This is a genomic window from uncultured Polaribacter sp., assembly GCF_947497695.1.
In the GTDB taxonomy this organism is placed as follows: domain Bacteria; phylum Bacteroidota; class Bacteroidia; order Flavobacteriales; family Flavobacteriaceae; genus Polaribacter.
In genome coordinates this window covers 1-57,671 of sequence record NZ_CANMHM010000012.1, presented here as the reverse complement: position 1 = coordinate 57,671, position 57,671 = coordinate 1, and the positions used below count along the sequence as shown (strand labels likewise).

The 57,671-nt window shown below is 29.1% G+C and carries 36 protein-coding genes and 1 pseudogene (1 of these 37 running past the window's edge); 14 read left to right on the top strand and 23 right to left on the bottom strand.

Annotated features, from left to right (window positions below; genetic code table 11):
• The 4 genes from tgt to Q0731_RS11155 all read right to left on the bottom strand — a co-directional run.
• A protein-coding gene (tgt, locus tag Q0731_RS11170; protein WP_299064092.1) for a tRNA guanosine(34) transglycosylase Tgt crosses the window boundary here: on the bottom strand, positions 1-804 show its 5' portion. 327 nt of this gene lie to the left of the window's left edge; 804 of the gene's 1,131 nt are visible here — the first part of the coding sequence; its start codon is at positions 802-804; its stop codon lies off the left edge, out of view.
• A 317-nt stretch (positions 805-1,121) separates the two neighbouring features.
• Complete coding sequence (gene rluF, locus Q0731_RS11165; RefSeq protein WP_299064066.1) at positions 1,122-2,012, bottom strand: 23S rRNA pseudouridine(2604) synthase RluF; 891 nt, start codon at positions 2,010-2,012, stop codon at positions 1,122-1,124.
• 63 nt (positions 2,013-2,075) lie between these two features.
• Positions 2,076-2,678, bottom strand: a complete 603-nt coding sequence (locus Q0731_RS11160; protein WP_299064063.1) for an alpha-ketoglutarate-dependent dioxygenase AlkB — start codon at positions 2,676-2,678, stop codon at positions 2,076-2,078.
• A gap of 45 nt (positions 2,679-2,723) precedes the next feature.
• Positions 2,724-4,016 carry a hypothetical protein gene (locus tag Q0731_RS11155; RefSeq protein WP_299064061.1) on the bottom strand — a complete coding sequence of 431 codons (1,293 nt, stop codon included), beginning with the start codon at positions 4,014-4,016 and terminating at the stop codon, positions 2,724-2,726.
• A 222-nt stretch (positions 4,017-4,238) separates the two neighbouring features.
• On the opposite strand from Q0731_RS11155, the gene Q0731_RS11150 reads away from it, so the two are divergent.
• The gene (locus Q0731_RS11150; RefSeq protein ID WP_299064058.1) at positions 4,239-6,584 is read left to right on the top strand and encodes a type IA DNA topoisomerase; all 2,346 of its coding nucleotides are present in this window, start codon (positions 4,239-4,241) and stop codon (positions 6,582-6,584) included.
• A gap of 311 nt (positions 6,585-6,895) precedes the next feature.
• On the opposite strand, the gene Q0731_RS11145 is transcribed toward Q0731_RS11150, so the two are convergent.
• The gene (locus Q0731_RS11145) at positions 6,896-7,117 is read right to left on the bottom strand and encodes a VF530 family protein (protein WP_299052628.1); all 222 of its coding nucleotides are present in this window, start codon (positions 7,115-7,117) and stop codon (positions 6,896-6,898) included.
• A 167-nt stretch (positions 7,118-7,284) separates the two neighbouring features.
• Here Q0731_RS11145 and gcvT point away from each other — a divergent pair, with 167 nt between their 5' ends.
• The 3 genes from gcvT to Q0731_RS11130 are packed head-to-tail and all read left to right on the top strand — an operon-like array spanning position 7,285 to position 10,511.
• On the top strand, positions 7,285-8,370 hold the full coding sequence (gene gcvT / locus Q0731_RS11140) for a glycine cleavage system aminomethyltransferase GcvT (protein ID WP_299064055.1): 1,086 nt from the start codon (positions 7,285-7,287) through the stop codon (positions 8,368-8,370).
• Between the two features lie 11 nt (positions 8,371-8,381).
• Positions 8,382-9,497, top strand: coding sequence for an SDR family oxidoreductase (locus Q0731_RS11135; protein WP_299064053.1), 1,116 nt, complete (start codon positions 8,382-8,384; stop codon positions 9,495-9,497).
• Positions 9,498-9,512: 15 nt separating this feature from the next.
• Complete coding sequence (locus Q0731_RS11130) at positions 9,513-10,511, top strand: metal-dependent hydrolase (protein WP_299064051.1); 999 nt, start codon at positions 9,513-9,515, stop codon at positions 10,509-10,511.
• Positions 10,512-10,808: 297 nt separating this feature from the next.
• Here Q0731_RS11130 and Q0731_RS11125 read toward each other — a convergent pair whose 3' ends face one another.
• The 15 genes from Q0731_RS11125 to Q0731_RS11055 all read right to left on the bottom strand — a co-directional run bounded on the left by Q0731_RS11125 (position 10,809) and on the right by Q0731_RS11055 (position 42,380).
• A complete protein-coding gene (locus Q0731_RS11125; protein WP_299064049.1) occupies positions 10,809-13,610 on the bottom strand; it encodes a triple tyrosine motif-containing protein in 2,802 nt (933 codons plus the stop codon).
• A 228-nt stretch (positions 13,611-13,838) separates the two neighbouring features.
• Positions 13,839-16,157 (bottom strand): T9SS type A sorting domain-containing protein, encoded by a 2,319-nt coding sequence (locus Q0731_RS11120; protein WP_299064047.1) that lies wholly within the window; start codon positions 16,155-16,157, stop codon positions 13,839-13,841.
• A gap of 372 nt (positions 16,158-16,529) precedes the next feature.
• Positions 16,530-19,826 (bottom strand): VCBS repeat-containing protein, encoded by a 3,297-nt coding sequence (locus Q0731_RS11115; RefSeq protein WP_299064045.1) that lies wholly within the window; start codon positions 19,824-19,826, stop codon positions 16,530-16,532.
• Positions 19,827-20,132: 306 nt separating this feature from the next.
• A complete protein-coding gene (locus Q0731_RS11110) occupies positions 20,133-21,557 on the bottom strand; it encodes an MFS transporter (RefSeq protein WP_299064042.1) in 1,425 nt (474 codons plus the stop codon).
• A gap of 70 nt (positions 21,558-21,627) precedes the next feature.
• Complete coding sequence (locus Q0731_RS11105; RefSeq protein ID WP_299064040.1) at positions 21,628-23,118, bottom strand: glycoside hydrolase family 30 protein; 1,491 nt, start codon at positions 23,116-23,118, stop codon at positions 21,628-21,630.
• 11 nt (positions 23,119-23,129) lie between these two features.
• Complete coding sequence (locus Q0731_RS11100) at positions 23,130-24,398, bottom strand: glycosyl hydrolase family 17 (RefSeq protein WP_299064038.1); 1,269 nt, start codon at positions 24,396-24,398, stop codon at positions 23,130-23,132.
• A gap of 23 nt (positions 24,399-24,421) precedes the next feature.
• Positions 24,422-27,880 (bottom strand): hypothetical protein, encoded by a 3,459-nt coding sequence (locus Q0731_RS11095; protein ID WP_299064035.1) that lies wholly within the window; start codon positions 27,878-27,880, stop codon positions 24,422-24,424.
• Between the two features lie 313 nt (positions 27,881-28,193).
• The gene (locus Q0731_RS11090; protein WP_299064032.1) at positions 28,194-30,638 is read right to left on the bottom strand and encodes a PKD domain-containing protein; all 2,445 of its coding nucleotides are present in this window, start codon (positions 30,636-30,638) and stop codon (positions 28,194-28,196) included.
• Positions 30,639-30,660: 22 nt separating this feature from the next.
• Positions 30,661-31,488 (bottom strand): glycoside hydrolase family 16 protein, encoded by an 828-nt coding sequence (locus tag Q0731_RS11085; RefSeq protein WP_299064029.1) that lies wholly within the window; start codon positions 31,486-31,488, stop codon positions 30,661-30,663.
• 11 nt (positions 31,489-31,499) lie between these two features.
• Positions 31,500-32,912, bottom strand: coding sequence for a glycosyl hydrolase family 16 (locus tag Q0731_RS11080; RefSeq protein WP_299064027.1), 1,413 nt, complete (start codon positions 32,910-32,912; stop codon positions 31,500-31,502).
• Between the two features lie 13 nt (positions 32,913-32,925).
• Positions 32,926-36,096 carry a glycoside hydrolase family 2 TIM barrel-domain containing protein gene (locus Q0731_RS11075; RefSeq protein WP_299064025.1) on the bottom strand — a complete coding sequence of 1,057 codons (3,171 nt, stop codon included), beginning with the start codon at positions 36,094-36,096 and terminating at the stop codon, positions 32,926-32,928.
• Between the two features lie 284 nt (positions 36,097-36,380).
• Positions 36,381-39,176, bottom strand: coding sequence for a LuxR C-terminal-related transcriptional regulator (locus Q0731_RS11070; protein WP_299064023.1), 2,796 nt, complete (start codon positions 39,174-39,176; stop codon positions 36,381-36,383).
• A gap of 265 nt (positions 39,177-39,441) precedes the next feature.
• On the bottom strand, positions 39,442-40,629 hold the full coding sequence (locus Q0731_RS11065; RefSeq protein WP_299064020.1) for a hypothetical protein: 1,188 nt from the start codon (positions 40,627-40,629) through the stop codon (positions 39,442-39,444).
• Positions 40,630-40,776: 147 nt separating this feature from the next.
• On the bottom strand, positions 40,777-41,868 hold the full coding sequence (gene ychF / locus Q0731_RS11060; protein WP_299064018.1) for a redox-regulated ATPase YchF: 1,092 nt from the start codon (positions 41,866-41,868) through the stop codon (positions 40,777-40,779).
• Positions 41,869-42,029: 161 nt separating this feature from the next.
• Positions 42,030-42,380, bottom strand: coding sequence for a 4Fe-4S dicluster domain-containing protein (locus tag Q0731_RS11055; protein WP_299064016.1), 351 nt, complete (start codon positions 42,378-42,380; stop codon positions 42,030-42,032).
• A 69-nt stretch (positions 42,381-42,449) separates the two neighbouring features.
• On the opposite strand from Q0731_RS11055, the gene Q0731_RS11050 reads away from it, so the two are divergent.
• The 8 genes from Q0731_RS11050 to Q0731_RS11015 all read left to right on the top strand — a co-directional run bounded on the left by Q0731_RS11050 (position 42,450) and on the right by Q0731_RS11015 (position 50,214).
• Positions 42,450-43,511: an acyl-CoA reductase gene (locus tag Q0731_RS11050; protein WP_299064013.1), complete on the top strand. Its 1,062-nt coding sequence runs from the start codon at positions 42,450-42,452 to the stop codon at positions 43,509-43,511.
• 73 nt (positions 43,512-43,584) lie between these two features.
• Complete coding sequence (gene serC, locus Q0731_RS11045; RefSeq protein WP_299064010.1) at positions 43,585-44,649, top strand: 3-phosphoserine/phosphohydroxythreonine transaminase; 1,065 nt, start codon at positions 43,585-43,587, stop codon at positions 44,647-44,649.
• A gap of 80 nt (positions 44,650-44,729) precedes the next feature.
• Positions 44,730-45,683, top strand: coding sequence for a D-2-hydroxyacid dehydrogenase (locus tag Q0731_RS11040; RefSeq protein WP_299064007.1), 954 nt, complete (start codon positions 44,730-44,732; stop codon positions 45,681-45,683).
• A gap of 46 nt (positions 45,684-45,729) precedes the next feature.
• The gene (locus tag Q0731_RS11035; RefSeq protein WP_299064004.1) at positions 45,730-46,401 is read left to right on the top strand and encodes a YggS family pyridoxal phosphate-dependent enzyme; all 672 of its coding nucleotides are present in this window, start codon (positions 45,730-45,732) and stop codon (positions 46,399-46,401) included.
• A 24-nt stretch (positions 46,402-46,425) separates the two neighbouring features.
• Positions 46,426-47,505, top strand: coding sequence for an exonuclease domain-containing protein (locus Q0731_RS11030; RefSeq protein ID WP_299064002.1), 1,080 nt, complete (start codon positions 46,426-46,428; stop codon positions 47,503-47,505).
• A 111-nt stretch (positions 47,506-47,616) separates the two neighbouring features.
• Positions 47,617-48,147 (top strand): sigma-70 family RNA polymerase sigma factor, encoded by a 531-nt coding sequence (locus Q0731_RS11025; protein ID WP_299064000.1) that lies wholly within the window; start codon positions 47,617-47,619, stop codon positions 48,145-48,147.
• Between the two features lie 3 nt (positions 48,148-48,150).
• Complete coding sequence (locus Q0731_RS11020; RefSeq protein WP_299063997.1) at positions 48,151-48,939, top strand: anti-sigma factor; 789 nt, start codon at positions 48,151-48,153, stop codon at positions 48,937-48,939.
• A 108-nt stretch (positions 48,940-49,047) separates the two neighbouring features.
• On the top strand, positions 49,048-50,214 hold the full coding sequence (locus Q0731_RS11015; protein ID WP_299063994.1) for a DUF3095 family protein: 1,167 nt from the start codon (positions 49,048-49,050) through the stop codon (positions 50,212-50,214).
• A 118-nt stretch (positions 50,215-50,332) separates the two neighbouring features.
• Here Q0731_RS11015 and Q0731_RS11010 read toward each other — a convergent pair whose 3' ends face one another.
• The 3 genes and pseudogenes from Q0731_RS11010 to Q0731_RS11000 form a co-directional block, all read right to left on the bottom strand.
• Complete coding sequence (locus Q0731_RS11010; protein WP_299063992.1) at positions 50,333-52,561, bottom strand: TonB-dependent receptor plug domain-containing protein; 2,229 nt, start codon at positions 52,559-52,561, stop codon at positions 50,333-50,335.
• Positions 52,562-52,579: 18 nt separating this feature from the next.
• Positions 52,580-53,875, bottom strand: a complete 1,296-nt coding sequence (locus Q0731_RS11005) for a tetratricopeptide repeat protein (protein WP_299063989.1) — start codon at positions 53,873-53,875, stop codon at positions 52,580-52,582.
• A gap of 98 nt (positions 53,876-53,973) precedes the next feature.
• Positions 53,974-55,215, bottom strand: a pseudogene (locus tag Q0731_RS11000) (DUF4331 family protein).
• A 191-nt stretch (positions 55,216-55,406) separates the two neighbouring features.
• On the opposite strand from Q0731_RS11000, the gene Q0731_RS10995 reads away from it, so the two are divergent.
• Positions 55,407-56,231 (top strand): ion transporter, encoded by an 825-nt coding sequence (locus tag Q0731_RS10995; RefSeq protein WP_299063988.1) that lies wholly within the window; start codon positions 55,407-55,409, stop codon positions 56,229-56,231.
• Positions 56,232-57,146, top strand: coding sequence for a tRNA (adenosine(37)-N6)-dimethylallyltransferase MiaA (miaA, locus tag Q0731_RS10990; protein ID WP_299063986.1), 915 nt, complete (start codon positions 56,232-56,234; stop codon positions 57,144-57,146). It abuts the gene before it with no gap.
• The last annotated feature ends 525 nt before the right edge of the window (positions 57,147-57,671 follow it).

The following is a 57,671-nucleotide window of genomic DNA, read 5'->3' as shown; positions in this document are numbered from 1 at the left end:
ATCTATACCTAAAGCAATATTTTCTAAAATATTAATTGGTGTACCAACACCCATTAAATAACGTGGTTTGTCTTCTGGCAAAACTTCTGTTACCACCTCTGTCATGGCATACATTTCTTCTGCAGGTTCTCCTACAGAAAGTCCTCCAATTGCATTGGCAACTTGATTAGAATTGGCAATATATTCTGCAGATTGTCTTCTTAAATCTTTGTAGGTACTTCCTTGCACAATTGGCATAAAAGTTTGTTCAAAACCATATTTAAAAGGTAACTTTTCTAAGTGATTGATGCATCTATCTAACCATCTATGTGTCATGTGCATAGATCGTTTTGCGTAATTGTAATCACAAGGATAAGGGGTACATTCATCAAATGCCATAATAATGTCTGCACCAATTGTACGTTGCGTTTCCATAACGTTTTCTGGTGTAAAATGATGCATAGAACCATCAATATGACTTTTAAACTTTACACCTTCTTCGTTAATTTTTCTTCTTCCTGATAAAGAATATACTTGATACCCTCCTGAATCTGTCAAAATATTACGATCCCAATTCATAAACTTATGTAAACCACCTGCTTTTTCTAAAATATCTAAACCTGGTCGTAAGTATAAATGATAGGTGTTTCCTAAAATAATATCTGGATTTATTTCGTTTTTTAATTCTGTTTGATGGACTCCTTTTACGGTTCCAACAGTTCCTACAGGCATAAAAATTGGGGTTTCTATTACTCCATGATCTGTAGTAATAGATCCTGCTCTTGCCTTAGATTTGGGGTCGGTTAATTTTAAGTCGAATTTCATTGCTGGCAAAGATAGTAAAAAGCCCATGCTAACCTTATTAAAGAAAAGGAATTTAGATACTTTTAAGAAAAAAATAGTTTTTTTATAAATTAGAAAGGTAGATTTTAAATCTTTTATTTTCTTAAATTAATAATATTCTGATTTTTAAAGGTTAAAAAGAATTAAAATTTAAGATGGCTTTTAACTAGCAAAAATGTGCGTTAAGGATTGAATCTTTCGACTTAGCTCAAGACAGGCTACCTGTTTGAGCTCTTTTTTGTTTTTCACAAAAAAGCGATTAGTGAAAGCCTGACCTCTAAGGGAACGCCCAAAAGCTTTTACCAACGTTTCTTTTTGGACGAAAATTTAGAATTATTTCTTTTGTTTTTTGGTGATGATTTTCTAAAAGAAGCACTTTTTTTGTTGAAATCGTTTTTAGATGCTGCTTCTCTTTTTGGTTTTGACTGTTTTTTTGGTTTTTTATCTACTATTGATGCTTCTTCAGTTTTAGAAGAAGTTGAAATCATTTTATTAATTTCTTTCATTTCATCTTCTGTTAACTCACGCCAATCTCCTGTTTGCAAATAGCCCAACTCAACATTCATAATTCGAGTTCGTTTTAACTTGGTAACTTCGTAGTCTAAATACTCACACATTCTACGAATTTGACGATTTAAACCTTGAGTTAAAACAATTTTAAAAATTTTATCACTCACTTTTTCTACCAAACAATTCTTGGTAACTGTGCCTAAAATAGGAATTCCATTCCCCATTTTTTGAATAAAATCATTAGTAATCGATTTGTTTACAGAAACAAAATATTCTTTTTCGTGATTGTTTCCAGCTCGTAAAATTTTATTGACAATATCTCCATCATTTGTCAAAAAAATTAAACCTTCAGAGGGTTTGTCTAAACGGCCAATTGGGAATAATCTTTCTGGGTAATTTACGTGTTTTACTATGTTGTTGGGCTCTCTGTCATCAGTTGTAGAAACAATGCCAACTGGCTTATTTAGAGCGATGTATAACGTAGCGTTTTTTGGCGTTACTAATCGTCCATCGAACTTTACAACGTCTTTTTTTCCTACTCTGTTTCCTAACTGTGTTGGTTTTCCATTGATGGTAATTCTGCCTTCATTAATAAACCTTTCTGCTTCTCTACGTGAGCAAATACCAGAAGAACTGATGTATTTATTTAGGTTGATAGATGTTTGATTATTGTTTGCCAAAAGGTTTAATTTTGTACAAAAGTACAAACTATTTTAAGGGGTTGAAACCCCTTGAAGAGAAAATTACAATGCAATTGTTCTAAAAGTTAAATTAATTCTTGGGTTATTTACTTTTTTAGTGGGTGGCAATCTGTGCAACCAATGGGTTTGTGTGCCTTTTTTCATTACCAATAAGCTACCATTTTCTAAAATGATGTCTATACGTTGTTTATTTTCTTTGTGTTTAAAAGAAAACTTACGTGCTGCACCTAAAGATAGGGATGCAATTGCTCCGTTTTTCTTTAGCATTTTTTCTCCATCTGAATGATATGCCATTCCTTCATCACCTGAATGGTATAAATTTAAAAGGCACGAATTATACGTTTCTCCGCTTTCTTTTTCTACAATTTCTTTGAGTTTTAATAATTCTTCAGTAAAAATAATCGCTGTTTTTGTAATTCCTGAATAGGTGTAGGAATATTCAGATACTCCATACCAAGCTACTTTTCTTTTGGTAATAATTTTTTTACCAAAAATAATCGCTTCATCGTTTTTAAAATCGATGGTTTCCATCAATTTTTGATAGTAAAAATCACATTGTTTATTGGTTAAAATAGTTCCGTGATAATTTGTGATGCCATCAAAAGGTAAAATATTTTTTATTGTTTCTATAGAGAATAAATCCATACAATAAAAATAAACATTTAACTTGGACTATTTTTTTAAAAAGTTTTAATCTTCAAACAAAAGCGCCAACATTTCATTTCTAAAAATTTCTCTGGTAATATTTTTTATTGATGTACCTGTTGCATTTATCATAAATACAATCGATTTTTTATCATCAGGAAAATACCACATTCTTGCAGCTCTACCAATATAACCTCCATTATGTCCATAACCAAAGCCATAATCTGTATTTAATTTAAAAATACCCAAACCTATACCTTCTACTCTATTTACTTTATTATCTATACCATAAATAAATTCATCCTTATTTAAAAAAGGCAAACTTGTAATGGTAATCATCTTATCAATCGTTTGTTGATTTAATAGAACATTAGGAGTGAATAATGCTTTTAAAAAAGTGTTTAAATATTGATTTAGAAAAGTTGATAATTTTTTATCGGTTATAGACAAACCTTCTGCCAATTTTTGCAAGGTTACATTTTCATCTAAATAAGGTTTATCTTCCTCAAACAATAACTTCATTTTTTTTTCAATATCTCGTAATTCTGATTCAGTAAAAATAGAAGTTCTTTTTTTATTTGACTTTTTTATAGGTTTTTGAACAGGCTCTTCTATCAAAAAATTAGGTAGTAATATTCTTTGCTGAGCTATGCCATTATAACCCAAATATAAAATTAATAAAGTGACTGGCAATAACAATATCAAGTTAGAGTCTATGACCATTTCATAAGAAGAAAATTCTAATATCGTTATTAATAAATCTACAAATCCAATAAAAAGTAACCCTAACAGCAAATGATATATCCATCTAAAATCGCCATCTGTTAAGTTAGAAAAGTTATCTTTAAAAGCTTTTTTATATTTTTTAAATTGAAGTAAAGAAATTGAAAAATAAAACAACATATACAAAGTAAAAACAAAAAAAAACAAATCATTATAATTATTGGCAAACGCTAAATAATCAAAAACAAAACGCCTTAAAATAGAGGAAACCAATATTGGAATTGACACTAAAATTAAATAAAAAAAAGACGGAATTAAATGTATCCAATAATCTGTAAACTTATATTTTTTGATAAATATAGCCTTGATATACATATAAATTATTGGGCCAACAAGAATGGCTATAACATCCGCAAAAATAAATGTTAGATAATTAAGAATATCTAAATCATTAAAATCTGCATAGGCATTTAGTATATAAAAGAAAATTATTCCAAAAAAAAACAATAAAATATTTTGAGGTAATTCTCTCTTTTTCTGTTTAAAAAGTAAAAAAATAATTAACAAAGTCATTAATATACCTCCTACCAAAAAAAAATCAAGAATCAATTTCATAAATTCTATGTACCTTTTTTTTAGCCTTTAAAATTGAAAATAACTTAAATTAATTATTACAAAAATCTAAAATAAATACAAACATAGTTTTTAATATTCATTATATTTTATAGATTTAAGAATTTTGATAAAAAAATGAATGTGTATTTATTTTATTAAGATAGAAGATAGAATGTAAAAATTTGAATTATTTCCTTACTTTCGAATTCACAAAAATAACCAATGAAAGTCTGTATTGCCGAAAAACCATCTGTAGCAAGAGAAATTGCTAACATTCTAGGAGCCAACACAAAACGTGATGGTTTTTACGAAGGAAATGGCTATGCAGTAACCTATACTTTTGGGCATTTATGCACACTTTTAGAACCCAAAGACTACAAACCTCATTGGAAAAGTTGGGATTTAAACAACTTACCAATGCTTCCAGATCGTTTTGACACAAAAGTTACTGGCGATGCAGGTATCAAAAAACAATTTAATATTGTAAAATCTTTATTTGAAAAAGCGGAAGTTATTATAAATTGTGGCGATGCTGGTACAGAAGGAGAACTCATTCAACGTTGGGTAATAAATCAGTGTAATTATAAAGGCAAAGTGCAACGTTTATGGATTTCTTCTCTTACAGAAGAAGCTATAAAAGAAGGTTTTAACAACTTAAAACCTGCTGAACAATATGACAATTTGTATTACGCAGGATTTTCTAGAGCAATTGGAGATTGGTTATTAGGCTTAAACGCAACACGTTTATATACTGTTAAATTTGGTGGTTACAAACAAGTATTGTCTGTTGGTAGAGTGCAAACTCCTACCTTAGCCATGTTGGTAAATCGTTTCATGGAAATTCGCAATTTTAAACCACAACCTTATTGGGAATTACAAACTACCTACAGAAACACCCTTTTTAATTATGAAGATGGTCGTTTTTTAAAACAAGAAGATGGACAAGTTTTAGCAGATAAAGTTGCACAATCTGATTTTGAAATTGTTTCTGTTACCAAAAAGAAAGGAAAAGAATACGCACCAAAATTATTCGATTTAACTGGTTTACAAGTTTATTGTAACAATAAATTTGGCTTTTCTGCAGATGAAACGCTAAAAATGGTACAGAAATTATATGAAATGAAAGTTGTAACGTACCCAAGAGTTGACACTTCTTTTTTACCCAATGATGTGTATCCAAAAGTTCATGGAATTTTATCTAAACTAACAAATTACTCAGAATTAACACAACCACTTTTAGGTAAAAAAATAAAGAAATCAAAACGTGTTTTTGATGATAAAAAAGTTACAGATCACCATGCAATTATTCCTACAGGAATTCAGGGAAATTTACAATACAATCAACAACAAGTTTATGATATTATTACACGAAGATTTATAGGAGTGTTTTATCCAGATTCTGATGTTTCTAATACCTCTGTAATTGGCAAAGCTGCTGATGTACCTTTTAAAACAACAGGAAAAGAAATCTTAACAAAAGGTTGGCGTGTTGTTTTTGTTCTTCGTGAAGCTCAGAGTAACAAAGAAAGTAAACTTAAAAAAGAAATGAATGAAAAGTTGACTTTGCCATCCTTTGTAAAAGGAGAAAAAGGAACTCATGAACCGTCTTTTTTAGAAAAGGAAACAAAACCACCAAGAAATTATACAGAAGCTAGTTTGTTACGTGCCATGGAAACTGCAGGTAAACAAGTAGATGATGATGATTTGCGCGAATTAATGAAAGAAAACGGTATTGGAAGACCTTCTACTAGAGCAAGTATCATAGAAACTTTATTCCGTAGAAAATATATTGAGCGTAAGAAAAAACTAGTATTGCCTACACAAACTGGTATTGATTTGATAAATATTATTGACAATGAATTACTAAAGTCTGCTGAATTAACTGGCCGTTGGGAAAAACGTTTAAAAGAAATTGAAAGAGGAGAATTCAATGCAGGAACGTTTATCAATAACATGAAAAAAATGGTAGATGAATTGGTGTATGAAGTGCGTTCTAATAAAAGTAAAAAACGAATTTCAAGTGCTAACATTGTTGCAAATGATAAAAAAAATAAACAATCTGCTGCTACTAAGTCTAAAACAAAATCGAAACAAGTAGCAGGTAAAACATGCCCAAAATGTAAAAAAGGAAGTCTTTTAAAAGGTTCTTCTGCCTTTGGATGTTCTGAATACAAAAATAATTGCGATTTAAAAATTCCGTTTGAAATTTATGGTAAAAAGGTATCAGAAAACCAATTAGTTCGTTTAATTGATAAAGGTTGTACCACAAATTTAAAAGGTTTTAAAACAGATAATGGTTCTGTTGAAGGTTTAATTAGGTTTGATGATGATTATAAGTTGAAATTAGAGCCAAAACAAAAAGTTACTTCAAGTACTGATAAAAAATCTTCGGATAAAATTAGTTGCCCAAAATGTAAAAAAGGGACTATTTTAAAAGGAAAAACAGCTTATGGTTGTTCTAATTACAAAACAGGCTGTAATTTTGTTTTTACGTTTGAAAATATCAAAAAAATGGCAAATGGTAAACCTTTAACCAAAGAATTGGTATTGCAAATTATTGCGAGTTAAACCAACTTAATTGTCTATTAAAAAAACCTGAAAGGTCTAAAATTATTAATAATGTTTTTATACCCTTCACACTAAATTGCTTCTAAATATCTAAAAAATGTTTAAAAATTTATTCATTCTAGAAGCTTCTTTTTAGGGTTCAGCTATACTTCATTACAAACTTTGTATATTGGGTTAAAAATATAAACTCGACTTATTTTTAGGAGTATAAACTCAGCTAGCAAACAATTGTAGCCCAGATTGAAACGGCATCCTTTTTGCTTTTTCAGCAAAAAGATATAGTGGAAAGCTGGAAATAGCTTCAAAAAAAATTAATCAATCATATTCTTTAAATAAAACTGCTCTACTTTTTCTCTTGCCCAAGGTGTTGTTCTTAAAAATTTTAATGATGATTTATAGGTAGGATTGTTTTTAAATGCATTGATATTTAAAGCATCTCCTAATTCTTCCCAACCATATTCTAAAAATAATTGTTCTAACATGGTTGCTAGTTTAATGCCATGCAATGGATTGTTGGGTTGTTCTTTGCTCATTATTTTTTTTAATTTGATACTACAAAAATGGAATCAACATCATTTTTTTAGTTGATAATATCAAATGTAATGCTATTATTTTTTTGTCTCAAAAATATTAACAATTTTTAGCAACTGTTTATTGCCTTTTTTTCGATAATTTAGCCAAAATTTCTACAATTTAAAATATGAAAAACATTACATTATCTAATGTTCATGAAGCTTTAGGTGCAAAAATGGTTCCTTTTGCAGGTTTTAATATGCCTGTACAATATGAGGGTGTAACTGCAGAGCATTTAACAGTAAGAGAATCTGTAGGTGTTTTTGATGTAAGTCACATGGGAGAATTTTTAGTTTCTGGAGAAAATGCTTTGCCATTAATACAAAAAGTTACTTCTAACGATGCTTCTCAATTAAAAATTGGTGATGCTCAATATAGTTGCTTCCCTAATGAAAATAACGGAATTGTAGATGATTTAATTTGTTATAGAATTAAAGAAAACACTTATTTATTAGTGGTTAATGCGTCTAATATTGATAAAGATTGGAACTGGATTTCTAAATATAATGAAGAATTTAAGGCAGATTTAAAAAACCTATCTAATGATTATTCTTTATTGGCAATTCAGGGACCAAAAGCTGTTGAAGCCATGCAATCTTTATCTTCTTTAGATTTAGCTGATATTCCTTTTTATAAGTTTAAAGTGGGTGATTTTGCCGGAATTGAAAACGTTATTATTTCTGCAACTGGCTACACTGGTTCTGGTGGATTTGAAATTTATTGCAAAAACAATGAAGTAACACAAATTTGGAACAAAATTTTTGAAGCTGGTGAAACTTTTGGCATCAAACCAATTGGTTTGGCTGCAAGAGATACATTACGTTTAGAAATGGGTTATTGCTTGTATGGTAATGATATTAATGATACTACTTCACCTATAGAAGCTGGTTTGGGTTGGATTACAAAATTTACTAAAAACTTTGTAAACGCTGAAGCTTTATCAAAAGAAAAAGAACAAAAACCTGATAGAAAATTAGTTGCTTTTGAGTTAGATGAAAGAGGCATTCCAAGACATGGATATGATATTGTTGATGAAAACGGAAAAGTTATTGGTATTGTAACTTCTGGAACGATGAGCCCTTTTTTAAAAAAAGGAATTGGTATGGGGTATGTACCAAGAATTTTATCTAAATCTGGTACACAAATTTATATTCAAATTCGTAAAAAAGCAATACCTGCAACCCTTATAAAATTGCCTTTTTACAAAGGATAAATAAAAAAAACATGAATTGTTTATTAACTGGTGGAGCAGGAATTGTTGGAAGCCACATAATATTTGAATGGCTATATAAAGCAATTGTTGACAAAACAGTCAACCATCTTTTTGTGGTTTTAAGAGACAATGAAAAAACTGCAGAACAACGTTTGTTAGCTATTTTACAAGATGAATCTCGACCAGATTTTTTAAATAACTTTACTTTAGAAGCTTGTTTAGAGAAGATTACTGTAATTTCTAATGATTTATTAACCATCACTCAAAAAACGTTAAAGCAATATCATTTTAATACGGTTATTCATTGTGCTGGTTCTACAGATTTATCTAACACCAACGATTCTAAACAAAAAGTACATGCTCAAAACTACTTGGTAACACAACAAATTTTAGAGCAATTACCAACTGCTGTAAATCGTTTTATATATATTAGTACAGCCTATTCTTTTGGTATTCAGAATGAAAAAGTGAATGACAGTATAGAAAAACATCAGGTTAAAAACTTTAGAAACCCTTATGAGCAATCTAAATATGAAAGTGAACGCTTTGTAAAAGAAACCTGTAAATCTAAAAATATAACCTCTCAAATTTTAAGACCCAGTATTATTTGTGGTAGATTAATTGATGCTCCTTTATACGAAACTCCTAAGTTTGATGTTTTTTACTCTTGGGCTATCTTTTTAGCAAAATATGCACGTAAATCTAAAGAAAACTTTAGAATTTGGATTGACAAAAAAAGTGGGCTAAATATTGTGCCTGTAGATTTTGTTGCCAAAGCAATTTTATATGCATTTATAAACCCCAAAATTAAAGAATTAAATATTGTAAACCCTAAACAAATTTTACACAAAAATTATGTGGGTGATGTGTTAGATGCTTTCAATGTAAACTCTTACGAGTATGTTACTCAAAAGCCTGATAACTTAAATACCTTTGAAATATTATACTATAAAACCATTGGAGATATTTTTGAAAATTATATCTCTATTCCTGATTTGCAGTTTAATTCTGGACTTATTATAAAGTTTATTGAGGAGTTAAAGCTAGATATTACTTTAGGAGTTCATGAAAACTTTATGAACCTAATAGATTACGCTGTAGAAAAAAAGTTTAGAAAAAGTTATTAATTTTATCTTTATAGCTTGGACTCATTAACTCAAATAGTTTTAGGTGCTGCAATTGGAGAAGCAGTTTTAGGAAGGAAAATTGGTAATAAAGCCATGTTGTATGGAGCAATTGGTGGTACAATTCCTGATTTAGACATTATTTCCTCTTTCTTTACAGATACTGTAACTGCTCTAGAAATTCATAGAGGTTTTACACATTCTATCTTATTTTGTGTTGTCTTCGCTCCTATTTTTGCTTTTATAGTTGCAAAGTTTGAAACTTATAAAAACAAAAAAGATTGGTCTTTGCTTTTCTTTTGGACCTTTATAACCCACCCAATTTTAGATGCACAAACAACTTGGGGAACTCAGTTATTTTGGCCTTTAGATATTAGATTGGCGTTTAAAAATGTATTTGTCATTGATCCTTTATACACACTTCCGTTTTTATTTTTTTTGATATTAGCAATGCGTCAAAAAAAGGAATCTAAAAAAAGGCGTTTTTATAATAATTGTGGATTGATCATCAGTAGTTGCTATTTGCTTTTTACACTTATTTTAAAAGGCATTTCTTATCAAACATTTACCAAAGAATTAGCTTCTCAAAATATTCAATACCAAGAAATCACCACAAAACCTTCTCCTTTAAATACCGTTTTATGGACTGCCAATGTAAAAACAGATACTTCTTTTTTAATTGGTCATTCTTCATTTTTAGATAAAAATGCGATACAATTTTCTAGCTACCCTAAAAATCATCATTTACTTGGGGAATTGGCAAATCATCCAAAAGTAAAACGAATGATTGCTATTTCTAAAGGTTGGTATACCATCAACAAAAAAGAAAATATTTTATACTTTAACGATTTACGTTTTGGTACTTTAGGCATGGAACTTAATGCCACAAATTTTGTTTTTAAATATAAAATTGAAGTTGACAAAAATGGAATTCCGTTTTTTATAGAAGAACCTAAAGATAAAACAGATGGCAAAAAGATGTTATCTGAACTTTGGTTAAGGATTAAGGGGAATTAAAATATCTTATCTTAAACCAAAACACCTTACACGATTTTAGAAACAAGTAATTTATAGTTATAAAAATAATTTAAAGTTTAACTTTCAAAGCTAATTAAAGTCATTTAATAACAATTTCCTTTCCCTAGAATAGGAGTTTCAATACAACTATTACCCCCTTGATAACAAACTGTTTTTGTTTCACAATCATTCTCTTCTGGAGTACAAGATATTACTATCATTATAATTGATAAAAATGTGAATCTTAAAATCTTCAATTTATTTTTTAGTTTTATTAATAACATAAAAACTTAACGTTTAAATCTCCAAAATATATTTTCTCAAATTAGCATCGTGAGATAATTGCATTTTTTTTCTTAGTCTGTATCTTTTTACTTCAACACTTCTAGATGAAATATTAAGCAAAGGAGCAATTTCTTTAGAAGATAAATTCAACCTTAAATACACACAAAGTCTAATATCATTTGGCGTTAAGGTTGGCTGCTTCACTTTCACTTTCTTAATAAAATTCTTATCGGCATTGTTAAACGCTTCTTGAAACATTTCCCAATCTTCAGTATTGTTTAAGTTTTTGTCAATAATATCAATAACCTTAGAAACATTTTTAGGGTCTCCATTTATCAATTCAGCTTTTATCTTATTTAAAAAGTCGTTTTTCTTAATAATATTCTTTGCAGAAGTGGCTAATTCTCTCGTTTTGGTTTCTGTAACGTACTCTAATTTTTCTTTTTTTAGCTTTATAACTTTTTGCTTATTTTCAAACTCTCTTAGCTCAGACTCTTTTTTAGCTTTGGCTAACAATGCCTCTTGTTGCTTTTTAAAATGTTGATTTGATTTTTTGTTAACAATATAAAAAGTAAGTACAAATACTGCTAAAAACAATCCAAAAATTAGTAATAAACCATTAGACAAATACCAAGGTTTAGTAATTACAAAATTAAAACTTGCTTCATTACTCTTCACTTGTCCATCAACAAGAGCTCTTACTTTAAAGGTATAATTACCATAAGGAATTTCTTCTAACAAAAAAGATTTTGCTGTTGAAGGGTTACTCCAGTTTTCATTTAAACCATTAATAAAATATTGGTATTTTATACTGGTTGTTTTATCATAATTAGGAACTCCATAAAAGAATTCAAAATTATTATCTTTACTAGAAAAGTCTTTTTTTTCTGATAAGTCAACTTGTAATTTTGAAGTAGCTAAATCAAAATTATTTACTTTATAAATTTGAATCTTATAGTTATTTTGGTCATTATATTTATTTAAATCTACAGCAACATAACCATTAGATGTTCCTATCAAATAATTTTGATTTTCTAAATACACGATATTTTCATAACCATAAGTAGCTTTTGGCATCGAAGCTGAAATTGGAATACTTTTAACAACAGGTTTACTACTCAACTCCCCTTGTGTTAAATATTTGATACTTTCTTTAGAAAAAGACCAAAGTTTATTAGAATTGGTAGGTATAAGTTCTGCTGAAATAAAACCATTTTCAGAGATTAATTGGCTAAAAATAGCGTCTCTCTTAAAAACATCTTTATTTTTATCATAAATAAAAACTCCATCTTTGCTAGAGAATATTATTTTATCTTGATAAGAAAGTAAGCAAGAATGAAGGCTTTTAGCAAGAGATTTTTCTTTTTGAATATCAATTACATTCTGATAATCATCATCTAGCGTAAGCTTAAAAACCCCCTTATACTCTAGGTTTACGATAATTTTATGAGAATCAGAAATTACAAAAGATTTAATTGAGTTATCAAAACCAGTAACCTTATTTCTAAAACGCCAAGTATTATTATTTTTTTCAAGAAGATGTAACCCATCATAACCTCCTTGAAGAATGAGGTTTTTAGCTACCTTTTTGAGCATTAAAGTACCTTGTTCTTTAAAAACAAAACTTGCTTTGTTATTTTTTACTACAAGTGTCCCAGAAGTATGACCACAAAATAATGTACCATCAATATTTTCTAAACTTAAAACAGTGCCTTCTGTGTTTTCTATAAAAGTAAAACTTTCTTTAGAAGTTGCTTCTCTGTAAAACAATCCTTGATTAGTTCCTAAATATAAATTGTCTTTAAAAACAATGGATGAGTAAATTGAACCTATAAAATCAGTTTTTCTATTAAAAATTTTAAAAGGAGAAGTATTGTTAATACAATTGATTCCATTATTTAAACTCAACCAAATATTGTTATTAGCATCTTCAAAAATGCTATGTAAAGTATTGCTATTTAAACCTGAGCTTTTTGTGATTTGATACTTAAAATCTCCATTTTTATTTAGATACAGAAAACCATCAGAAACTGTACCCAAAGCAAAATCTTTGTTTGCTAAATTTTTTGCAGTAGTAACTGTTACATTTTTAAGAATAGCTTCTGAAGCTATTTTCCATTTTTTTAACCTTTTATTCTCTAAATAGAAAAAGCCATTATTTTGAGTTAAAAATAAAAGTGTATCGTCTTTATTAAAAATCTCTACAAGAACATTTTCTTGTAATATTTGATGTTCTGCAAACAGTTTTGGAACACCTTTTTCAATTTTAAAAATACCTTTATTTTCTTCTTGGAAGTAAATAACACCATTTACTTTCGATATTTTCTGAATTTTATTGGCTGTATTGATAACTTTTACTTCCGAAGTTTTTAAGTTAAACAAGTAAATATTTTGTGAAGATTTAAAAAGTATCCAATCATTAAGTGTTAAAATAGTTTCTATTTCTTCACCTGCCAAGATTTTAATATTTTGACTTTTAACAATAGAAGTATAGAATAATTCGCCAAAATCATTTTTATCCCAGAAACCAAAATCATTTTTAAAACCTGTATAAATTTTATCTTTTAAAACCCTTACAACATTACTGGCACTTCCATTAGGCGTTGGATACAATTTCCAATCAAATCCATTAAATTCTAATAAACCTTTATTATTGGATGCATAAATAAAATTATTTTCAGATTGTGCTATTGACCAGTTTTGATTATCTGCTTTATAATCCTGAGAAGTATAGGTGCTAATTGGAGGCAGTTCCTGTGCAAAATTTAGTACAGAAACTGATAGAGAAATTAATAAAAATAAATTTCTTAGCATGTTTAAACTTAAAAAAGTATGATGCTAGCAATTTACGTCATTTATTACAAATGAAGAAAAATAATTTTATTTAGTTTTTTTTGAATGTAAACACAAAAAAAAGTGACTATAAAAACTTAGAAAATATTATTAAAATATAACAAATAATATTATTAACTAACTTAAAATTATAAAAAGAAAAAGGATGCTTTTCAGCATCCTTTTTATCAGAATTATAAAATTATTAAATTACTCTTTTACAAACTTCATAGTTCCTACTTTAGAATTTACAGTATATTTTAAAATATAAATACCCGTTTTTAAGTTAGAAACATTTATGACACCTTCACTACTACCAATTATTTTACTTACTAGTTTCTTACCCAATACATTGTAAATAGTTACATTATCAATCGTACCTTGAGTAGAAATTTTTAAATCATTTCTAGCAGGGTTTGGTGATACACTTATATTTAATAAATTGTTTTTATCTATACTTAAAGGAGCACCTTTGTAAATGTATAAATTATCATACCAAACTTGATTTGTAAGGTTATCAGCTGTGATACCAAATTCTTTAAAGTTAGACATTGTAGATAAATCTACAGGAATATCTATACTTACCCAAGAACCCGCTACTAAAGCTGGTGTTGTACCGGCATTAAAAGGATATTCTTTAAAAATTGTATTTGGTACACCTACAAATTTTAAATTAAACACTTTTGAAGTTACATCTACAGTAGCGTCAATATAAACATCTACATGTAAATTAGTAAAAGCAGTAGCATCCATAGCTGCATCTAAAACAATTCCTTGACAAGCATTTCCCTTATATTCAACGGTATTATTACCTTCTACTTGAATTATTTCAACGGAACTTGGACCACACCAACCTGCATCAAAATTATTTGCAACATTTGTATAGGCATCACTATAAATAGATATCACATCTTCTGCATTTCTATTTGGTGGAGTTGGAGCTGCTATTGTTGGCGTATTGACTACTGGAGCTGCAACTGCAATTCCTTTTATATTATCTGCATAAAAAACTCTATCAATTGCAGGACTTATAAAGCCATTATCCCATAGATAATAAATAACAAATTCTGAATAAACCCCATTTGCAGTCTGATCATTATTTGAACCTGTATTAAACGTTATGGTTAAAGTCTCCCAACCACTACCTGTGTGAGAAACTACAGCAGTTGATACTGGAGCTCCATCTAATCCTCCTTGAACTCTTGGAGCAATTGTTATAGCTTCATTAGAATAGATGTCTATTTCCATGGTTTTATCTGTAGTTAAAGTAACATTACTTGTCATGTTAACATTTAACCCTTGCCAAACTTCTCCTGTTGCTGAAGCTGTTAGTTTTGCAACCTGACCTCTAGTTCCTCCAACAGCTGGATCTGCAACAATTTCTGCTGCTGCACCTCCAAATGGTTCTCCAAGACCATCTGTACCTGTTTCAAAATCTTGTACTAAATCTTTATCTTCAGGCTCAACAACCACTACTTCATCCTCAACTACGATCCCTTTAATATTATCGGCATAAAAAACTCTTTCAATTGCAGGGTCTATAAAACCGTTATCCCAAAGGTAATAGATAACAAATTCTGAATAAACTCCATTTGCAGTCTGATCATTATTTGAACCTGTATTAAACGTTATGGTTAAAGTCTCCCATCCACTACCTGTGTGAGAAACTACAGCTGTTGATACTGGAGCTCCATCTAATCCTCCTTGAACTCTTGGAGCAATTGTTATAGCTTCATTAGAATAAATGTCTATTTCCATGGTTTTATCGGTAGTTAAAGTAACATTACTTGTCATGTTAACATTTAATCCTTGCCATACTTCTCCTGATGCTGAAGCTGTTAGTTTTGCAACCTGACCTCTAGTTCCTCCAACAGCTGGATCTGCAACAATTTCTGCTGCTGCACCTCCAAATGGTTCTCCAAGTCCATCTGTACCAGTTTCAAAATCTTGTACTAAATCTTTATCTTCAGGCTCAACAACCACTACTTCGTCCTCAACTACAATCCCTTTAATATTATCTGCATAAAAAACTCTATCAATTGCAGGACTTATAAAGCCATTATCCCATAGATAATAAATAACAAATTCTGAATAAACCCCATTTGCAGTCTGATCATTATTTGAACCTGTATTAAACGTTATGGTTAAAGTCTCCCATCCACTACCTGTGTGAGAAACTACAGCTGTTGATACTGGAGCTCCATCTAATCCTCCTTGAACTCTTGGTGCAATTGTAATAGCTTCATTAGAATAAATGTCTATTTCCATGGTTTTATCGGTAGTTAAAGTAACATTACTTGTCATGTTAACATTTAACCCTTGCCATACTTCTCCTGATGCTGAAGCTGTTAGTTTTGCAACCTGACCTCTAGTTCCTCCAACAGCTGGATCTGCTACAATTTCTGCTGCTGCACCTCCAAATGGTTCTCCAAGTCCATCTGTACCTGTTTCAAAATCTTGCACTAAAGTTTGTTGTGCATACCCTATTGACATTGTCAATAGAAAAATAAATAATGTAATTTTTTTCATAATAAATATTAAATGGGTTAATAATTAATGTTTTAAATACTTTTTCAATATACTTATAAAGTATTTACTTGAGCTTTAGCTAAGCTAGAAAATTAAATAATTAAATTAGAATAAATTGCCCCAACAAAAAACATACATTATAATAAATAAATACATTTATTGATAAATTATCAAAAATCATTAGGTTTTATAAGGAATTCGTAATTGTAATCTTGATAAATATTTACTATTAAAATAAAAATAAAAATAAATGTATGGGAAATGTTGTGGTAAATTTACACAAATAGAAATTTGGTATTGTAGTATTTTTGTTTTGTTAACAAAAGTTGAATTAAAATACGTGCAATTAATTGACCTTAAATTACATAAACATCAAAAATTTCTTTTAAATAGAAATAAAGAATCGTTATTATTGGTCATCAAAAATGCATTTTCTTTAGCTATTTTTATTTGCTGAATAGAACGAGTATCTTTTGGAACATGAAGACCACTTTCTAATGCAGGTATAAAGTGAAAGTTATTTTTACCATCTCCTAAAAAAAGTGATCCATAACCTGCATCATAACGTGTTGTTTCTACTTCTACCCCATAATGATTACCAATTGTTAAAATGTCTTTAAAACCATCTGAATTAAAATCATCTACAATAACACTTTTAATTGGACTCACTTGTGCTTGTATAGGTAAGTCTTTAGAGATAAGTTTTCCGTTTTCATTGATTAAAATAATACTTTCAAAATTTTCTATCTGATAAATGACAGCTCCTTCAATTTTATCTTCTGGAAGAATATCTAATAATTTTGAAGATGCAAAACTATGGTAATCTTTAAATTTTTCTGAAACATAGGGCATTTGCTGGCTTGTGCATTCTCTTCCTCTCATAGGTACATAATTATCTTTGTAATATTTAGCTAAAACAATATCATTTGTACCATTATTGTCAAAGTCATTAGCATATACCTTAAAAGGATGTTCTTTTGATGCTTTAAATTTATTATTTCTACCTAAATTACCAACTATATAATCTTCATCTCCATCATTATCTATATCATTGGCAGTAATTGACCACCATAAACTTCTAAATTGATCAGTGATACCAATATTTACAGAATCATCTTTAAATATTCCTTTATCATTTTTAAACACTTTTATTTTCATCCACTCTCCTACTATTAATAAATCATCATCACCATCTTTATCAATATCACTAAAAACAGCATCTGTAACCATTCCTAAATTTTGAAACTCTTTAGCAATACTTTCTTTTGCTTTTTTAAATGTTCCATTTTCATTTATTAAAAAATAACTTGTAGCAGGAAAAGGATATTTACCTGATATAAGTCTTGTACCAACAAATAAATCTAAATCTCCATCAGCATCAATATCTGAAGCTTTAACACATTGTGAACTTTCATAAATATTAGGAATTGCTTTTGAATTTTTTGTAAAAACACCTTTACCATCATTAATATATAACCTGTCTTTTAATAAGGGGTTTCCTGTTTTAAATTCGCTACCTCCACTTGTAACATATAAATCTTGATCATGATCACCATCAACATCAAAAAATAATGCCCCTAAATCTTCTGAATCTTTATCAATACTCCAGGGTTGAAATTGACTTTCTTTAAATTTTCCATCGTTGTTTTGTATATACAAAATACCTGCTTGTTTTGCTGCACCACCAATAAATATATCTTCTAAACCATCACCATTTACATCTGCAACTGAAGAAAAAGGTCCGTTTGTTGATAATTTGTGAGGCAAAAGAATTTCATCAGCAAAATCATTAAACTCGTTTTCTTTGTGAGTATAAGTAAGCCCTATTTTTTTAGCATCTATTTGTGATAATAAAGTACTGTTTTCTTTATTTTCTTTACCCTTTAACTTTGCGTTAGAATATTTAGCGGTAAGTGTTTGATTTGCTGAAATATTATTAAAAAAACTAGTTTTACCATCTGGCCAAATAACTGATACTTTTTCTATTTTAGTATCTTTTCCTAATCCAAAAAATAAGCCTGACTCTACAGAGGATAAAAAACCACGTGTTACATTATTCTCTGCAATTTGCAAATTACCATTATGATTAATAATAGCTTTGGCACCATAACCAAATTGATTTTTATCTGATCCTTCTAATTTTATTTTTAAAAAATTTCCTGTAGCTTTATTCTCATATACAAATGCAGGTTTTTCCATATTATTGATAACAACATCTAAATCGCCATCATTATCTAAATCACCATAAGCAATTCCATGTGAAAAACTTGGAGTATTAAAGCCCCAGTCTTCACTTTTATTTATAAAATCAAAACCTTTACTATTTTTAAAAACATAATTACTTAAAGGGTTTGATGGAGTTTTTTTACTATATTTAAATAATTCATCATAAGTAATATTTTTAGAATTTGCACTAACATCTCTTTTGGCATCATTGTTATCAATATCTTTTTTTATACCATTGGTAACTATTAAATCTTTAAATCCATCATTATCAACATCAAACAAAAGACTTGCCCAACTCCAATCTGTATTAGAAATTCCTGCTAAATTTGCAATATCAGAAAACATACCTACACCATTGTTTATCTGTAATGTATTGGTCATATATTGATAACTATTTGTTGTTTTTACGATTTCATTAAAAGCATCACTACTCATTGTAGCCATATTCATTTTAGATCTGTAATGATCATTTGGAGTCATGTCTGTTGTAAAAAGATCAATTAAACCATCATTATTTACATCTCCTGTGTCAGAACCCATACTATATTGTGAAAAATGTTTTAGTTTATCTTGTATTACATTTTTAAAAGTTCCGTCTCCGTTATTATAATACATAAAATCTGGAGCGGCATAATCATTGGAGACATATAAATCTACAAATCCATCATTATTAAAATCTGTTGCGTTTACGCTTAAACCATAAGCTAACTCTCTAGATATACCTGTGCTTTTAGAAATATCTGTAAATTTCCCAGCATCATTTCTATAAATTTTATCTTTAAAAGATTCAACATCTTTAGGAGTTACTTTATTTACGAGTAGTATTTTATTGTCTGCTGGTTGATTTACTTGATACATGTCTAAATCTCCATCATTATCCATATCAAAAAATACAGCTTGTGTAGAAAAACCTATATCTGCCAATCCATAAGAGGCTGCAGACTCTGTAAAAGTTAAATCTTGATTATTTATAAAGAGTAAATTTCTTCTTTTATCAATATCTAAAGAATTTCCATTTCTACTTACATAAATATCTAAATACCCATCGGCATTAATATCTGCCATTGTAACACCCCAAGTCCAACCTGGACTTCTTACTATTTTAGACGATTTAGAAATATCTTCAAATTTAAAACCACCTTTGTTATGGTACAATCTATCTCCAACTTGGCTCCCACCAAAGAAAATATCTGGCAAACCATCATTATCTAAATCGCCAATTGCAACTCCAGAACCTACATATATTTGAGCATAAAAATAATGGTTAAAATATGCTGTTTCTTTTATGCTATTGTTAAAATCAATTCCTGTTTTTTCTGAGGATAATAATTCTAAGCCTCCAACAAGTGTTTCTGGGTATAAATTACGTTTTGTATTTTGACAAGAAATTATAAAAAAAACAACAAATAATAGTACGTTAAAATAAAGTAATTTAGTTTTCATAATTGTGTTGGTATTAAAAGTAAATATAAAAAATATTTGCTGTTTTTAGTACAATCCTTTAATTATTAGGATACATTTTTAGTTGCAACTAAAAAATTATTGAATAAAAAAGCGAACTTTCTATTGATAGAAAACTCGCAAAATAAATGTTAAAGAATTTATAGCTATTTAAAATTTCAATTTTTTACTTTTTTTCCAAAATCTCGAATAACATTAAACACTTCAATTATGGCTAACTTTCATAGATTTATCAAAAGATGAAAAATAAATACTATATTTTCTTATAAGAACACTGATATTCTATTTTTATTGATTTTTTTTCTTTTCTAATGCTGTACTTATTTCCAATGCTTTTTCTTCTGTTAAATCATAATTACGCATAATCCACATTGCAGCCAAAGTACCAGCAATTGGTAAACCAGAATAAAACAATCTGATACCAGTAATAGATGCTTCTGAGTTTTCTGCATCTGGTACAAAACCTACCAAAGCCATTATTGCTCCTGTTAATAAACCAGCAATCGCAAAACCAAACTTTACCATCCACCAATAAATTGCTCCAAATACACCTTCTCTTCTTTTACCTGTGTTTAATTCATCAATATCTATCACATCAGAAGTCATAGACATCATTAAGGTAAATAAACTTCCAATTCCGAATGAGAAAAAAGGCAATGCAAATAAAAACATATAAGGTTTTCCTGGGATAAATAAAAACCAAAGCATTAAATAACCAATAACAGAAATTCCTTGAGAAACTAAAAAAGCTTTCTTTTTACCCAATGTTTTAGATATTTTAGCCACAACAGGAATCACTAAAAAAGTAGTTACCAAAGCACCAACACTCCCTAATAAAGTTGGCCAAATACCTGCTGCTGCTGCATCTCCATTAAATAAATAATAAACCACTATAAAAAATGAAAAACCTGCAACTGTATTAAATGCATTGAATATTAAAAATGTTGAAAAACATAATTTTCTAAATACAGGAATTTTAAAAGCTTCTTTAAAATTGACTAAAATTTCTTTTAAACTACCTCCTATTGTTTTTAATGTTAAAGGTGTTAAACTTTCATCATCTTTAGTAGACTTACTCTTTATAAATATAGCAGGAATCATTGCTAAAATAGCACAAATAACAGCAACCCAAACTGCTAAATTTCTTGTTGCAGCTGCTGCTCCACCTTCAAACCAAGAAGGATCGTACATAACAACCCAAAACCAAGGAGCTATTACCCAAGCCCATTGCCCAATCCATTGTGCAACTGCCATAATGTTGGTACGTTCATGAAAATCATCACTCATTTCATAACCCATTGCAACATAAGGCACAGAAAAAATAGTTAACCCTAAATAAAAAACTAAAGACCAAAATAAGAAATACATAAAATTATAACTTAAAGTATCTACCTTGTATAATTGCCACATCAAAGCAAAAGAAATCCCCATTATAACTGCTCCTAAAAACACATAATGTCTACGTCTACCCCAAACAGATCTTGTATTGTCTGAAATAAATCCCATAATAGGATCTGATATTGAATCGAAAACTCTTGGAAGAAAAAATAATACTCCCCACATCCAAGTAGGGAAACCTAAATCTTGAATTAAAACAACCATAAAAATACCCAAAGCTGCAGGAAACATTTGATTGGCAAGCATGCCTAAACCAAAGGCAATTTTTTGACCCATAGGTACTTTACTTTTTGATGCTAAGATGCTGCTTGACATAAATTTTATTTTTTAGTTAATTACATCTAATAGGTTTTAAAACCTTTAGATTTATTTGATTTTTTGGCTGTTATTTTGATGATATCATTATAGTTTGTAATGCTTGTGCATCTATATTTACAAGTGTTTCCTTTTCTCCTAAAAGTAATTTGAAACTCTTTTTAGTTTTTCCTTCATTAAAAACCACCACTGCAATAGAACCATTTGGGTTTTGAGCTGCAGTTACTTGTAACTCTTTATCTGTATTTTCTATGCCAATAACTTTAGCCTTGGGTCTAATGTATTTACTAAAATGAGCCATTGTATAATACAAGGGTGTAAAATAAACTTCATCTTTTTCTGGATCTACAATTACAGGAGCAATACACCAATTTTTAAACCAATTTGGGCCTCCTTGTTTGTCTAAAACCATGTTCCAATCTACCCAACCATCTACCCAATTATTTAGGCAACCAATAATGTCTCTTGCATACCTGTTAACAGGAGCATACTTTGGGTGTAAATATTTGTCTTCTTCTGGAGCCCAGTCCCAACCCCAATCTGTAGATTCTTTTTTCCAATACCAAGCATCATCTTGCCAAACAGGAACTTGAGAATCTACACAACCTTCTGTTTCGATTAAATACTTATCTGGTGCTTTGTAGTGTGCATATTGTAATTCTTTAGAAAAAACCTTATACGTACTTTCGTACCAATGAATGGCTGTTCCATCAAAATATTTAGAAGATTCTGGAGTTGCATACATAGAGTCTACCCATTCTTTAACTCCTTCTCTATTTTGGTCATATCCTAAAATAATTTTATCTCCATAACCATCTTTTTCTAATTTTGGACCTAAATGGTGTTGTACAAATTCCGTCATTTCATCTGGGGTAAAATGCATACTTTCCCAATTATTTCCATTCCCATGAGGTTCATTTTCTACTGTAAAACCCCATATATTTATTCCTTGTGATTTATAAGCATTTAAATATTTAGAAAAGAATAAAGCCCAAGTATCATAATATTTTGGTAATAATTTTCCTCCAACCCACTTGTTATTATCTTTCATCCAAGGAGCTGCTGTCCAAGGAGATGCAAATATTTTAAATCCGTCTTTGGATACTTTCATCGCATCTTTTATCATCGGAATTAAATCATTCATATCTTCTTTTATTGTAAAATGCTCTAAATTAACATCTTCTAGAACAGGAGAATACGAATAGTTACTTAATGAAAAATCACAAGAATTCATGTGGGTTCTTGTAAGTGAATAATTTGCTCCTTCTTCTGCAAAATAAGCTTGTAAAATAGTATCTCTATTTTTTTTACTCAATCGATTTAGTAAATAAGCAGAAGCTTCTGTAAAAGCACCCCCAAAACCAGTTATAGTTTGATATGTTGTATTAGTATTTATGGTTATTGTTGATGGATTTTCAGCTGCTTTAAATTCAGATATTTTAGTTAGCTTATTTCCAGCTTCTGAGGTTTCATAAACATCAACAGATAATTTTTTATTTTTTTGATTACAACTTATCATCATCAATAAAAATAGTGCGTAAAAAAAATATTTTGTTTTCATTCTGATGAATTTTATCTTTTATAGTCTGTATTAGGTACAAAAACATCTTTCATTAAAGTTTCTAAATCTCCATTGTATGTTTTAGTAATTTGTTTTCCGTTTCTTGTTAAACCCTTAAAAACTCCATCATCAACCAAACTCCAAAGCGGATATTTTGCTTCTCCTTTTAGATTTATCAATCCAAAATGATTTTCTGAGCCATTTGGGTTGTTTGCATCTTTCCATTGTTCATCAAAAGCTTCAAAATAGAAACAAGAAATTCCTTGCTTATTTGTCCAATTTCTTATGTAGTTGTAATACAAACCCTGTTTATATTCATCTGTAGCTCTTGATCCATTTGCCCCATAATGTCCGTTAGAAATGGTTGCCCAACCTGTTTCTCCTATATGAATTGGTTTATCAACCCCTAAACTTTTCATATAATTTTTAACACCATTGTATTGGTTTTTAGCAAAATTGAATGCTCTTAACATTGATGCATCTATTTTTTCTTTATCAGAAAGATTATTTAAATGATTTGGTGTTTTCCAAAACTCAGGATTGTAGTGTGAATTATGATAAGGATAAGTATGCATAGATATATAATCTACTGCTTTTATTAAACTTTCTAAATCTTTTGTATGATACAATTCATCTCCTCCACCCCAAGAAGAAAAATCGTCTGAACTTGTAATCCAAATGTCTTTAGCAAGAGCTCCGTTTTTCTTTAAATTTTGTAAGTGGTTTACCCATTTTAAAATAACATTTGGTTGTACGTAATAGTTTTCTGCCCATTTTACCATGGCTTCATTACCCACAGCAATTACTTTTACAATTTCTGGGTATTTGTTAGCCAAAGCAACTGCTCTTGCTATTTCTCCTTCATTTTGTGCACTTTCAATATTATGGTTTGGAGCTTTATTTGTCCAAGCATTCAAACAATCTATCCAAGCACCTAACATTACATACATATCAAAATTAGCATCTTCTTTTTTAAGTTGATGAATGGCTTCTAAAACATTTGCTGCATGAGGCAATTTTGGCTGCACATTGTAGGTTCTTAAAATTTTAATGCCCATTGCAGATAATATTTTAAGATCTTCTTTTAACTCTGTAATCGTTGGTTGAATATCTCTTGAAGTAGCTCTGTAGCCTCCATAAGATATTGCCAAGTATTCAGAATTTCCTAAAATATATGCTGCATTCATTATACTTTTTTGCTGTACTATTTTCTTCTCTTTAGAAGTACACCCAAAAATCAAAACAATACTAAGAATGACTATTTTAAAAATTAATTTCATATTTGGGATTCCTTTATCTAAACTTATTTTATTACTGAAACTTCAATTCTATCTATATCTCCTGTTCTTTTAAACATCATTTTAGAAACCTTATTATCAAGACTCAAGTTTGAAAACTCTTCTACTTTATCATCTGTAAAAAACACTTTTATGCCTTCTTCTTTAGCATTGGTATAAATAATTGGAACCTGACAATAAGTAAAACAAAGCGAATCTTTTTCTATTACAATTGATGTATCTTCTTTGTTTATATTGGTGTATTTAAAGTTTTTTGTTGATGTAACAAACTCACTTGCTCTAAGCAATCTTGGGTTAAAGATAATTTGTCCGTTTTTTACAAAAACACCTAATTCACCAATTCTACTCAACACATCTTCTTTAACCTGACCTGTCATTCCTGGTTGTTGTGCTCTTTTGCCTGCTGGTGTATGAGAATAAGGATCTGTAGGAAAAGCACCATATAATTTAGGCGATTTATGCACTCCAATACCAGCCTGAATTTCATAATAATGATCTAATAATTGCCCGATAAGAGCTTCACTTTCATTATTTTTTACAGCCAATAAGCAATTTTCTTGAACTGCTAATAATAATTTAGAAACCATGTGCCAATAAATAGACCCTAAACCTTCATAACCAAAGAAAGTTCCTGAACGACCTGTAAATGCTTTATGGTTAAATACTTCCTCGAAAATAGAGAGTACTAAATCTGATTCTTTTACAACCAAATCAGTATAATTTTCTGGTAATTTTTCGAATGTTTCTTTTAAACTATTCGCATTATTAAAGTTTGCATTAAAATGAAATTTACCTGTAATATCTTTATTAATTATTTGCGTGTTTTCATCATTCATTAATCTTAATAACAATTCAGATTTTTCTATAGAAACAGTCGGAATTACGTTTTTCTCATCAAAACGTGGTAAGTTTTTATTTGGGTATAAAATATAACTGTATTGATCTTTTCTAAACAACGCACTCGCTTTCATACCATCTAAAACCTCTAATGCTTCTTTTGATGATAAATAACCAGCACTTAAAACAGCAACTTGGCCTTCTAACATTTCAGACAGATAAGAAATAGATACTTGTGTATCATTTTCTATGGTCATTAAATTATAGGAATGATATAAATTATCAGAACGTTTATTTGCTTTAATCGTATGTTCTAAATATTGTTTTGTGATGGTAAAAAATGCTAATAATTCGGTTTTTGTAACCTGAGTTTTATCACTTGAAAAACCAATTTTATAAATAGTAGTTCTGTACAAACTTGCAGCTTCTCCTAAACCATCTAAAATCGTTTTTCTGTCTGTATCAGAAACTTTGCCTGAAAGTATGTTTTTATGCTGATTTAATGTTACTACAACAGAATTAAAAAAGAGAGCCAATTCACCAGAAATATTTACTTTTTCTGTTGATGATTTGGCAACTATTTTTTCAAAGAAATTTATAAAACGATTTAAATAATTTAAAGTTACCATAGAAACTCCATTACCAACTAAAGCATTGTTGGCATCATTCCATTCTGGTCTTTGGGTATTCATCCAAATTCCTCCTTCAGGAATAAAATTAGATACTTTTGCTAAAACTGTTGCTAATAATTTTTCTAATAAATTTACCTGATAAATTGTATTTTTTGCGTCTCTTATTAAAGCTCCATCAGCTCCTAAGTTTTCTCTTTTTAGTTCTATTTTTTCTTGTAATTTGTAATTAAAATCAATAGTATCTTTAGAATTTGTTAAAATTTCTTGATAACTTTTAATTACATAAGGCACATTTGCATAGACAAAAATGTCTTCTGTAAAACGTTTTTCTAATTGAGTTGGATAGTGATTCTCTATAAATTCTAAGAATTTTAATAAGTAAATAATCTGATGATCTCCCCAATAACCAATATAAGACCAAGGATCATTTTCTTCTATAACTTCCCAATCAAAACCATCTTTTGTAACTCTATAAGGATTGTAACCATCAAAAGTAGTGGCGTTTAAGAATTTATGAATCATACTCTCAATAAATTCTGGATACGAATGAGCTAAGGTTTCCCAGTTCTGGAAAATATCTCGCCAATTTCCTTCGTAATCTAAAATTTTAGAACCATCAATTTCACTTTTAGTATTTATAGAAAACTTGTTCCATGGTCTACTTGGATCTCCATGTCTTCTACTAAATTTTAAAGGTAAGTACTCAAAACAAAGTCTTTTAAAATTTTTATTTGCATCTTTCTCTGCAATATCCAAAATTACATCCAGAGTAAATACATCTGGTAAGTTATTTAAAGTTGCTTCTTTACTTTTAAAAACCTCTTTATTTGCTTTACCTATATATTTTTTAAAATCTTCTTTTTCAATTTTATAATCATCATCAAAAGTACCACCTCGCATTAAATTAAAAAGTGTATTTGCAAAATGTCTTGTATTAATTAATGGGTCGTTGGTTAGTTGTAAACCATCAGCTGCAGTTGTTAAAGCGATTAAATTTTTAGTACCAAGGTCAATATCTTTATCAATAATTTCTGTTAAATTTTCATCTTTTTTTATTGCTGATGCTATTTTTTGAATATCACCAATTGTTTGATTTACATTGGCTACAAAGCTCCATTCTTTGGTTTCATTGGCTTCTAAAACAATTGCAGTACTAATAAAATAAGCACCTTTTTCTGCTTTAACATCTTCTTCTTGATAAATTTCTTTGCCTTTTCTAAAATTATCTAATTGTAAAGATGATAACAAATAGGTTGGGTTTTGAATACCATAAGACCAAACTATATTTGCTTTTAAAGCTTCACTTGGCTCTGCTTTATCAACAATAATAGCACTTAAAGCAAAAATACCTAAACCACTTTCTTTTTGTAATTCACTTTTTTTGTAAGCATCAACTAAATTACTTCTTGAGTTTTGTAAATCTGTTTCAACATCCGAAGGAATAATATTTTGCAAACCATCTATAAATATGATGTCTATTTTTTCTGATGTATTGTTTACTAACGTAGATTTTTTTACAAATCCAAATTGATCAGAAGAGCTCCATTGATATCTAAAAGTAAGTCCTAAAGTTTCATTAACCTCTTCAAAAACAACTTTGTTACCATAGCTATTTTTATATACGTTTTGTGTTGTTTGATACAAACCGATTTGCCTTTGGGTAAATGGTTCCCATAAATACGTTTTACCGTTTTTAGTTACCCTAAAAATAGATTTACTTCCTGTAATATCTGCAGATTCTGTAATTTTATCATCTGTATAATATGGAAAAAGAGAATGTTCGCTATTTTTTCTACCAGCTGTAAGACCTCCATTACTTGAAATAAACATCCAGTGGTTAGAGTCTGAGACAATACTCATAAAAAAAGGTCTCATTTCATTGCTATTAGAAATCTTGTAATAAACTTCGTTCTCAAAGTTTATCATTTCTCCTTTTACCTCTTGGGCTTGAAAGTTTGCTTTATTTTCTCCTAAAAAAATAGTATTCTTTGTCATTAAAATTAGCCTTCTATGAATCTCTAAAAAAATAGTAATTCGTTATTCAAAATATTGGTTAGTACTTTTTGTGTATTCGTTTTGTTCTTTTTTCCCTCCTTAGATTAGAGATCAATTTATTTTATTTGAGGTGTTTTTATATCGTTTTAAATATAGCTTAAAACGATTCTTAAAAGCCAACAAAATATTTATGACATCTAAAAACTTAGCTCTTACAAAACTTTTACTTCTTTTTATTAATGCTCTATAATAAGCAGCTTGAGTATGAATTAATGATTACTCAAGCTGTTTATTAATAATAGTAAAAAACTAATTATTGAGCTTTTATAACTACATTATCTATGTTTACTGAAGCGGCACTGTTTACTAACTCAGCTAAGAAAGATATTCCTCCTGCAACTTGAGCTGCAGATCCTGGAGTAGTAAAAGTATACGATTTACTTTCCCAAGAAGCAGATGAAATACTAGTAGTATTCTCTGTTAGAACATGTTGAGTTGCAGCTACGTCTCCACCATTTTCTCCTTCAGAAAAAGTAAATGCCTTGAACAAACCACCCTCACCAAATTCACCTGATGCTTTAATATCAAAAGTAACAACATAAGTAGTATTTGGTTGAATAAGACCTGCACCAAGTCTTTCTTGCTTTAATGCTGGGTTTACACCCGCTGCAGATTGAATTTGAGCAGATTTTGTACCCCCATTACTAATTGTTGTTGAGATGGTTACTAAACCTCCATTGTTAATTAATTGCCAATCACAGTCACATGCTTCAAAATCTCCGTTAAATAATAATTCACCTACTGGAGCAGCAGGGCATGTAATTGTATCATCACATCCAGTTCCCCCTCCAAGAGTACTTGAGGTTCCACTTCCACCTGAATTACCACCTGTATTTCCACCACCAGAACCTAAGTTCAACTTTAAATCATCAAAATAATACGTGTTTGCATTTTGAGTTTGTAAATCAAAAAACAATACAATTTTATCATATATATTAGCATCAGCTGCACTTACAGGAAAAGTTAGTACTTCCCATTCATTAATTTTAGTAGTTGTTTCATTAGAAGGAAATTCTTTTGCAATTCCTCCGTTTGTTTTATCTTCTAACTTTAAAGTTACTTTATAACCAGATTGTGGCGAGTATACTTTCATTGTAAAATTTGATCCATCAGTAAATGCTAATTTGTTTGTTAAATCAATTTGTAAATTATCCCAAGGGTTTTGATTGCTGTTTGTAGCCTTACCTACTTTACATGAATTATTTACTGAAGAAGTTCCTGGATTATCAACATATTCATACGTTGTGTTGTCTTGAAAAAACTTACCAACATCTGCACCTTTTGTTGCTATAGTACCAATATCTGTTAAAAAAGTTAAATCAAAACTTGATGCACTAAGAGATTGAGCAGCATCTGTAGTACAAGCTCCTCCACCAGTATTTCCACCACCAGAACCAGCGTTTAATTTTAAATCATCAAAATAATACGTGTTTCCGTTTTGTGTTTCTAAATCAAAAAACAGTACAATTTTATCATACTTTCCACTATCAGTAGCTCCAAAAGGAACTGTAATTACTTCCCATTCGTTTGTTTTTGTTGTCGCTGAAGAAGCTACTTCTGTCTTAATACTATTATCATTTTTATCTTCAAGCTTCATAGTTACTTTGTACCCAGACTGAGGCGAATACACCTTCATTGTAAAGTTTGATCCATTTGTAAAAGTTAATTTACTTGCTAAATCTATTTGTAAATTGTCCCAAGGGTTTTGGTTGCTATTGGTTAGCTTACCTATTTTACATGAGTTATTAGCATCTGTAGCTGCAATATTATCTATATATTCATAGGTTGTATTGTCTTGTATAATTGTTAAGCTAGACGCTGGATCTGCCATAAAAGTTAAATTAAAATCTACCGCATTTAAAGACTGCATTGTTTCTGCTTCACATAAAGGAGCAGGAGATTCTTCTGATGCAACTTGAACTAAATCATCAATATAAAAGGTTCCTGTAGTAGCTCCAGGTCCATCAATAAAAACAACAACTTTAGGATATGATTTTGATGAACTAAAACTAAATGTTAATTCTTCCCATCCAGAACCAGTGTGATTTACTGCTGTTTCAACGGCATCACTTTCTGATATTTCTAATTTTAATAAAACATCAACAGCTTTATCTGACCAAACATTAACTTTTATTGATTTGTTTGTTGTTAAATCTAAATCTGTTCCTAATTCTAAAGCTATCCCTTCAAAAGCTGCTCCACTATTTACAATTTCACCTACTTTAGAGGCAACATTATTTGTACCTCCTAATGCAGGATTATCTACTATCTTAAAAGTAGTACCACTAAAAGTAGCTACAGTGTAACTCACTTTTGCATTATCAAACGTTACTGGAAAAGCAAATACTTCTGGAATTTCGAAAGTAATAATGCTCTCAAAAGTATTAGAAGCTCCCGCAACATTTTTCGCTTTTAACAATACTGTATAAGTACCACTTGCAAATGTATGTATTGGATTAACTTCTGTGGATGTTGTTGCTGGTGAGTTTTCTGTCTCGTCTCCAAAAGACCACTCATAACTATCAGCACTTTCAGAAATATTTATAAAAGTTACAGTACCTGTATCTACATTAATTGTATAGGTAAAACCAGCTGTTATTTGAGGTAAATTTTTCTCATCTTCTTTTTCACAGCTTAAAAAAGATAAAACTAAAAGCAATATTGAAATTTGCTTTATTTTTTGAATGATTTGTTTCATAATATTTATTTTTAAATTTTATTTATTTTTGATAAACTCTAACGTAATCTACAAGCATCCTTTGAGGAAAAACAGTTTCGGCATTTGGCGCCCCTACATAATCACCTCCAATAGCTAAATTTAAAATGATAAAAAACGGATGATCGTAAACCCATTCTCCTGTAACATCTTCTGGTGTTATTTGATTATACAATACATCATCTACATAAAAATTGATGTATTCAGGTCCCCATTCAATTCCAAAAACATGAAACCCAGTATCAAATCTATCGTTTAATAATTCATACGATTTCCCTATAGATTCTCCAGCAGAATAACCAGGACCATGAACTGTTCCACTAATTAAGGTAGGTTCTTGTCCACGATTTTCCATGATATCAATTTCTCCACATTGTGGCCAACCCACTTCATCAATATTAGCACCTAATAACCAAAATGCAGGCCAAGTTCCTTGACCATAAGGCAATCTAATACGTGCTTCAAAACGCCCATACTTCTGTTCAAATTTGCCTTTTGTTAGTATTCTTGCTGATGTATAACCAGCACCATTAAAATCTTCTTTTTTTGCCGTTATAATTAATACACCATTTTGTACAATCGCATTTTCTGAACGGTCTGTATAATATTGAAGTTCATTATTACCCCAACCATTAGTACCTGTACCAATGTTAAAATCCCAAATGGTATTATCTAAAGATCCATTGGTATCAAACTCGTCTTGCATTACTAAATTAGTAAACGTTGCAACTGTCTGCTCTTCATCTGTATTACAACTTGTTGCAAAAAACAGAGTGAATACAATAAGTAATGATTTAAATAGTGATACTTTTATTTTATATATTTTATTCATATTATTTATTTTTAATTATGGAAATAGATATTATCTAAATAAAAACTCTCTATAGATGATGTTGTTGGGTTATTAATATTCTCATAAATAATTTGACCAATATTATTTTTATTTACCATTGTTATTGGTATTTCTAAAGTTGCCCAAGTGTAAGCTTCAAAATCTTCTGCATAGAAAAACACTTGTTGTGTTGTATCATCTCCTCCACCATCTGCTTTGTCGGGACCAAAATCTTTTATAGTAATTAAAAAATCTAAATCTGCTGGTATTTCTGCTGGTATGTACATATTTATATGTAAAGTAGATTTTTCAGTAGCATCTACAGTTGGACTTGAAAACTGATGTCCAACAAAATTAAAATTAGTATAACCTAATATGTTATTATTATTTAAAGTAAAATCTGCAGATAATGTAGTTTGGAAAGGCTCCCAAAAACCATTAAAAAAGTCAACAGGAATATTAGTATAGGCATCACTAAAAATTGATATCACGCTACTTGAAGCTAATGTAGGAGTTGGAGCAAAATCAAAACTTCCAATAGTTTCTATTGTTAATGATCCAAGAGCTTTTACACCGTTTAATGTTGCTGTTATTGTTGCTGTTCCATTACCAACTATAGATACAACTCCTAACTCACTTACTCTTGCTACATCAACATCTGTAGAGTTAAATGTAAAATATGAGGGAGCAACAGAAACTGTTTGATTGGCACCAGAACCTAAATTAAATGTTTGAGTAAGACCACGATCAGCCAAATTTACTGTACCTCCATTAAAAGCTTGTTCTGTAATTTCTTCTCCATTTAAAATAGCAGGACGTGGTTGTGCAATAGTTCCTAATTTTTCAAATTGCAAATCATCAATCCAAAAACTATAACCTCCTTCATCATTCTCATTTTCTGCACCTTCTGCATACCAAAACATACCTATATGCTCAATTAACTTTTTAGGGTCTGGTATAGGTACAATATACTTTGTCCATTTTGTTGATATTGCAAGATTACTTGCTGTAACTTGGTATTTACTTCCGTTTCCATCAATTCCGAAACCAATTTCATTAATATCTGCTCCTTTAGAAGCTTTCGCCCAAAAGGTTAAGGCATCATATCCTGATAAATCTCTTGGTGCTGTGCTTGGAAAAGTTGCTCCTCCAAAACCAACTCCAAAAGAAGGAATATCGAAACGCATTGAAGCTTCTCCTGTATAACTTTCATCTGTATCTACTGAAAATGCTTCTAAAAAAGAACCTCCAAAAGGAAAGTAATCTAAACCACCTTCAAAACCGTCAATAAAAATTTCGGCAGTAGTTGCATGTGTAGCAAATTCAGCTTCGTCTGAAAGATGTCTTTCACAACTTGTAAATGTTATCAAAAACAATCCTAAAACAAATATGATTTTCGAATCTATAAATTGTATAATTTTCATTTCTTTATCTTTTTTATTTTCCAATGTTGATATGTATGTATGTTCTAATTTCCCATTCACTTCCATTACCAAATCCAACAGGACTAATAGTTGGTGATGTTGCAAATTCTGCGGCTACATTAGGACTATAACGTGGTGAAAATTCATCTAAAGAACGCCATGTTCCTCTAATTCCCATTTTAGTATTTGGTAATATAAACCAACCTGGTTTACCTAATGTTGTAGAAAAATCTAACATTAATTGTGTTGGGTAGGTTAAGTTAAAATCTCTATGATAATCAAAAGGTCCCCAATCGTTAAACTTAGCTGTTGCTGTAACTTTTAGCTTATTGTAAATCATTCTAATATCTCCTCCACCTCTTTTTATCAATCTTACATTATCACCATTAGCTTGTCCGTTCCCATAAAATAAGTTCGCAATAAAACCAAAATCTGGATTAATTTTTGAAACAATTCTAGAACTTACTTCCCATAAATCTTCTGCAGGAGCAGCATTAGGAAATGCAAAAAAGTTACGATTTGCTAAAAAACCAATATGTGCATCTTGTGTTGTTGGTAGATGTCTAAATACAAAACCTAAATTCATTGCTAATTTAGCATCTTCTGCCCTATCATTATCCCATTCATACATCCAAGTACCTGGTGTTGGATCATAGGTAAATAGCCATTCCATTGCTGTTGTTTCTCTATTACCTCTTACAGCAAAAGGATCGTCTATTACGTTTCTTAATCTACCTGGCGCGTTTATTCCATTAGGCATTGCAGCTACTAAAGGCTTTTGATATAAGAAATTAGGAGCAATTTGTAAATTACCTGTAGAAAAAGTTGCTCCTGTTAAAAAATTAGTCTGATTTCCACTTCCGTTATCTTTTAATTTCCATCCTGTAAAAGTTTGTGTTTGATCTGCACCACCATTGGCAACTAAGCCCATAATTGCACCTTGAGCATACCAATTAAAAACACCTTTTTGATAGGTGATTTTAGCTTTTCCACCCCAATTGTCTGAGCTTTTAACTTTATCTACATAAACAACCTGTTCTCCTATGGAATTGGTTGCTACATCTTGATAAGAAGACCCGTTTAAAGGACTTCCTGCCCAAATACCTCCTAATGTAATTCCAAAATTACCCAACTCTCTCTCTACTGCTATTGCAAACCTCTCTGTAGGAAATGCAGGAATAATACCACTTCGAACTTGATTTGCATCTAAAATACGACGACCAGTTAATGGATCTATATTAATATCTGTTTCTACATCTCTATGGTAAACACCTGTAATACCATAATGCCCTACTTTTTTACTATATTTTAAAAGTGTGGTTGGGTTTGCCCCCCACCAAAGTTGAGGTCCAAATGCTCCTTTTAAACCATTAAAAGCTCCTTTTCCATCAATCTCAACACCTAAAATTTCACCTCCATAAATATCTAAATTAGGTCCATAGTTTGCTTCTGGATACAATCCAAAGAAATCACCTTCATAACCCCAATGATAATGACCTGTTCTATAAAAACCTCTTAGATCAAAATCTTTAGCAGACCACTCAAATTCTGCGTTGTAAACATTTAAACGATTTACATCATTTAAAATAACATTACCATCATCTGTGTTTACTGTTACAGATCGCCCCCTATTTTCATAAAAAATTTCATCAATAGCATTTTCTGCTACATTACCAATAATATTAAAATTTACGTTGGCTCTCATATTAGGAGCAGGATTTCCTTCAACACCAATGTAATAAGATTGCATGTGATCGAAACCTAATTGACTAGGAAAATTATTTGCGGTTGGATCTGCAGTTTCTGGGGTTGTAATTAAACTACCACCTGTATTAAAAGTAGTAAACTCAGCACGTAAATTACTCAATCTAATTTTTTCGTTTCCTCCCATTGCAGCTTTATCTCCTCTTGCTCTTAAAACGGCATCCATTAAATTTACTTTAGAAAAATGATCTGCTATTGTAGCAGAGGTAACTCCATCTTTAAAAGGATTTAAAGAATGTACTTCTTTTAAAGAATAATATGCTGCACGAGGATATAAGGTGTAAAGACCTTTTGAATTTGTTGGGCCTTTGGCACAAATACCAAACCACTCTTCATTCATATTATTATTACCATTTTCCATATCTAGGTAATACCCTCCATTTGCCCAAGAAGCATTATTATCATGTACATCTAGATTTTTAGTTTGACCAAATTTCCACCATCCATCGCTAAATTGGAAAGTAAAACCTCCTAGAGAATTTCCAACTTTTCCCATTCCAGAAGCATTTTCATAAATATCTTTCCAGTTATTTACCATATAAAATGCTTGCATTTTTTGATCTTCTTGGTTTGTAATTGCATTAAATGCATCTGCACCAAACTCAGTAAAAAGAATTGGTTTATTTAATTTGTCTTTTACTACTTGAAATGCATCTCCAAAAGATTTTCCACGATACATATTGGTACCATATATGTCAATATCTTTACATTCTTCTGCTATAATATCAATAAACAAAACATCACCATTACAAATAGCAATAGGGTTTGATGGATTGATTTCTTTCATAATTTTAGCTGCATCATTCATTAGCTTATACATAGGTCTACCACGTTTCTCACCAACTTCTCTTTTCTTATCTTCTTCATCAGGAAAATCTTCCGTTTCTGCACCAGCCCAAAAAAGACCATAATTATTTTCATTACCTAATAAAAACAATAGCAAACCAGGTGTGTTTTTATATTCTTTAGCTAATTTAGTTACTTCACCTAATAATACTTCTTGTGTTTTCTTATCTCTGTAATCTGTTACTGCAACCCATGCTCCGTTTAATGTAAGACCATATCTACCAAAAGAATGGTTTAACATTGTATAAATTCCATAGGTTTCATAAATATAAGTAACCCATTTAGGTTGAATGCCAGTATATTGTCTAACTGCATTTACACCCATATTTTTTAACAAACCCATTTCTGCATCTAAAGCTGCCTTAATGACATCATCAGATTGTTTCCACAAACTATAATTGTAATTTGTTCCGATAGGAATATAATCCCAGTTCATACCATTAACAATAAATGGTTTTCCATCTACTTGTAATCTCATTCCTTGTACATCTTTTACTACAGAAACTTTACTGGTTTGTGCAAAAAGATTTAATGTAAATAAGAGAACTGTTAATCTTAAAAAGATGTTCTTCATAATTTATTTGATTTAATTAATACTTTAAAAGTTGGTTAATTGTTTAAAGGAAAATTTAACAGAAATATATATCTATTATTTGTTTGATAAAATTATACTTAATTTAAAGTTAAACAATAAAATTAACCACAACAAAAAACATACAGATTTTTAAAAAAAACAGAAATGGGAATAAATTTCTACTAAAAACAAGGTTTTACAAACATGTATAAAATTATCACAAAAAGATACTAAATTAACTTTGTTGTGTTAATGTTGTGGTAAAATATAAACTTGTTTGGGTGTTATATTTCTAAAATGTAATTTGTTAAGTTAGCATCATGAGGTAAATCCATCTTTTTTCTTAATCGATACCTTTTTACCTCTACACTTCTAGGAGATATATTTAATAAAGGAGCAATTTCTTTTGAAGATAGATTTAGCCTTAAATAAGCACAGAGTCTTAAATCATTAGGAGTTAAACCAGAATGTTTATCTTTTACTTTTTTAAGAAAATTCTTATCAGCATTGTTAAATGCCTCTTGAAACATTTTCCAGTCATCTGTATTGTTTAAATTTTTATCTATAATCTTAACAACTTTAGAAATATTTTTCTCTTTGCCATTGATTAATTCAATTTTTATTGTATTTAAAAAATCATTTTTCTTAATAATATTCATTGTAGAGGTAGCCAGTTCTCTATTTTTACTTTCAATGTCATTTCTTAACTTATCATTATTCAGTTTGATAATTTGTTGTGAACTTTCTAGCTCTCTTAATTCTAGTTCTTTTTTTGCTTTTTCTAACAATTCTTCTCTTTGCTTTCTATAATATCGTTTTGATGCAACATGAACTAAATAAAATGATATTAAAAATAATAACACATAGATTGTAATTAGTAAATTAGAAAGATACCAAGGCCTTTGAATTGTAAAACTATAAGTAGCTTCTTTACTACTTATTTTACCATCAACAAGAGCTCTAACTTTAAACGTGTAATCGCCATAAGGTATATTTTCAAATAAGACAGATTTAGTTACTGATGGAACACTCCACTGCTTACTTTGCCCCAACAAAAGGTGTTGGTATTTTATGCTTGTTATTTTACTATAATTAGGTACACTGTAATAAAATTCTAAATTATTTTCTTTGAATAAAAAATTATTCTGTGATAATAGATTTACTTTTACCTTTGGACCATCTATAATAAAGTTATTAATTTCATTTATTTGTATTGTAAATTTAAGATCTTTATCTATTTTATTTAAATCTACAGTTATATAACCATTAGAAGTACCTATTAAATATTTCTCATTTTCTAAATGAATAATATTTTCATATCCATAAGTAGCTTTTGGCATAAAAGCTGAAATTGGCAAGCTTTTTACAATAGGTTTCGTAGTTAACTTTCCTGGAATTAAACATTTAATACTTTCTTTAGAGAAAGACCAAAGCACATTGTTAGATTTATTAAATGCTAATTTAGCAGAGATAAAATCATCTTCAGAGATTAATTGGCTATAAATAATATCTTTTTTAAAGACATCCTTATTTTTATCATATAAAAAAACACCTGCTTTACTTGAATATAAAATTTTATCTTGGTAAGAGATCAAACAAGAATGTAGGCCTTTATCAAGTGATTCTTCAATTTCTTTACTTAATACTTTCTTAAAATCTTTATCTAACGTAAGCTTAAAAACTCCTTTATATTCATGGTTTACTAAAAATTTGTGTGAATTATATTTTTCAAAGTATTTACTAGATGTATTAAAACCAGCTATCTTATTTCTTAACCCCCAATTATTATTCTTTTTTTGTAGAATGTAAAGCCCATCATAACAACCTTGAATAATTTTATTTTCGTCTATTTTTTGAAATTTCCAAGTACCTTGTTTATTAAAAATTAAATTAGCTAAATTATTCTTTATTATAAAAGTACCAGAATCATGTCCACAAAATAATGCTCCATCAAATACAGCTAGACTCCAAACCTGACCTTGTGTATTTTTTATCAATTTAAAAGGGGCTTTAGAATCTTTTTTTCTAAAAAAAAGACCTTGATTTGTACCTAAATACAAATTATTTTCATGAACTATTGAAGCATAAACTGTACCAATAAAATCGTTTTTATGATTATATATTTTAAACGGAGAGCTATTATTAATTGAATTAATACCATTATCTAAACCTAACCAAATATTATTATCAATATCTTCAAAAACAGAAAGTAATGTGTTATTATTAAGACCAGAACTTTGCGTAATCTGATAATTTATCTCTCCATTACTATTTAAATATATAAAACCATCTGAAATAGTGCCTAATGCAAAATCATTATTTTTTAATTGTTTGGCACTGTAAACCGTTAATTTTTTTAAAATTGTATCTGAAGGAATTTTCCATTTTACAAGTTTATTTTCTACTAAATTAAAAAAACCAGATTTTTGAGTTAGAAACAATAACCTATCCTCTTTTTTAAAAATTTCAACAATAATATTTTCTTTTAATATTTTATCATCAGAAATTAACTTAGGGAAACCATTTTCTATTTTAAAGATTCCTTTATTTGCTTCTTGAAAATAAATAACATCTTTTACTTTTGATAATTTATGAATTTTAAATTCTGAATTAATAATCTTTACCTCGTTTGTTTTTAAATTATAAAGATAAATTCTCTGCAAAGATTTAAATAACATCCAACCATCAAGCTCTATGATTTCCCATATTTGCTCATCATCTAACATTTTAATATTTTGTTTTTCAACAATAGATGTAAATTCTAATTCTGAGAATTCATTTTTTTTCCAAAACCCAAAATCCATATAAAAACCTGTATAAACTTTATCTTTTAATACTTTTACAGATCTCATTATGGTTTTATTAGGCGTTGAATACAATTGCCAATTTGCTCCATTAAACTCTAATAAACCCTTATTATTAGCTACATAAATAAACTTGTTTTTTGATTGAGATATCGCCCAATTTTGATTTTCTGCTTTATAATCTTTAGCTGTATAGGAATTAATAGGAGGCAACTCTTGTGCAATACTTGCAAAAGAAATAAACAGTAGAAATACGAAAGGAAATTTTCTAAGCATAATAAAAACGTATAATGTTTGGTTTACAATTTACATTAAATATTATAAAGTATAGAAAATTACCCTATTTGTATGGTTTTTTATGTAAATAAAAAAAACTTTTAAAATACTAGACAGGTAAAATGATACAACCTAACATGTATGTTAAGCATAAACAAGAAAATTACTCTTTAAAAGGACTCATAGTTAAATGCAGAGAAAAAAAACAGAAATACTAAGTTTTTAATGATTAAAATAGTGTCTAATTTTTAAAAAATACTTTTTCTTAATTTCTAAACTTATTTTGATTAATAATAGATTTAAGTCGTTGTTTTAAATCTTCTCCAGTATCATAAATCATTTGTTCGTCTGTAGGAAAAGGAACAACTCTTAAGGCAATCATATCTAAAAAAGAAGATTCTAAAGCTCTTTTATCTCCTCTGTAATTTGCATAAATATGCTGAAAATCAAATTGACTTGCAATTGGGTATGTTTGAATGGTTTGTTTTGTTGTGTAGTCTACAAACTTTACTTTCCCTGTAACTTGTACTGTTTTAAATTGTGTAAATTGGTATAATTCACAACGCACTTTTACCATTTTATCTACTTCTATCTTTTTACCCTCTTTATCCAAAACTTGGTTTCCTTTATCATCTAAAAGAAAAACAGTTCCATCCTTAACTTCTCTTTCTTTAATAATTTCCTTTTCTCTGACTTGTTCTGGAGAAACCTGAATTTTTCTAAGGTTTAATTCTAAACCAAAATCGTAATTAATTTTAGCGTCTTTAGCTGCATGATAAACTGTCCACAAATCATTTAAACCATAGGTGTCAAAATTTAACAAATCTTCTTCTAATCTTTTAGGAATCACTTGTTCTGTTTCGTTTTTCATGGAAACAAACACAAAATCTAAACCTCTTTGATGAGCAATTTCTATTAAATTACGAACATCTTTAAAATTAGGGTGTATTTTTTCTATGTATTCTAAATCATTAAAAGCAGTTCTATAATCTAATTTATTATCTAAATAAAATAGCTTTTTTGCTTTGGTATATAAATAATCTGATAATTGATTTTTTGTATTTATAATCTCATCATCATAATTGCTAAATTTAAAAACAGCATCTCTATTTTTCTTTACAATAGGTAAAGGCAACAATGGTTTTATAACCTCTTGTCTGTTTTTTAAATTTTGATAAACACCAAAAATAGTCTCTAAATTTTCTGGGTTTTCATCTTTTTTTAAATATGTAATTCTGTCTAAATCTTTTTTATTTGCTTTAGAAAAAGCTTCTTCTAATAACACTACATAAGGTTGATTTCCTTTTTTTGTTTTGTTTCTTTTTAAATTATCTAAAGCAATATCAATTGCTTTGTCATAATTTCCATTACTAATTGCTTGTTGTGTGTTTTTAACACTGTTACAAGAAATAATAAATAAAGAACAGACAATGATTAATAGTTGTTTTTTCATAATGAATGATTTTAGGAAGCTATTTCAATATACATGCCAAAAGTATTAATTTAAAATATAAAAAAGGAGTTAGACGAATAACTTTTATTCCAAAAAAATCCCAATGATTGCTCATTGGGATTTTTATATTTATAGGTATAAGAACATTTACACATTAAATCTAAAATGCATCACATCACCATCTTTTACAACATACTCTTTACCTTCTACTCTCATTTTACCAGCTTCTTTTACTTTTGCTTCAGAACCATAAGTTACATAATCTTCATAAGCAATCGTTTCTGCTCTAATAAATCCTTTTTCAAAATCGGTATGAATTACACCTGCTGCTTGAGGTGCAGTTGATCCTATAGGAATGGTCCAAGCTCTTACTTCTTTTACACCTGCTGTAAAATAAGTTTGTAAGTTTAATAATTTATAAGCAGAACGTACCAATCTGGCAACACCTGCTTCTTCTAAACCAATGTCTGCTAAAAACATCTGACGTTCTTCATAATCGTCTAATTCTGTAATATCTGCTTCTGTACCAACAGCTAACACAATTACTTCTGCATTTTCATCTTTTACAGCTTCTCTTACCTTTTCTACATATTCGTTTCCAGAAACTGCTGAATTTTCATCAACATTACACACATACAATACTGGTTTTAAGGTAATAAATTGAAGTGGTTGCACAAACTCCATTTCTTTTTCAGAAAATTCTAAGGTTCTTACAGAAAGCCCTTTTAAAAGAGTTTCTTGTATTTTTAATAGAACTACTAATTCTGCTTGGGCTTCTTTGTTCCCTGTTTTTGCTGTTCTTTTAACACGTTCTAAACGTTTTTCTACTGCTTCTAAATCTTTTAATTGTAATTCAATATCAATTGTTTCTTTATCTCTAACAGGATCTATAGAACTATCTACATGAATAATATTATCGTTATCAAAACAACGTACTACATGTAAAAGTGCATCTGTTTCTCTAATATTTGCTAAAAACTGGTTTCCTAAACCTTCTCCTTTACTTGCTCCTTTTACAAGTCCTGCAATATCTACAATCTCTACAGTAGCAGGCACAACACGTTCTGGATTTACCAATTCTTCTAATTTTTCAATTCTTTTGTCTGGTACATTTACCACCCCTAAATTTGGCTCTATCGTACAAAAAGGAAAATTGGCACTTTGTGCTTTTGCATTTGATAAACAGTTAAATAAAGTTGATTTTCCTACGTTTGGTAATCCTACAATTCCGGCTTTCATTATTATTTATATATTTTAATAAAATAGATACAACTACCAATACTTGATTTTTGCGTTGCAAATATAGATGTTTTAAACATAAAAAATTCCGAATTTACTTCGGAATTTTTTATACCATGATTCAAAAAAATCATGTTTCTTGTTTCTAAAAATCTTTACGATTACTCTTTATGCATAAAAGCTTGTTTTGCTAACAACTCTTCTTCTGTTTCTACCACATCATCATCTGGCACACAACAATCTACAGGACATACTGCAGCACATTGAGGCTCATCATGAAAACCTTTACATTCTGTACACTTGTCTGGTACTATGTAATACAATTCGTCTGAAACTGGTTCTTGATCTTCATCTGCATTTACAGCTTTTCCACTTGGTAAAACTACGTCACCAGATAAATCTGTACCATCTTTATATTTCCAATCGTCTGCTCCTTCGTAAATTGCAGTGTTAGGACATTCTGGTTCACATGCCCCACAATTTATACATTCATCTGTTATTATAATTGCCATAATTTTTGTTCTGTTTTTGTACCTTTGCAATTGCAAAAATAAAGCCAAAATTATTTACAACCAAAATAAATGGAAAGTATTCAGAATAGAATTAACGCTTTTATAAAATTAGGAACATTTTTAAGTCAGTTTTCTGTTGAAAAAATCAAAAAAATTGATGGCATAGAACATAATGAACTCTTTTTTGATGGCTTTCTACATCAAATAAAAATTGCCCAAGAAAAAAACTCTTGGTTTACAAAAGAAAATATTTTATTTTCATTAAACTCACTATCTAAGTCCTTAAACAAAAGTGATTTAGAACACTTTACAAAGGATATTAGCTCAAAGAATAAAACCTCAAAAAAAGTGGCCATTGTAATGGCAGGAAACATCCCTTTAGTTGGTTTTCATGATTTTTTATCCGTTTTACTTTCTGGTCATTCTGTAATAGTTAAACAATCTTCTAACGATAAACATTTATTGCCTTTTTTAGCCAAGTATTTAGAGTATGTTGATGTTGATTTTAAAGGTAAAATCACTTTTACAGAAGAAAAACTGACAAATTTTGATGCAGTTATTGCTACAGGAAGCGATAATACTGCTCGTTATTTTGAATATTATTTTAAAAACAAACCTAATATCATCAGAAAAAGTAGAAATTCTGTGGCAGTAATTACAGGAAAAGAAACCGAAGAAGATTTTATAAAATTAGCTGATGATGTTTTTCAATACTTTGGCTTAGGGTGTAGATCTGTTTCTAAATTATACGTACCAAAAGACTATAATTTTGATGCTTTTTTTAATGGAATGTATGCTAAAAAAGACATTATTAACAATGCTAAATATGCTAATAATTACGATTATAACAAAGCTGTTTATTTAATGAGCTTGTTTGATTTGTTAGAAAATGGTTTTTTAATGATTAAAGAAGATGAAAGCTACTCCTCTCCCATTGCCACCATTTTTTATGAATATTATGACAATGAAATCGATTTAAAAATAAAATTACATCAAGACAAAGATAAAATTCAGTGTATTGTAGCCAAAGACTTTATAGAAAATGAAGTTGCTTTTGGACAAACACAACATCCAAAGTTAACAGATTTTGCTGATGGCATTAATACGTTAGAATTTTTAGCTAATATATAACTGGTTTTTGGTTTATAGTTTTTAGTTAAAATCTAAAAACTTTGAAACTTTGAAACTTTGAAACTCAAAAAAAATGAAAAAACATAATTTTAGTGCAGGACCTTGTATTTTACCACAAGACGTATTGCAAAAAGCATCAGAAGCAATTCTAAATTTTAATGATGATAATTTATCATTAATAGAAATTTCTCACAGAAGTAAATCTTTTGTTGCTGTTATAGAAAAAGCTCGTTCATTGGCTTTAGAATTGTTAGGTTTAGAAAATAAAGGATACCAAGCTTTATTTTTGCAAGGTGGTGCAAGTTTAGAGTTTTTGATGGTAGCTTATAACTTATTAAATAAAAAAGCAGCGTATTTAAATACAGGTACTTGGGCAGATAAAGCTATTAAAGAAGCAAAAGCTTTTGGCGAAGTTATTACAGTGGGGTCTTCTAAAGAAAAAGGGTTTAATTACATTCCTAAAGGATATTCAATTCCTGAAGATGCAGATTATTTTCACTGTACAAGCAACAATACAGTTGCAGGTTCACAAATGAAAGAGTTTCCTAAAACCAATGTTCCTTTGGTTTGCGATATGAGTTCAGATATTTTTTCACGTCAGTTAGATTTCGAAAAATTCGATTTAATTTATGCTGGTGCTCAAAAAAATATGGGCCCTGCAGGTGCAACTTTAGTCATCATTAAAGAAGATATTTTAGGAAAAGTAGAAAGACATATCCCTTCTATGTTAAATTATCAAATTCATATTGATAAAGACAGCATGTTCAATACACCTTCTGTTTTTGCAGTATATGTTTCTATGTTAACCTTACAATGGTTAAAAGATTTGGGTGGTATAAAATTTATTGAAGAAGTAAATAATAAAAAAGCTGAACTTTTATATGCAGAAATTGATAGAAACCCTTTATTTAAAGGAGTTGTTGCTAAAGAAGATAGAAGTATAATGAATGCAACGTTTACCTTAACTGATGATTCTTTAACAGAAAAGTTTGATACAATGTGGAAAGAAGCAGGAATTAATGGTTTAAACGGGCATAGAAGTGTTGGGGGCTATAGAGCAAGTATGTATAATGCTTTGCCACTTTATAGTGTGCAGGTTTTGGTAGATGTGATGCAAGCTTTGGAAAAAGAGATTTAAAGTTTTGAATTTAATATTCCGAATTTGGAGTATTCACAAAACTTTGAACTATAAATTTTAAATTTTGAACTTATTTAAGAATGAAAATATTAGTAAACGACGGAATTTCACAAAGCGGAATTGACGCTTTAGAAAAAAAAGGATTTGAGGTACTAAATGTAACAGTTGCACAAAATCAATTAGAAAATTATATCAACGAGCAAAATATTGATGGAATTATAGTAGGAAACAATACACAAGTAAGACAAGAGTTAATGGAAGCTTGTCCAAGTTTAAAGTTAATTGGTAGTGCTGGTACTGATATAGATAATATTGATATTGATTATGCAGAAGATAATGGTTTAATAGTTATTAACACTCCTAAAGCTTCTTCTAGTGCTGTTGCAGAATTGGTTTTTGCACATCTTTTTGGGATGGTTCGTTTTTTACATTCATCAAACAGAGAAATGCCATTAGAAGGAGATTCTCGTTTTAATGATTTAAAAAAAGCGTACTCTAAAGGAGTAGAATTAAGAGGAAAAACTATTGGTATTATTGGCTTTGGAAAAGTAGGCCAAGAAGTTGCAAAAATTGCAATAGGCTTAGGTATGAATGTTATTGCTACTGATACTGAAATTGTAAGTGCTCCTATAACCTTAGAATTTTTTAACGGACAAAAATCAACATTTATTATTGAAACTGTTAACAAAGAAGATGTTTTAAAAGAAGCAGATTTTATTACTTTACATATTCCAGAACAAGAAGATTATATCATTACAGAGGCTGAAATTGAAAAAATGAAAGATGGTGTAGGGATCATAAACACTTCAATTGGAGGTGTTTTACATGAGGTAGATTTGGTAAAAGCTATTGAAACTGGTAAAGTACAATTTGCTGGTTTAGATGTTTTTGAAACAGAACCAACTCCTGCAGTACAACTACTAATGAATCCAGAAATTTCTTTAACGCCTCATATTGGTGGTGCATCAAAAGAGGCACAAGACAGAATTGGAGTTGAATTAGCAAACCAAATTATAAAGTTATTGAAAGATTAATAATTGAGTTTTTGGTAAAAAACTTTGAAACTTAGAAACTAATTTCATGATTAAAGAAAACTTATTAAATATAAAGCAATCAATCCCAAAAAACGTAACATTAGTTGCTGTTTCTAAAACCAAACCTGTTTCTGACTTACAAGAAGCTTATAATGCTGGTCAGCGTATTTTTGGCGAGAATAAAATTCAGGAAATGGTTGAGAAATATGATGTTTTACCAAAAGACATTCAATGGCACATGATTGGTCATTTGCAAAGTAATAAGGTAAAATACATGGCTCATTTTGTTGATTTAATTCATGGAGTTGATAAATTTTCTACCTTAAAAGAAATCAATAAACAGGCTAAAAAGCACAATAGAGTAATTAATTGTTTGTTACAAGCTAAAATTGCCAAAGAAGACACAAAATTTGGTTTGTCTTTTAGTGAAATTGAGCATATCTTAGATTCATCAGAAATAAAAGCATTAGAGAATATAAAAATTGTTGGTTTTATGGGAATGGCTACATTTACAGAAAACCAAAATCAATTAGAAGATGAATTTTCATCATTAAAAAACTTCTTTAATCAACAAAAACTGAAAACTGCCAATGCCAGCTTTAAACTTGAAACTCTTTCAATGGGAATGAGTGGAGATTATCAATTGGCAATAGAAAATGGAGGTACTATGATTCGCGTAGGAAGTTCTATATTTGGCAGCAGAAACTATCCCCTGTAAATTTCACTTTTAAATAAAAAAAATTTGTACGCAATTTTAGACATCGAAACTACAGGAGGTAAATTTAATGAAGAGGGCATTACAGAAATTGCTATTTATAAATTTGATGGTCATACTATAGTAGATCAATTTATTAGTCTGGTAAACCCAGAAAAAGCAATTCAAGAATTTGTTGTAAAACTTACAGGTATCAACAATAAAATGCTAAGAAATGCACCAAAGTTTTATGAAGTTGCAAAACGAATAATTGAAATAACATCAGACTGTATTTTAGTGGCTCACAACACTACTTTTGATTATAGAATTTTAAGTACTGAGTTTGATAGATTGGGTTATGACTTTAATAGAAATACTTTGTGTACTGTAGAATTGAGTCAGAAATTAATTTTAGACCAACCTTCTTATAGTTTAGGTAAACTAACTCGATCTTTAGGAATACCAATGACAGACAGACACAGAGCTTCTGGTGATGCATTGGCTACAGTGCAATTATTTAAATTATTATTAGAAAAAGATACCAATAAAACCATCATACAAAGTTCTATAAAATACTTTGATAGAAGACATCAAAAACAAAAACTAAGAGCTTTAATAGATGAAGTGCCTACAATACAGGGAGTTTTTTACATACATGATAAAGAAGGTGCTGTTATTTATATAGGAAAAGGAAAAAACATAAAATCTGAAATTAATAACCTGTTTTTAAAAGTAACTAAAAGAGCTGTTAAAATTCAAGAAAGAGCACAAACAATTTCATTTGATAAAACAGGTAATGAATTATTTACACGCTTAAAATATGCTATAGAATTAGAAACCTTGTCTCCAAAATTTAATTTTAAGAAAAAACAAAGAATAAACACTCAAAATTTTAATAATGATGATTTTATCATCATGGAAAAAGGAAGAGAAGTTGAAGAACATGCAATTATTTTAATAGAAAATAATGAAGTTTTTGGCTGTGGGTATACAAACTTGAGTTTTCAAGAAAATAAGTTAGATATTTTAAAAACTATTTTAACTCCCATTGAAAATAAAATACAAGCAAAAAATATCATCAAAAATTACATCAATAAAAATAAGGTTCAGAAAATTATTAGATTATAGATTGATTATTCACATGTACAGTTCTTTAATCTCACAAATAATAATAATAATAATAAACAATAAACCTTTACTTCTCAACTTAATTCCATAATTTAGCATTAGGCACAATTTATGGATTTAGAGCAATTAATTTTACAATTTCAAAAAAAGGATATAAAAGCCTATGAAAAACTATACACTATGTATTGTGATAGTATTTCTGGAGTTGTAAACAATATTGTTAAAAATAATACTGTTGCCCAAGAAATTACTCAAGATGTTTTTATTAAAGCTTGGAACAAAGCAGACACTTACTCTTCTAAAAAAGGGCGGTTTTTTACATGGATTTTAAACATCGCAAGAAATGCAGCTATTGATTACACACGTTCTAAAAGTTTTAAACAATCTAAACAAAACCACAATGCAGATTTTTTCGTAGATATATTAGAAACCAGTGATAATTTAGATACAGCTACTGATACTATTGGTTTAAAAGAATTTGTAACCAAATTAGGAGCTAAATGTAAGTCTGTAATTGAACTTTTATACTTTAAAGGTTTTACACAGAAAGAAGCATCTGAAGAATTAGAAATACCTATTGGCACCATTAAAACAAGAAATAGAACTTGCATTGGCGAATTAAGAACAATGTTAGGAGTTTAAAAAATGAATAGTAAAGAATACATAGCATCTGGAATTTTAGAACTGTATGTTGCAGGATCGCTTTCTGAAAAAGAAAATCAGGAAGTATATGAAGCTATGCAAAAATATCCTGAAGTTTTATCAGAAGTACAATCCATAGAAAATGCGATTGTACAACTCACAGCTTTTGCTAAAAAAGATAGTTCTTATGCTTTTGATGACATTAAAAACCAATTAAAGGTTGATGCACCAAAAGTAATACCAATTTCTAAACAAAAACCAAATTGGTTACAATATTCAGGTTGGGCAGCTTCTTTATTAATAGGCAGTTTCTTAATGTATACTATTTATCAAAACAACCAACTTAAAAATCAAATTGCTACAGAAAAACAACAATTAGAAGAGCAAATAGACAAGGCTTCTAATAGTTTGGCAGAAGCAGAAAAGCTAATTACAGTTTTTAGAGATAAAGAGATTATTTCTATTCCTTTAGCAGGTCAAAAAGTATCTCCAACTTCTTATGCTAAAGTTTATTGGGATAAAAAAACAAAAAGTATCTATTTAGATGCCAAAGGTTTACCAACACCTCCAAAAGGAAAAGTATACCAAGTTTGGTCTTTAAAATTAAACCCTTTAAGTCCAACAAGTTTAGGTACTTTAGATGCTTTTACTGCGGATAACAACAAAATATTTACCATAGAAAATGCAAATGAATCTGAAGCATTTGGAATTACTTTAGAACCAGAAGGTGGTAGCATATCTCCTACTTTAGAACAGTTGTACACTTTAGGTGCTGTTGCAGTAACATCCTAATTATTTATTTTTAAATTTAAAAAAATAAGTTTAAATTAGTTTACAGAACGCTTTCTACTAGTTATTAAAACATCAACTTGTAAAAAATACAATCTATTATTTGATTAAATGGGAGATGAAAAATACTACACAAAATTAAAAAAAGATAATAAAACTCTTATTGAATTATTAGAGAACGAAACCAATTTCTCTAATATTCCAAACACTTGGCATATTATTGTAGTAGACATTAAAAACTCTACAAAAGCTGTTAATGAGGGCAAGCACCATCAAGTAAACTTAATAGCAACAGGTGCAATAATATCTGTATTAAACACCATAAGAAAACAAAAAAAGAATATCGAAATTCCTTATTTTTTTGGTGGTGATGGGGCTACATTCATTATTCCAACAATCCTCTTAAATAGCATTCTTTTAGTATTAAACAATTATAGCCTTCATATTAAAAAAAACACTGATTTAACTCTAAGAGTTGGTACAATTTCTGTTAAAAATTTATTAGCTGATGCTATTAGTTTAAAAATAGCGAAACATCAGCTTACAGAACAATTAGCAATTCCCATTGTTTTGGGTAATGGTTTAAAAATAGCAGAAGAAATCATTAAAAAAAAATTTATTAAAATTGTTGACGTTGAGTTTAAAAAAGATCTTTTATACTTAGAAGGTATGGAGTGTAGATGGGAACAAATTAAACCTACACAAATACAAAAAAAGGTTATTTGTTTGCTAATAGATACGTTAGATGAAAATAATCAAAGAACTATTTACAAAGATATTTTAGCCAAAATGGAAAGTTTATTTGGTTCTTTTGAAAATAGACAACCTATAAAAACCAACAACTTAAAATTAAACTTTAGTATTAAAAAAATATGGGAAGAAATGAAAATCAGTCTTGCTAATAAAAATGTAAGCTATTTATTAAAAAATTGGATTGAAACACTTATAGGAAAATGGTATTTTAATTTTTCTAAAGATGGAAAAAACTATTTAAACCAAATTGGTCAATTATCACATACTTTTATGTTAGATGGTATGATTAACACTGTATTTACTGCAGAAACAAACAATATAGTTTTTTTTACACAGTATTTAAATCAGTTAGAAAAAGATAAAAAAATTATATTTGGCATGCATATTACACATGCCTCTGTAATGTCTTGTTATGTTTTAGACAGAAAAACAAAACATTCTCACTTTGTAGATGGTACTGAAGGAGGTTATACTTCTGCTGCAAAAATGTTTAAAACAAAATTAAAAAATTTAAATAATCATTAATTTACTATTACTTTTTAAAGATTAAAAATGCCTATTACATTGCTGTAACAGACATTTTCATCCAACTAAACAAACCAAAAAATTATTATTCCATATAATATTTGTAATCTAATTTCTCTTAAAAACGATAACTAATTGTTGCTTTTGCAAAAAATGGTGTTCCTGGAGTAAAATGAATTTCCTCTACAGAAGCTAACTCGTTTTGCAATCTGCTTTCTGTAGCAAACTGAGTTTCGTTCCAAGAAACATCAAAAATATTTTCTATTGCAATTCCAAAAGTGATGTCGTTCATTTTATAATTGATGTTAAAATCACTTACCAAATAACCCTCTGCAATAATAGAATTGTCTTCATTTGCTGGTCTATCATCAATAAAACGATAACGAATTCCACCAGAAAAATTACCTAAATTATTAAACGATAATCCTCCAGCCATTGTAAAACTAGGTGCTAAAGGAATATAATCTTGTCCTGCACTGTTTTCTAAACTCCTTGCTTTTGTAAGTGTAGCATCTGTATCTAAGTACAACCAATCTGTAAATTGATAACGGATTCCTAAATCCAATCCATAACGTTCAGATTCTCCAGAAGGCTCAATAATTCCAGCATCACCAACATACACAAACTCTTCTTCTGATAACAAATACCAAATTGCTGTATTTAAGACCAAATTTTTAGTAGGTTTCCAAATATTCCCAAAATCTAAACCATAAGCTCTTGGTAGAATTTTATCGGTATTTTGCTGTAAAATTACACGAGCATCATTAGAATGAAAACCAATTCCAGATTTTAAAAACCATTGTAAATTATCCTTTTGAGTATATAAAAAATTTAAGTTAGGGTTTGCTGTTGTTGCTGTTTTAGACAAAGTCTGATAATTGGTACTTAAAGCATCATTGTATAAAAATTTAAAATAATCGATTCTTAAAGAAGGTGAAATTTTAAATTTTCCAATTTCAAATTCTGAATTAAAAAACGCATACATGTTTGTTTGCTTAACATCTCCTAACTGTATAGTATTTAATACTTCCCTTCTGTTTTTTGTGTGCGACAATTCATTATTATTTATCAAATCATGTCTTAAACCAATACCTTTTGTAAATTTAGCTTCTACATTACCATAATTTTTAGTATTGATAATTTGAGCATTCATTCCAAAAATATCACGGTTTTCAAATTGCTTAATTTGATCTCCATTTAATGGATCTTCTAGAAAAAAAGTAAAATTAGAATACAATTCAAAATTATAATTAGAATAAAACACATTCGATTCAAAAAAAGATTCATTCGCTAAAGTTTTATGAAACTGAACATTAAAGTTAGTTCTAGAAGTAACCCCTCCTTCAGTATCATCAATAGCACCAAAACGAGTAATATTTCCATTATTTACTTCTCTTTCTGGTATTTGTCCTGAAGCATCCCAAGTACTTGTAAAATGAGAAGCAGTAAGAGTAACTCTATCTTTTCCGTTTAAAAATGCACTATATTTTCCAAAAATATTTAAGCGATTAAAATTTTGAGGAGATTCAAAAGCACCATCAGTTTCTATATATTCTACAGCAACATAAGCATTTTCATTTTTTTTATTTGCTAATAAATTAAACATTCCTAAGGTTCTTATTGTATTAAAATCGCCAAAACCTAAAGAAATTGTATTATTATTGATGTACGATTTTGTAGAAAAATCGACATAACCTGCAGTATTAAAATCACCTTGATTTGCATAATAAGGTCCTTTACCAAAATTTATTTTCTGAATCGTTTCTGGTATCACAAAGTGTAAATCACTATATCCTTGCCCATGAGCATGAGAAACCATATTTATTGGCATACCATCTACAGAAAGCGTAATATCTGTACCATGATCTATATCAAAACCTCTTAAAAAAATTTGTTCTGCCTTTCCTCCTCCTGCATGTTGACCAATAAATAACCCTGGAACTTTTCTTAAAATTTCTTGCGAATTATTTACTGGGTTTAATGCTAAATCAATTCTAGAAATAGTTTGTAAAGCATTAATTTCTTTACGTAAAACCAACTCATCTAATTGAAATATTTTGGTTTTTAAAGTAATAATAATTCCATTTTGTAAATGTTGATTGCTTACTGTTATCTTTTTTTTAGCATAACCTAAAATACTAATTTGAATTGTATTGCTAACTGTTGTATTATCTATTTTAAAACTACCATTTTCATCAGTGTGAGTATGTGTATTTGATATTTCATTTACCACATAAACATTTTCTAAAGGCTCATTAAATTGATCTATTATTTTTCCTTTTAATTCTTGACTAAAACCTTTTATACAAAGTGTAAAAGCAAGAAAAATTATAATTTGATTTCTCATTTTTTTTATTTTTACAGTTTATATATTGTGAATTTCAGTTTCTACTAATGGACCTAATTCATAGATAGCTCCTAACAACTCTTTTTTAATTTCTCTTGCTTGTTTAAGATTTCCATTTGCTTTTAATATGTGAGCTGTATGTAACAAAGCTTCTGGCTCAAAGGTTTTACCAACTACATATTTTTCAGAAATTTCTAATGCTTTTTTTAGGTTTCCATTTTTGTAAGTAGCCCAAGCTAACAAATCAAAAGATTGTGCTGTTGGTCTAGCTTTAACTTCTAACTGTGCAATTTGTAGCGCTTTTTCTTTTTTTGATTCATCATCAGCAAATAATAAAACATCATATTTATAATACATTACACCATAATTACCATCATCAACTTTAGCTAAATATTTATTAATTTGGTTTTCTTTTTCTACAATATTCCCTGTATAATCTGCTATTTCTGCTTTTAATAAATGATAATCTGGTGCTGCATTTTCTTTAGTAACAGTTTCTAAAATACGTAGTGCTTCTTCTGGGTTTCTCTCTTTAGAGTATACAATCCAAGCAATTCCTTTTTTTGCATAACTATCATTTGGGTTTAATGCTAATGCCTTTAAATAGGCGTTATAAGAATCCTTAATTCTGCCTGCATGTCCATAATAATCAGCTAAATTTGTATAATTCCACTGCATCAAATATTTATTTTTATAAGTTTCTGCAAATACTAATGAAGCTTCTAAATATTTAATGGCATTGTCTAAATTACCAATATGATCATTATATTTAGAAATTCTAATTAAATAGTTAAAATTATTAAAATTTTTAACTTTAGATAAGTAATGTTCTACTTTATCTAAATTACCTAATTCTAAATAAACATCAATTAGCATAAAGTGTGTTTGCTCTAAATTCTCACCAATATATGTTGCTTTGGTTAGTAAATTTAACGCTTCTTTAAAACGATGTTGAGAAATATAATTTCTTGCTAAACTTCTTAAATAGCCAGCACTATTATAGTTTGTTTTTTCATTTGCAATCAGTAAATTCTGTTCTGCTTTTTTTAATGCATCAATATTTCCTGTTATTTTAAATAATGATGAACTAGCAGCAGCTAACTTTACATTATAAGGATATTGATCTGGTGTTTTTTCTAATTTGTTTTTCCAGAATTTAAATTCTGATGTAGTAGTTTCTAAAGATTTGTTTGTTTTAACATTTAAAAAATGATTGTAATCTTTTGAATTAGTTATTTGTTTATTGTTTATTGTATTGCAACTTGTTGCGATTGAAAAAGTTACAAATAATAAAATTAGTTGGATGTATTTCATGACTTGTAGTTTTAGTTGTGTTAAAGAGGTAAAATTTAAAAACTAACACACACCTCTCAATATGTGTTAGTTTTAGTATTAAAGAGTTTTCTTTATTATTACCAAGGAGATGCTAAATAGGGAAAAGATGTTAAGAAATTTTTATCATTAGCACTAACATTATCATCTGATAAAGTAGGGTTTTCTGAGTTTGATAAACCTTCTTCACCACCAAATATTAAAATCAATTCTACAGTAATAACATCATCTGCTAAAGCTCTACCTGTTAATACATTTGTACCATCAAAAAATGTGGTTTTGCCATCTAAAGAAACATTTAAAACATCTGTAGCTAACAAACCTGTAAAAGCTGCTGCATCTAAACCTAATGCATTTTTGTCTCCTGCATTGGCATAAGCAGGACTTAAAGCTTTTATATTTGTTTCAAACATAGATTGAAAAACTGCACCTTGTTCTGAAGGGATTGTTGTATTAAAAGTATCTTTACTTGCTGCTGACACAAAAACAGTGTTTACTGCAGGTCTACCCATTTGATCTTTTTGTACAAAAGTTCCAGAAAAATCAGTGGTTATTTTAATCATATCATCATCTTTATCATCATTGTTACAGCTCATTACAAATAAAGAAAAGACTGCTATTGCTAAATATTTTATTTTATAAATTTTCATAATATTGTGTTTTAAGTTATAAGTTAATTATTGTTTTGTTTTTGCTTCTACCCAAGTATTAATAGTACCTGTTCCACCAATTTCACTTTTTGGCACTTCTACTACAATAGATAATACGTTTGTACCTGCAAAAGTATCTGCTCCTGGATTATTAAAACCAGTTGCTGTACCACCAATAATTGCTCCATATCGTGCAAAATCCATAAAGAAAGGGTCGTCTCTTGGTCCTGCAAAAAACTTCATCCCATTTTGATTAGCAATTATTGCAGTTGATGATGAAATTGCTACTTCAGATTTTGTAGCCATTTCGTTAATGGTACTATTTAAACCTGTTGTATTTGGTTTATAAGGCCCAAAGAAATACATTTTTCCGTCTTTCGGAATTGCTTGTATTACCAAGTCTTCAACATTGTCAGCATTGGTATCAATATTAAATTCTACCATAACATTTTCTGCAAAAGATGCTGTGCTAGTTGCAGTGGGGCTTAACAAGCCTTGTACATTTGCTACAAATACTAAATTGTTAGTGTCTTCTGCTTCAAAAGCATAAAAATCTGTAATATCTGCTGTTGTTCCACTTGCATCAGGAGCATCAATATGATCTGCTGCAATTGTAATTAAACCGATAATCGCTGCGAAAACGGTTGCTACTAAAATTTTACTTTTTTTCATTGTGTGAGTTTTAAGTTATTATTAATTGAATCTCAAACATACTTACGAGATAAAAGTAGTTGTGGTTTTAAAAAAAGTATATTTTTATAATAGTTTATTTAAAAACCCTTATAAACAAAGAGAAAAAAGCACAAAAAAAAGCACACATTCAGTAAATAATTGTACTATTGTAAAAGAAAAATAGACGAATTTTGAGTAAAACAGAAACAAAATCTTCTTGGAAACACAAACTTCATGAAATTATTTATGAGGCAGATACTAAAGCAGGTAAACTTTTTGATATTATTTTATTAATCTCCATTATTACCAGTATTTTATTAGTAATGCTAGAAAGTATAAAAAGTTTTGATGCTAAATATCACGACTTTTTATACATCAGTGAATGGGTTATCACCATTTTTTTTTCTATTGAATATATTTTAAGAATTATTTCTATAAACAAACCCTCTAAATATATTTTTAGTTTTTATGGTATTATAGATTTATTGGCAACCATACCAATGTATATATCTTTTATTTTAGTGGGCTCTCATAGCTTAGTTGCACTTAGAGCTTTACGTTTATTACGTGTTTTTAGAATTTTAAAACTAGCAAGATATACTGGTGCTTCAGAAAAATTAAAGTTAGCAATGAAAGCCAGTAAAGCCAAAATAGCTGTTTTTCTCTTTTTTGTTATTATTGTTTGTATCATTCTAGGTACTGTTATGTATATGGTAGAAGGTGAAGAACATGGTTTTACAAATATTCCTAAAAGTATTTATTGGGCAATTGTAACTTTAACAACTGTTGGTTTTGGTGATATTGCTCCACAAACACCTTTAGGGCAACTAATTGCAAGTATTATTATGATTTTAGGTTATGCTATCATTGCAATTCCTACTGGTATTGTAAGTTCAGAATTAACAAAATCTACCTTAGATGAAAATACCAACACACAAGCCTGCCCTACTTGTTTAAAAGAAAAACACAAAAATGGAGCAGAATTTTGTTACAACTGTGGTAATAAATTAAATTAAATGACTTCTAATAACTTTCTAATTACCATTGTTGGCCCTACAGCTATTGGTAAAACTGCTTTAAGTATTCTTTTAGCAAATCATTTTAAAAGTAATATTATTTCTTGCGATTCAAGACAGTTTTATAAAGAAATGAAAATTGGTACAGCTGTACCTGATGCAAATGAATTAGCCGCTGCAAAACATCATTTTATACAAAACAGAAGTATTTTTGACGATTATAATGTAGGTGCTTTTGAAAGAGATGCACTTACAAAGTTAAACGAACTTTTTAAAAAAAATCCAATTCAAATTATGGTGGGAGGTTCTGGTTTATACGTTGATGCTGTTTTAAAAGGACTAGATTATTTTCCTGAAGTGGCTCCTAAAATTAGACTCGATTTAATAACCAAACTAGAAAAAGAAGGCATTGAAGTTCTACAAAAACAATTAAAAGAACTAGATATAGAAACATATAATACTATAGAATTACAAAACCCCAAAAGAGTACTAAGAGCTTTAGAGGTTTGTATTGGCTCTGGTATACCCTATTCTAATTTTAAAAATAAACCTAAAGCAACAAGAAATTTTACAACCATAAAAATTGGTATCGATGCAGATAGACAAATTATTTATGACAGAATAAATAAACGTGTAGATGTAATGATGGAAAATGGTTTGTTAGAGGAAGCAAAAAAACTACATCAACATAAAAAATTAAACGCACTACAAACTGTAGGTTATAGAGAATTGTTTTCTTATTTTGATGGTAATTTTACCAAAGAATTTGCAATTTCAGAAATTAAAAAAAATACAAGGCGTTTTGCTAAAAGACAACTAACTTGGTTTAAAAAAGATAAAAACACTTTATGGTTTCATTATAAAACAGATATAAATAGCGTTATCTCTAAAATTTCTGAGAAAATTAAACAATAAAGCTATACAAGCAAAGTGTAATAGTAAATAATACTAAAAGTGATAAAAGTTTATTCACTATTTTAAACTATTAGCCAAACATAAACACAATGCTTCTCTCTAATATTTCAACGCAAAACCAAAGCCTTTAAATAAAAAATTACAACAGTTACCCTACAAATTAAAATTGCGAAAGTATCATTTGGGCGTGCCCATTTTTTTAAAAAACCTGTAGTGTGTAAAGCAAAAATCGTCTAAAAAAATGGTCAGGCTTTTCGTTACAAGTCCTCGTTCGTTCCTCTCTGTGGGCTTTTCACTGCAATCCTTCACGCAAAACAACATTTACGTTCTATAAATTTAATTTAGTAACACTACATCTATTATTAAATAAATTAGTATTAAGCAAACAGGTCATAACTAGGGAAAAAAAGTTACAGGTACTCAAAACATGATTTGCTTAGTGATTTCATTTATTACAATATATATTAATAAATAAAAGAAAAAAGAAATCTATTTATTCGGAAAAAAAAAGCCTCAATTCGTAAG

What these genes read in the sequence shown, in the direction of transcription:
- Q0731_RS11160 (WP_299064063.1), bottom strand. Translation starts at nt 2,678, where the DNA reads ATGGATTTATTCTCTATAGAAACAATAAAAAATATTTTACCTTTTGAT.
- Q0731_RS11155 (WP_299064061.1), bottom strand. Translation starts at nt 4,016, where the DNA reads ATGAAATTGATTCTTGATTTTTTTTTGGTAGGAGGTATATTAATGACT.
- Q0731_RS11150 (WP_299064058.1), top strand. Translation starts at nt 4,239, where the DNA reads ATGAAAGTCTGTATTGCCGAAAAACCATCTGTAGCAAGAGAAATTGCT.
- Q0731_RS11145 (WP_299052628.1), bottom strand. Translation starts at nt 7,117, where the DNA reads ATGAGCAAAGAACAACCCAACAATCCATTGCATGGCATTAAACTAGCA.
- gcvT (WP_299064055.1), top strand. Translation starts at nt 7,285, where the DNA reads ATGAAAAACATTACATTATCTAATGTTCATGAAGCTTTAGGTGCAAAA.
- Q0731_RS11135 (WP_299064053.1), top strand. Translation starts at nt 8,382, where the DNA reads ATGAATTGTTTATTAACTGGTGGAGCAGGAATTGTTGGAAGCCACATA.
- Q0731_RS11125 (WP_299064049.1), bottom strand. Translation starts at nt 13,610, where the DNA reads ATGCTAAGAAATTTATTTTTATTAATTTCTCTATCAGTTTCTGTACTA.
- Q0731_RS11120 (WP_299064047.1), bottom strand. Translation starts at nt 16,157, where the DNA reads ATGAAAAAAATTACATTATTTATTTTTCTATTGACAATGTCAATAGGG.
- Q0731_RS11115 (WP_299064045.1), bottom strand. Translation starts at nt 19,826, where the DNA reads ATGAAAACTAAATTACTTTATTTTAACGTACTATTATTTGTTGTTTTT.
- Q0731_RS11110 (WP_299064042.1), bottom strand. Translation starts at nt 21,557, where the DNA reads ATGTCAAGCAGCATCTTAGCATCAAAAAGTAAAGTACCTATGGGTCAA.
- Q0731_RS11105 (WP_299064040.1), bottom strand. Translation starts at nt 23,118, where the DNA reads ATGAAAACAAAATATTTTTTTTACGCACTATTTTTATTGATGATGATA.
- Q0731_RS11100 (WP_299064038.1), bottom strand. Translation starts at nt 24,398, where the DNA reads ATGAAATTAATTTTTAAAATAGTCATTCTTAGTATTGTTTTGATTTTT.
- Q0731_RS11095 (WP_299064035.1), bottom strand. Translation starts at nt 27,880, where the DNA reads ATGACAAAGAATACTATTTTTTTAGGAGAAAATAAAGCAAACTTTCAA.
- Q0731_RS11090 (WP_299064032.1), bottom strand. Translation starts at nt 30,638, where the DNA reads ATGAAACAAATCATTCAAAAAATAAAGCAAATTTCAATATTGCTTTTA.
- Q0731_RS11085 (WP_299064029.1), bottom strand. Translation starts at nt 31,488, where the DNA reads ATGAATAAAATATATAAAATAAAAGTATCACTATTTAAATCATTACTT.
- Q0731_RS11080 (WP_299064027.1), bottom strand. Translation starts at nt 32,912, where the DNA reads ATGAAAATTATACAATTTATAGATTCGAAAATCATATTTGTTTTAGGA.
- Q0731_RS11075 (WP_299064025.1), bottom strand. Translation starts at nt 36,096, where the DNA reads ATGAAGAACATCTTTTTAAGATTAACAGTTCTCTTATTTACATTAAAT.
- Q0731_RS11070 (WP_299064023.1), bottom strand. Translation starts at nt 39,176, where the DNA reads ATGCTTAGAAAATTTCCTTTCGTATTTCTACTGTTTATTTCTTTTGCA.
- Q0731_RS11065 (WP_299064020.1), bottom strand. Translation starts at nt 40,629, where the DNA reads ATGAAAAAACAACTATTAATCATTGTCTGTTCTTTATTTATTATTTCT.
- ychF (WP_299064018.1), bottom strand. Translation starts at nt 41,868, where the DNA reads ATGAAAGCCGGAATTGTAGGATTACCAAACGTAGGAAAATCAACTTTA.
- Q0731_RS11055 (WP_299064016.1), bottom strand. Translation starts at nt 42,380, where the DNA reads ATGGCAATTATAATAACAGATGAATGTATAAATTGTGGGGCATGTGAA.
- Q0731_RS11050 (WP_299064013.1), top strand. Translation starts at nt 42,450, where the DNA reads ATGGAAAGTATTCAGAATAGAATTAACGCTTTTATAAAATTAGGAACA.
- serC (WP_299064010.1), top strand. Translation starts at nt 43,585, where the DNA reads ATGAAAAAACATAATTTTAGTGCAGGACCTTGTATTTTACCACAAGAC.
- Q0731_RS11040 (WP_299064007.1), top strand. Translation starts at nt 44,730, where the DNA reads ATGAAAATATTAGTAAACGACGGAATTTCACAAAGCGGAATTGACGCT.
- Q0731_RS11035 (WP_299064004.1), top strand. Translation starts at nt 45,730, where the DNA reads ATGATTAAAGAAAACTTATTAAATATAAAGCAATCAATCCCAAAAAAC.
- Q0731_RS11025 (WP_299064000.1), top strand. Translation starts at nt 47,617, where the DNA reads ATGGATTTAGAGCAATTAATTTTACAATTTCAAAAAAAGGATATAAAA.
- Q0731_RS11020 (WP_299063997.1), top strand. Translation starts at nt 48,151, where the DNA reads ATGAATAGTAAAGAATACATAGCATCTGGAATTTTAGAACTGTATGTT.
- Q0731_RS11015 (WP_299063994.1), top strand. Translation starts at nt 49,048, where the DNA reads ATGGGAGATGAAAAATACTACACAAAATTAAAAAAAGATAATAAAACT.
- Q0731_RS11010 (WP_299063992.1), bottom strand. Translation starts at nt 52,561, where the DNA reads ATGAGAAATCAAATTATAATTTTTCTTGCTTTTACACTTTGTATAAAA.
- Q0731_RS11005 (WP_299063989.1), bottom strand. Translation starts at nt 53,875, where the DNA reads ATGAAATACATCCAACTAATTTTATTATTTGTAACTTTTTCAATCGCA.
- miaA (WP_299063986.1), top strand. Translation starts at nt 56,232, where the DNA reads ATGACTTCTAATAACTTTCTAATTACCATTGTTGGCCCTACAGCTATT.